Here is a 57671-nt window from a genome sequence, read left to right as displayed (position 1 = left end):
GACGAACTCACCGAACGGGTCCCGGGAGGTGGAATCGCTCCGACCCCTGGTCGAGGCCATCCAGGAGGCCGTGCGCAGCGGTGCGTTCGTGGAGCTGGACGTCGAACTGCTTGCGTACGACCTGGTCCTGCTGGCTCACGGGTGGGACGCTGAAGTCGTGGTACTTCGAGCGGCGGCACACGTTCGATTCCTACGTCCGGGGCCAGCCCCGCCTGGTCCTGGCCGCCGCAGTGGCGCCCGAGCGCCGTCGCGCCCGAGGGCCGGCCTCAAGCCCGTGATCGCGGCGGTCAACGGACTCGCGATCGGTGGCGGGCACGTGCTGCACGTGCCGTGCGATCTCACGATCGCCTCGAGCACCGCGCGCTTCGGTCAGTCCGGGCCCAAGGTGGGTTCGTACTGATCGTGGAGGAGATCGCCCGCGGTGACTTCAACGCGGGCTCGGACGCCGGCAACCCGAGGATGACGGCCCGGCGCACTGACGACGGTTGGGTCATCAACGGCACCAAGGCGGTGAGCCGCGGCCTGATGCGCTGCGAGGACGTCCTGGTCCCGCGCGAGCACCTGATCGGCCCCGGGGGCGCGGGATTCACCCAGGTCATGGAGCTCATCATTTCCCGCGAATCGGCCGGACGCGGGTACACACCCTGACCGGGATCGACAGCACGACCAGGAGGATTTCCCATGAACGAGCACACCACCGAAACCACCGCACGGGCGGCGATCGTGACCGGCATCGGACAGGGCATCGGAGCGGCCATCGCCGAGCCGCTGCACGAGGCCACTGAGGAGTGGACCCGCGAGATCGTGACCGCGGAGCTGCTCGGGGTGCTCACTGTGGCTCGCCATGTCCTGCCGCATCTGCGTGCGGCGGGAGCCGCGGGTCGGCGGGCGAGCTTGGTCGTGGTGTCGTCGGACAGTGCCAAGGCGGGCTCGTTCGGGGACGCGGTGTCGTCGGCCGCGCGGGCGGGTGTGCTGGGCATGGTGCGCTCCGTGGCGCGCGAGAACGCCGTGGTACCCATGACGGTCAACGCCGTGTGCCCGGGTCCCACGGACACCGCGATGTACCGCGAGCTCGCGGACGCCCAGGGCCTCACGGGGAAGGTCTTCTTCGGGATGACGCGGGGCATCCCCGCGCGCAGGCTCGGCACCCCCGAGGAGGTCGCGGCCACGATCCACTTCCTGCTCTGCCCGGGGACGGCCTACATCACGGGCCAGGCGATCTCGGTGAGTGGTGGGTTGACGATGTGATGGAGGCGCCGGGTCAGCGCGGGATGCCCGCCACGGCTTGCAGCCGGTGGCTGGTCATGCCTTCACGGTCGATGATCGGTAAGGCCCGCTGGATCCGCTCCTGGACGGCCGGGATCTGGAGGGACGCTTGATGGTCCTCCTCGGTGTCCCAGACCTCGGTGACCCACACGGCATCAGGATCCTCGGGATCGGTGGCCACGAGGTAGAGGCGGCAACCGGGCATGGGCTCGGCGGCGTCGTTCTCGGCCAGGATGCCCGCGAGCGCGTGTCCGTTCCCGGGGGTGGAGCGGAGGCATCCGTGGAGCATGAACAGGGCGGTGGTGTCGGCTGTGCCGACGGATGTCGTCATGGAGCCAATCTAACCGCTATGTGTCGTGGAACACAGGGGTGCTGGCGGACAATGCCGGCGCTCCCGAAAGGGGCACGGACACCATGCCCCGGAACTGCTCCAGGGCATCATCTCCGGGCGCTTCGTCCGGGTGTGCAACGTCCGAACGGTGCCCGAGCGGCGTCGTAGTGTGAGCTCATGCGCCAGCGGACGACGACGGACACGGCAGCGCGCCCCGGCGCTGGCAGGGTGCTTTTCGCGGCGATCGCGGGAACGGTTATCGAGTGGTACGACTACGCGTTGTACGGCACCGCGGCCGGGCTCAGCATCGGCCGCTGTTCTTCGCGGGGATGGACTCCGGGGCGTCGCCCAAACGCCGCGGGCTCTACACCTCGTTCGTGCTCTCCGCGCCGCCCGCCGGCATCGTGCTCGCGTGCGTCGCCTTCCTGTGGGCCGCATCCCTGGGCGACGACGCTCTGCTCACGTGGGCCTGGCGCATCCCCTTCCTGGTGTCGGTGGTGCTCTTCGCGCTCGCGGTGTTCATCCGGGCCGCGTTCTCGCTGTCGTTCATGACGTCCCCCGAGGTCGGGATGAGCAGGGGCTCCGCGTTGCTGGCCGTGAGCATCGGCGCCGTGGGGGCGTTTCCGCTGTTCTGGGCGCTGTCCTCGGGGGATCTGGTGCTCGCGAGCGTCGCGACCGCCGTGGGGTACGGACTGGTGATCGCGTGCACCTCCGGCTCCCAGGGCGCGCTCCTGGCCGGCCTGTTCCCCACGGCGGAGCGCTTCAGCGGTATCGCGTTGGCGCGCGAGACCAACGGTGCGATCGTGGCGGGTTTCAGTCCGCTGATCGCGGTGGCACTGATCTCCGCGGCCGGCGGCAGCACGTGGGGAGCGGCCTTGTTCCTGGCGGCGTGCTGCCTCAGCCCCGTGCTCGCGGTGCTGCTGATGCGCTCGCGGCAGTATGCATGAGATGCCGGTGGCATGGTCGGCGGGTCCGGGGCGTCGCCCAGGGCGGCGGGCCCGCGGTATTTCCCCGGTCACGGCGCAGAGAATCACCGACCGGGAGGGCCGATAATCGCCTCACGCGTGTTCTGTCATCGCAGCGTGAGGGTTTCCACCGGCTGGCCTGTGACCGCGGCAATCAAGTCGAAGTCCTTGTCCATGGCCAGCACCGTCAGCCCAGCCTTCTCAAAGATCTCACCCACGCCCGTGTGCGGGCATCTCTCCGGTGACCGACACCGCTGTGGCGTCGGTCGCTTATGCGTGTCGGACGATCTTGGCACCGTCTCAGTAGTCGAATAAAGTTTCGAATAATCGGGGAGGCTAAGCCACCATGACGGTGCTGGAGATGACGGAGACCGGGCAGTACGAGGACCCGTGGGACGCGGTTCCGGTGATCGGTGCGGGCATGCCGGTGGAGCGTCCCACGGGGCTGGTGGGCGGCTCCACGGACCCCGCCCTCGATGATCTCGCGGTGGTGTGTGACATCACCGGGACGCCGTGTGTGGTGACGTACCGCGGTGAGGAGCATCGCGTCCTGCAGCCCGTCGTTCGCTGGTACGAACGCCGGAATTGGTGGGATGTGGAGGTCCGCGTGCCGCGTGAGAGCCGCACGAGCGCGGTGGATCAGGAGCGGTGGCGGGTGCAGGTCGTCCGGCCCGGGGTGGTTATCGCACGCACCTTCGAGCTGGTCCGGAACCAGTTCACCGATCAGTGGCGGGTGCTCCGTGTCAGCGCCGCATGAGACCGCCCGTGGTCGCTGTGCGGAGTCCTTCCGTGTCACTTCATGTCGCCCGCGGAGCCGTCCGCGATTGACAGAAGTTCGAATAAAGTTTCGAATATGGGCATGTGGTTCCCCCATCTTCACGTGGCCTCGGCCTTCAGTGCGCACTACGGTGTGGCGCGTCCGGAAGAACTCGCCCGGGCGGCCGCATCCCAGGGAGCACAGGTCCTCGCGTGCACGGACCGGGACGGCCTCTACGGGGCCGTCAAACACGTGCTGGCATGCCGCGCGCACGGTCTCGCTCCCGTCCTGGGTGTGGACATCGCCCTGCTGCGGACCCCGCGCGCCGGCGCGGGAGGCGCGCAGGGCCGGGTGGCCGGGCAGAATCGGGCGGCCGGACAGCGACGTCGTCCGGCGGCACCCGTGGTGATCGGCCGGGTGGTGGTCCTGGCCACGGGACGCAACGGGGGAGCCGGGTACGCGGCCCTGTGCCGGGTGGTCTCCGCCGCCCACCGGGCTCATGACCGGCACGCGGCCCATCCCATCGGACTCAGCGCGGAGCAGTTGGCGCGGCACGTGCATCGTGCGGCGCGCCACGGTGATCCCGGGCTCGTGGTGCTGCTCGGCCCGGACTCGGACGTGGGTCGGCTGCTCGTGGGACGGCACTACCACGCGGCGCGCACTGCGCTGAACCGATGGCGTCACGCGCTGCCCGCGGGGACCCTCGTGGTGGAGACGGTGACCCACCTGGCGCCCCAGGGTGTACCCCTGAGCATGGGGCACGCGGTGCGGATGTTCCAGATCGGGCGGCAGGCGCAGCTGCCCGTGGTGCTCAGCAACGCCGTGCGCTACGCCCACCCGGGGCAGGCCGTGACCGCGGACGTCCTGGACGCCGCCCGGACATTGATGTCCCTCGACGAACTGGCCGGGGCGGATCGCGGTGTGCTGCAACCCAACGGGCAGGGCTGGCTCAAGGACGGTGACGAGATGAGTCTGCTGGCCCGGGAGATCGCCCTCGCCGCGGACCACGGTCAGGCGGGACACGGCGCGCTGCTCGCGGACACCCACCACCTGGCCCAGCGCTGCCGTCTGGATCCGGAGGGGGATCTCGGGGTGGACCGTCCGGTGATTCCGGAGGCCTCGGTGATCGGGGTGAGCGGTGACCCGGACCGGGAACTGGCCCAGCGTTGCTACGCGGGACTCGCCCGGTTGCATGCCGGCGAGGACTGGGACCGCACCGTGCCCGGACTCAACCGGGAGTCCCTGCGCGGACGGTTGGAACGGGAACTCGCGGTGATCGCCCAGCTCGGCTTCGCCGGGTACTTCCTGACCGTGGGGGAGGTCTCGGAACTGATGAGCGGCATGGGTGTGCGTCACGCCGCCCGCGGCTCCGGGGTCTCGTCCCTGGTGGTCCACCTGTTGGGGATCTCACCGGCGGATCCGCTCGAGTACGACCTCGTCTTCGAACGCTTCCTCTCCCCGCTGCGCCCCAGCCTGCCGGACATCGACATCGACATGGAGAGCGCGCAACGCCACGCCGTCTACCACCGGATCTTCGAACGCTTCGGCCCCCGCCGCGTCACGCTCATGAGCATGCAGAACGCCTACCGCTCCCGCGGAGCCGTGCGGGACGCCGGACTGGCACTGGGGCTCGAGGCCCAGGAGGTGGACCACGTGGCCACCCAGTTGTGGCGCGTGCCCGGGGGCACCCTGCGGGAGGAGATCGCACGCCGGCCCGAACTCGCCCCGCTCGCGGAGCGGCTGCGCAGCAACCGGCAGTTGGACCTGCTCGTGGATCTCACTGAACGCCTCGACAGACTACCCCGGCACATCTCCATGCATCCGTGCGGGGTGATCCTCTCCGACACCACCCTGTTGCAGCGCACCCCCGTGCAGGCCAGCGGGATCGGGCTGCCCATGTCCCAGTACGACAAGCACGACATGGACCCCATGGGGCTGATCAAACTCGACATCCTGGGCGTGCGCATGCAGTCCACCCTGGCCCACGCCGTGGAGGAGATCACCCGGTTGCGACCCCACGAACCCCCGCCCAGCCTCGACACCATGCCCCGGGACGACCCCGACACCTTCCGGCTGATCAGCTCCACCCACACCCTGGGGTGCTTCCAGATCGAGTCCCCCGGGCAGCGGGAACTGATCGGGACCATGGGACCGGAGGAGTTCAACGACCTCGTCGTGGACATCTCCCTGTTCCGCCCCGGGCCCATGCAGGCCGCCATGGTCCGGCCCTACCTCAACGCCCGCCACGGCTGGTCCACCCCCACCTACCCCCACCCGGACCTCCAGGAGATCCTCGCCGAGACCCGCGGGGTGGCCGTCTACCACGAACAGATCATGCGCATCATGGACCGGATGACCGGGTGCGGTCTGGCCCGCGCGGACATCTGGCGGCGACTGCTCGGCTCCGCCTCGGAGGAGCCCGTGGAAACCGCTTTCCGCGACGGCGCCCGCGCTCAAGGCTACGCCCCGGACGTGATCGACACGGTGTGGGGGATCCTGCACGCGTTCGGCAGTTTCGGTTTCTGCAAGGCCCACGCGGTGGCCTTCGCGGTGCCCACCTATCAGTCGGCGTGGTTGAAGACCCATCACCCGGAGGCGTTCATGGCCGGGGTGTGGGAACATGACCCCGGGATGTACCCCGCCCGCCTGCTCGTGGGGGAGGCCCGCCGCATGGGGATCCCCGTGCTGGGCCCGGACGTCAACCGCAGCACGGACCACCACCGGGTGGAGTCGGTCACGCCGCGGCCAGGGACCGTGGTCTCGGGGGACCTGGACCGGGGGATCCCCCACACCCAGGACGGTGCGTGGGGGATCCGGATGTCCCTGGGTTCCATCACGGGGATCAGCGCCGCGGAGATCGAACGTCTCGTGGCCGCCCAGCCCTACAGCACGCTCGCCGAACTGCGGGTGCGCGCCCGGCCCACCCGGCGCACGCTGCAACGGCTCGCGGAGGCGGGCGCCCTGGACTCCCTGTTGCACCGCGCCGAGACGCGGGCCTCCCACACGGACATGGTCCACTTCCTGCGGGAACAGGCGGATCGGCCCGCGACCGGGCGCGGGACCTCGGCCCGTGCGCAGCCCGGGGAGGGGCAGCTGGCCCTGCCCCTCGGGGACGTGGACCTGGCCGCCCTTCCGGCGCGGCTGCCTGAACCGAGCACGGGGGAGCGGGTCAAAGCGGAGATGGACACCATGCGCATCGAGGTCAGCGCCCACCTCATGGACTCGCACGGTGAGCTCATGCGTTCCTACGGGGCCACCCGCGCCGAGGACCTGTTGGGGTTGCGCAACGGCACCGAGGTGATCGTAGCTGGCGTGCGGGTCTCCACCATGACCCCGCCCATGCGCAGCGGCAAACGCGTGGTCTTCATCTCCCTGGACGACGGCTCCGGGGCCGTGGACTGCACGTTCTTCGACGAGGCCCAGGCCGCCTCCGGTGAGGTGCTGTTCGCCCCCACGCTGCTGCTGGTCCACGGTCACACGCGCCGCACGGGCCCGCGGGGGATAGGGATCCAGGCGGCTCAGGCGTGGGACCTCTCCCGCCCGGAGACCCTTCCGGATCCCCGGTCCCTGCTGGGTTCGCGGCCCACACCGTCCCGTCCGCCGCGACCGGAGTCCGCCGAGGGCCCCGGACGACGCCGCGGCCACGGCCCCGAACGGCCCGGCACCTCCCGGGGCCGCGCCCCCCAGGGGGACAGCGCCGTCGCCGGTGCGCACCCCCGCACCAGAACGGAGGTGAAACCCCAGGTCAGAAGGTGAATAACCGGCGCGCGGCTCGTGCCCCACGGGACACCGGGGCGCCACGTGGCCGTAACGCGGTGACCCTAGCGTGTGACTCATCCACCGCCCGTCGCGGTCGGATCCCCACCGCCCGTAGTAGCCGGACCCCCTCCGCCCGCAGCGGTCGGAACCCTTCGCACCAGGAGCACGACATGACCGAGAACACATCACGTCCCTCGCGCCGGAACCTGATCACCGGCGGCAGCGCCATCGCGGCCGCCGGTGTGCTCGCCGCCGCGCCGTCGACCGCCCACGCGGCACCGGCGCTCGTGACCCAGCACGGGCACGGTCACGGCCGGATGCCCCTCTCCTTCGGGCGCAACGGCACGTTCAAGATCGTCCAGTTCAACGACACCCAGGACGGCCCGCGCACCGACCGGCGCACCATCGAGCTCATGAACAAGGTGCTGGACCGGGAGAAGCCCCAGTTCGTGCTGATCAACGGGGACGTGATCGACGGTTCCCCGCGCACCGACCGCGAGGTCAAGCAGGCCGTGAACAACGTGGTGCTGCCCATGGAGTCCCGGGGCATCAAGTGGGCGGTGACATTCGGCAACCACGACGAGGACTCCACCGAGGAGCACGGCACCGGGATGCGTGAACCGCAGCTGGTCGAGTTCGTGCGCCAGTACAAGCACAACCTCAACCCCGGGGACGACCAGAAGGTCTTCGGCTCGTCCAACGCCCAGCTGTTGATCCGCGGGTCCCGCGGCCACGCCCCGGCGTTCGCCGTGTGGTTGCTGGACTCCGGCCGGTACGCGGAGGAACGCCCCGGCGGGCAGGACCGTGAGGGTCTCATGGGCTACGACTGGATCCGTCCCCAGCAGATCCGCTGGTACACCGACCTCTCGGTGGAGACCGAGCGCCGTTACGGGAAGAAGATCCCGGGGCTCATGTACTTCCACATCCCCACGTGGGAGCACCACCACATGTGGTTCGGTCAGCAGTTCACCTCGGACGAGGCCGGGCACGCGGCCGCCGTGAAGCGTCACGGGATCGTGGGGGAGAAGCACGAGAACGTCTACACGGGCATGGTCAACTCGGGGATCTACGCCGCGGTCCTGGAACGCGGGGACGTCCTGGGCCTGTACTGCGGCCACGACCACATCAACACCTACATGGGCAACTACTTCGGGGTCGAGCTGGGCTACGGCCCCGGCACGGGTTTCGGGACCTACGGGCTCAACGATGGCACCCGTGACGAGCACACCCTGCGCGGTGCCCGCGTGTTCGAGCTCGACGAGCGCACCAAGCGCGTCTACACCCGCACGCGCCTGGTCTTCGCCAAGGACCTCGGGATCGACATGAGCCCCGAGACCCAGCCCATCGACCGCCCCGAGCGCTTCCCGCACTACGTGCGCGGCTGAGTCGCGGGCACCGGGACCGGGCCCCGGGTGCGTCCTCGCGCCCGGGGCCCGTCGCCCTGCCCGGGGTTCGACGTCGCGTCCCCGGGCCCACGACGCCGCGCGCCGTCGTGCGCGGCACGGTACGCCGCGACGTCGTGGGCCGGGAGTGCTGTGCAAAACTGGGAGGCATGGCGAAAAACAGCGGCGGAGCAGATCTGCTGCAGACCGTGGACCAGGTCACGGAAGAGGCGATCAACATCGCGTACCGCTTCGACCAGAAGCTGCAGCGATGGCGTCAGGGACGGGCCGTGCAGCGCGGGGACATCCCCACCATGCTCGCCTTCGACGGCTACGGCAGCCCCCGCTACGTGCGGGCCCTGGGCCGCGTGCTCCTCAAGACGCGCTCGCTGATCGAGGACATTGACGACGCCGCGGAGTCGATCCGCGGGTGGCGTTCCTTCACGTCCGTGCCCTTCGCGTTCGCCCACGTCAACGTGTGGTTGGGCGAGCACGAGTTCCACCTCGTGGCGGACAAGGGCGGCGTGATCGACGTGGACCTCAAGGTCTCCATGACCCCCGGGGTGCACACCATCTACATGCAGGCCGAGGGCTCGGAGGTCACGGAGGCCAAGGTCACCGTGGTCTCGGACGAGCAGCACCTGGGGGTCGTGTGCGACGTGGACGACACCGTGATGGTCACCGCCCTGCCCCGCCCCATGCTCGCGGCCTGGAACTCGTTCGTGGCCAACGAGCACGCGCGCATCCCCACGCCGGGGATGTCCACCATGATGGACCGGCTGCGCCGCAGCCATCCGCACGCACCCTTCCTCTATCTCTCCACGGGGGCGTGGAACGTGGCGCCCACCCTGCGTCGGTTCCTCACGCGCAACGCGTACCCCGCCGGAGCGCTGCTGCTCACCGACTGGGGGCCCACCACGGAGCGCTGGTTCCGCTCCGGTTCCCAGCACAAGGTGCAGAACCTGCAGCGTCTGGCGCGCAACTTCCCCCACGTGCGGTGGATCCTGATCGGCGACGACGGTCAGCACGATCCGCAGATCTACTCGGGCTTCGCGCAGCGTCACCCGGACTCGGTGGCCGCCATCGTGATCCGCAACCTCTCACCCACCGAGGCCGTCCTGGCCGCGGGCACCCGCGCCTCGGAGGGCCATCACGTGACCGTTCCGGAGGGCACGCTGTGGATCGAGGCCAACGACGGCGCCTCCATCTCGGATCAGCTGAAGGACGCCGGGTTGCTCTGAACCCGCGCGGGCCACGGGGGCGCCCCGATCCAGGCGCCCGTCGACCCGCCCCGAGCACATTGTCGGATGCACCCCCGAACGGAGGAACCATGGCACACACGACCTTCGGTATCACCGGCGCCACGGGACGCATCGGCGGGGCCGTCTCACGCCGGCTCGAAGAACGCGGCGTCGCCCACCGGCTGCTCGTGCGTTCCCCGCACCGGGTCGCGTCCCACGTGGCCGCAGCGAACGGCCTGCTCGACGCCGCCACCATGGACTTCGCCGACCCGGACGGGGCCGCGGAGTCGATGGCGGGACTGGACACTGTGTTCCTGGTGTCCGCGTCCGAATCGGCGGACCGTGAGCAACAGCAACTGGCCATGGTCGAAGCCCTGTCCCGCGCGGGCGTGCGCCGGGTGGTCTATACGTCCTTCGCCGCACCCGCACCGGACGCGACCTTCACGTTCGCCCGCACCCACTACGCCACGGAGCAGGCCATCGAGCGCGCCGGTCTCGAGTACACCTTCCTGCGGGACAACTTCTACCTGGACGTCTTCCCGGACTTCGTCAGTGCCGACCGCGTCCTGCGCGGGCCCGCCGGGGACGGGCGGGTCGCGGCGGTGGCCCGCGCCGACGTCGTCGACGCCGCGCTCGCGGTGCTGCTGGATCCGCGAGGGCACGAGCGCGCGGCCTACACCCTGACCGGTCCCAGTGCGCTCACCCTGGACGAAATGGCGCGGATCATGACCCGTGTGACGGGGCAGGACCACCGCTACGAGCCCGAGACCCTCGAGCAGGCCCGGGCGTCCCGCGCTGGCTACGACCCCGAGCCGTGGCAGATGGAGGGCTGGCTCTCCACGTACACGGCGATCGCCTCGGGGGAGCTCTCGCGCGTCACGAACGACGTCCAGATGCTCACCGGGCACCCGCCCCGCTCCCTTGAGGACGTGCTGCGCGGCGCGTGAGACACGCTGTGCAAAAAAATTTTTCGTGACTTCTCCCGCCCGTCTTGTCCACATGGGCCCCGCGAGAACCGCGTGTTCTCAGGGCTCCCGGACGCGGTCCCTGTGGACAACCCGGGGAAAAGACGACATCCCCCTGTGGATCACACGACCACATCATGTTGGGTCCTGTTCCGGCACACGACACTAGATGTAGTATTGACGTAGATCTTCAACCACCTGGCGCACCACCCGGATCCAGAGCCGAACGGCCCCGGAAGCGCCCGAAAATTGGTACTTCCCGCAAGGAGAATGGGCTATGTCTGTCACCGTGTATTCCAAGCCGTCGTGCGTCCAGTGCAACGCCACCTACCGTGCTCTCACCAAGAAGGGCATCGACTACACCGTCGTGGACGTCACCGAGGACACCGCCGCCTACGAGCATGTGGTGGGCCTGGGATACCAGCAGGTCCCCGTCGTGGAGACCGCCACCGAGCACTGGTCCGGCTTCCGCCCGGACAAGATCAACTCGCTGGCCCTGCTGCGCTCCGCCTGAGCCGGAAACGGACGGGCCGCCGCGGGCGGCCCGGCACCACCCGGGCGAGTGGCCCCGAACCTCACCGCCAGCCCGCCCCCGGAATCACACGAATTGGTACGACCCCCCAGAATCGAAGTGACCCGGCATGAGTGCTCTCGCCACGGTTCTCGCCCAGGCGAAGGAGCGGGAACTCCATCGCACACCCGTCGTCGCGGGGGATGATGCACCCCTAGTGGTGTACTTCTCCTCCGTGACGCGCAACACGGACAGGTTCGTCACCAAACTCCCGGTGCGGTCCGTCCGGTTGCCCCTGAAGACCACCGAACCCGTTCCCCGCATCGACGAACCCTACGTGCTGGCAGTGCCCAGTTACGGGCGTCCCGGGGGAGTGGGATCGGTCCCACCGCAAGTCGTGAAGTTTCTCAACGATCCCGTCTCGCGCGCGCACCTGTTGGGGGTGCTCGGCGCGGGCAACACCAACTTCGGCCCCCTGTTCTGCGTCGCCGCGGAGAAGGTCGCAGCTAAGTGTCAGGTTCCCCTGCTCTACAAGTTCGAGCTCATGGGAACCGACGAGGACGTCGAGAAGGTCACCCAAGGATTGGACAAGTTTTGGCAAGCATCCATGCAACCCCGGGCGTGAGCGTCGAACCCGGTCACGAGGATCCCACCTGCCCCGAGAAGTACCGCGGGCTGGGTTACCACGAGCTCAACGCGCTGTTGAACCTCTACGACGCGGACGGCAAGATCCAGTTCGAGGCCGACCGCCAGGCCGCGCGGCAGTACTTCCTGCAGCACGTGAACAAGAACACCGTGTTCTTCCATGACCTCGAGGAGAAGCTCAAGTACCTCGTGGACCACCAGTACTACGAGGCCGAGGTGCTCGAGAAGTACAGCTTCGAGTTCGTGAAGGCTCTGTCCAAGCAGGCCTACGGTTACAAGTTCCGGTTCCAGACCTTCCTGGGCGCGTTCAAGTTCTACACGTCATACACGCTCAAGACCTTCGATGGTCAGCGTTACCTGGAGCGGTTCGAGGACCGCGTGGTCATGGTGTCCCTGTACCTCGCGGACGGGGACGAGGCCCTCGCGCAGCGGCTCGTGGCGGAGATCATCTCCGGGCGGTTCCAGCCGGCCACGCCCACGTTCCTCAACGCGGGCAAGAAGCAGCGCGGCGAGCTCGTCTCGTGCTTCCTGGTGCGCTTCGAGGACAACATGGAGTCGATCGGGCGCAACATCAACTCCGCGCTGCAGCTCTCCAAGCGCGGCGGTGGCGTGGCGTTCGCGCTGACCAACCTGCGCGAGTCCGGTGCGCCCATCAAGATGATCGAGAACCAGTCCTCCGGTGTGATCCCCGTGATGAAGCTGCTCGAGGACTCCTTCTCCTACGCCAATCAGCTGGGTGCCCGCCAGGGTGCCGGCGCGGTGTACTTGAACGCCCACCACCCGGACATCCTCAACTTCCTGGACACCAAGCGCGAGAACGCGGACGAGAAGATTCGCATCAAGACCCTCTCGCTGGGTGTGGTCATCCCGGACATCACGTTCGAGCTGGCCAAGAAGGACCAGGACATGTACCTGTTCTCCCCGTACGACGTGGAGAGGATCTACGGCGTGCCGTTCGCGGACGTCAACGTGAGCGAGAAGTACCACGAGATGGTGGACGACTCCCGCATCGCCAAGAAGAAGATCAACGCCCGCGAGTTCTTCCAGACCGTGGCGGAGGTGCAGTTCGAGTCCGGGTACCCGTACATCATGTTCGAGGACACGGTGAACCGCGCCAACCCCATCGCCGGCAAGATCATCATGTCCAACCTGTGCTCCGAGATCCTGCAGGTCTCCGAGCCCTCCGTGTACAACGAGGACCTCACGTACGCGCAGGTGGGCAAGGACATCTCATGCAACCTGGGTTCCATGAACATTGCCATGGCCATGGAGTCGCAGGACTTCGGGGCGAGCATCGAGACCGCGATCCGCGGCCTCACGGCGGTGTCGGACATGTCCAACATCGACTCGGTGCCCTCCATCCGGCGCGGCAACGAGATGTCCCACGCGGTGGGCCTGGGGCAGATGAACCTGCACGGGTACCTCGCCAAGGAGCACATCCACTACGGCTCGACCGAGGGCGTGGACTTCACCAACATGTACTTCTACGCGGTGACCTACCACGCGATCCGCGCGTCCAACCTGATCGCCAAGGAGCGCGGCGAGTCCTTCGTGGGCTTCGAGAAGTCGGCCTACGCGAGCGGCACGTTCTTCGACAAGTACGTCGACGGCGTGTGGGAGCCCGCCACGCCGCGCGTCGCCGAGCTGTTCGAGCGGGCGGGCATCGCCCTGCCCACCGCGGATGACTGGCGTGAGCTGCGCGAGAAGGTCATGGCGGACGGCATGTACAACCAGAACCTGCAAGCGGTTCCGCCCACGGGTTCCATCTCGTACATCAACAACTCCACGTCCTCGATCCACCCGATCGCCTCGCGCATCGAGATCCGCAAGGAGGGCAAGCTCGGGCGCGTGTACTACCCGGCGCCGTTCATGGACAACGAGAACCTGGAGTACTTCCAGGACGCGTACGAGATTGGCTACGAGAAGATCATCGACACGTACGCCGCCGCGACCCAGCACGTGGACCAGGGCCTGTCCCTGACGCTGTTCTTCAAGGACACCGCCACCACGCGGGACATCAACCGCGCGCAGATCTACGCGTGGCGCAAGGGCATCAAGACCATGTACTACTCCCGCATCCGCCAGCTGGCGCTCGAGGGTACCGAGGTCGAGGGCTGCGTCTCCTGCATGTTGTGATCCCCGCCGTCTCCTGACGGCACCGCGTCGGCGACGACGCCGCTCCCGCCCCGCCCGGGTCTCTTACCCGGGTGGGGCGGGAGTTTTTCTCCGAAGTCCGGTCCTGGTCGGGGATATGCTGACGGAACAGTCGAGACAGTGAATCGGCCAATGCCGGAGCACCGCATCCCTGGGAGGAACCGCATCATGACCACCGAGGGATCGACCCCCCAGGAGCAGTGCTCGACAGGAATCCAGGGTGCACCCGCGTGGTACGCCGAGGAACAGATCGTGCGGGCGGTTCCCGCCGAGCGTGCACGTCGGCTTCTCGAAGCCACGCTGCGTTCCGGATTCCGCCCGGAAGATGACCCCGCGCGCAGCAATGTCCCCGCCGGCGAGGGCCACCTGCTGTTGATGCCGTCGGTCATTGGTGACTGGGCAGGCATCGAGGTCGCATCGGTCTCGCCCGGGAATCCCGAACGCGATCTGCCCCGCATCCAGGCCACCTACATGCTCATGGACTCAGCCACCCTGAGTCTTCGAGCTCTGCTGGAAGGCAACGTCCTCACCACCCTACGGACCCCCGCGATCTCGGCCGTGGCCACCGATTACCTGGCCCCGAAGGAGGCGACCAAGCTCGTGGTGTTCGGTACGGGGCCGCAGGCGCTCGCCCACATCGAGGCATTCGCCAAGATCCGCTCCTTCGCTGACGTCGTGGTGTGCGGCCGCACGCCGCACAAGGTGGACGCCGCCGTCGACTACGCCCGCACGCTGGGTCTCGCGGCCCGATCGGGGGACGCGAGCGAGGTGCGCGACGCGGACGTGGTGGTGTGCACGACGTCGGCGGCGGAGCCCCTCTTCGATGGTGCCCTGGTGCCGGACACCGCGTGCGTCGTGGCCATGGGATCCCACGAGCCGCAGTTCCGCGAGCTCGATTCCGCGCTCATGGGCCGCGCCCAGGTGGTCGTGGAGGACCGGGCCACCGCCATGCGTGAAGCCGGGGACGTGATCCAGGCCGTGGCCGACGGTTCCTTGCAGGAGGACTCACTCGTGGACCTCGCGGACGTCGTCACGGGCGCGGTGGCCCCTGATGAGACACGGCCCCGCGTGTTCAAGTGCGTGGGCATGAGCTGGCAGGACCTGGTCGTGGCCGTAGGGGTGGTCGATCCGAACGCGTGAGAGGGGAGAGGGCGTCGTGGCCATGGGATCCCACGAGCATGGTCCGCCGGCGCATTCGGACGTCGCCGTGCAGGATCCCCCACATGGCCAACCCCACCGAGAAGAGGGTGAACGCGGCGAGTCCGTGCAGCCACGTCAGGCCGTGGGGGTGGATGAAGGTTGTGGTATCCAGCGCGCCGTCAGGACAGTTGACGCGTCGACGACTATCCGAGGGGGTTGCGTCATGCATGCTCCATGCTCTGGCCGAGGTCAGCAACACCACCACGGCCAGCATCAAGTTCTACCGTCGGGAGGGACTGTTGCCCGCCGGTACCAGGCTCACCGCCACGCGGCAGGACTACGATCACGGTCACGTGGAATGCCTGCAGCTCATCTGGGTACGGCGGGAGGAGGCCGGTGCCACGATCCCCGACATCCGTGCGCTGGTCACCGTGATCGACGATCCGCGGCGGCCCCTGGTGGACGCCCTCGAAATCGCCCAGGCGCTCGCTGCGGGCCTGTCATCTGCCGAGGCCGGCGGGCCCTCGGAGCGCCGGGAGGATCCGATGATCCGGGACCTGCTCACGCAGCTGGGGTGGCCGGACGTGGCCAGCGGGCCGCGCCGGGCGCTCGGTGAGCTGTTGGAGGGCATGCGGGCCGCTGGGTCACCCGTGGACCGGGGGAGACGCCGTCCTGGGACGTCATCGTGACTCGCGCGGTGCGGGGAATGGTCTCCTACGATCGGCTGACCCGGGTGCTGCGGGCCCTGGGCCACGCTTCCCACTCGGTGCGCGCCGCCGGGTCGTAGCTCAGTGGTGGCACGCGAAAAACCCCGGAACATCGTGTTCCGGGGTTTTCTCTGGTGCGCGATACTGGGATCGAACCAGTGACCTCTTCCGTGTCAGGGAAGCGCGCTACCGCTGCGCCAATCGCGCTCAATGTTCATCATATTGAACGAGGTGGTTGCACCGAGGTGGAGACGGGATTCGAACCCGCGTATACGGCTTTGCAGGCCGCTGCCTCACCACTCGGCCACCCCACCGGGACCAGATCCTTCGTGGATAGGGTCTCAGATCTCGACCGCGAGGTCGATAACTGCGAGCGGACGACGGGAGTCGAACCCGCGACCCTCACCATGGCAAGGTGATGCTCTACCAGCTGAGCTACGTCCGCATTGTCGGTTGATCGAGGCCCTGGAACTCGGTGCTCCGTTCTTCCGAGCGGAAACTTTATCACAGGTCTTCGTGCCCTTCCGTGCTCGTCCGTCCGGGGTGTTGTCACCGGAGGGCTTCGCTTTCGGGGCGTTGCCAACGAGCAAGAACATTACCCACCGGAGCGGGTCCGGGCAAATCGATCGCGGACGACGGCGAATTTGCCGTTCCCGGACGAAGTGTTCTAGAGTCTTCAACGTTGCAAGCGCGATTGGCGCAGCGGTAGCGCGCTTCGTTCACACCGAAGAGGTCACTGGTTCGATCCCAGTATCGCGCACGGTAACGAAGAACCCGGTCCCGGGAGGGGCCGGGTTCTTTCGCGTCCAAGGCCGATCGGACCGGTCGGTCCGGCTCCGGCCGCCTGAGATCCGGCTCCTGGACGGACGTCCGAGCCCGCTCCGCCCGGCTGAGCCCGCGATCGTTGTCCGTGTCTGGACCCCTTCCTACGCTGAGGCCATGACGCAACCCCGCTTGGCCCAGCAGACCGCCACCGGCCGGATGTACGCCCGGAGTGAGGGCGGGGACCTCGAGGTCCCCTCCATCACCACGGTCATCGGGTGCGAGGCCAACGACCTCGGGGGCTGGTACGCCTACACCGCCGCGCAGGCCCTGGCCACGGATCCCCAGTTGCCGGACGCCCTGCGGGACACGCGGCGTCGTCGTTCGCTCGTGAACCACGCGGCCAAGGCGGCGGAGCGGCACCGGGACCACGCGGCGCAGCGCGGTGACCGCGTGCACGACTACTGCGAGCAGCTCGCCCTGCGGGCCATGGGCTGCGATCACCAGGTGGACCGGGCCCGGGACACGCTCGCAGAACACCACGAGTCCCGGTTCGCGGACAGCGCGGACCAGTGGTGGCAGCTGTTCCGTCCCGAACCGTTGGCCGCGGAAATCACGGTGTGGAACTCCACGGTGGGCTATGCGGGAACGCTGGATCTCGTGGCGCGCATCGGCGGCAAGGTGTGTCTGATCGACTACAAGACCCGCGGGACGGACCGCACCGGGCGGGTCAAGGCCCCGGACCCGAAGGTCGTGACCCAGCTGGTGGCCGGGCTCAAGGCCGAGGAATCCCTCGTGGACGCCACAGCGGGGGAGTGGGAACCGTGGCGTTTCGGGGACGCGGAGGTCCTGATGGCCGTGGCGATCGGTGAGACCGAGGCGCTCACCGTGCAGGCCGCGCCCGAGCACCTCCCCGTGCACTGGTACAAGTTCTGCGCCCTGGCCAAGGTGTGGGCGCGCAATTCCCAATTGGCCACCGCCGGGGCGCAACTGCGCAGCATCGCGCCCCCGCCCCTGGATTCCTCCCCCACGGGTCGTGTGGCGGGCGGCACGCAGGTCGTGGCGGCCGAGACGGTCGCGGGCCCCGCCGTAGACTGACAGGCACACCCCGTCCCACGACCCCCATGAGGAGTGCACTCCGCGGTGAGTATTTTGCGCATTCGTACCATCGGTGACCCCGTCCTGCGCACCCCGGCCCAGGAGGTCACGCAGTTCGACGACGCCCTGGCTGCCCTCGTCCGGGACATGCTTGAGACCATGTACGCCGTGGGTGGTGTGGGTCTGGCCGCACCGCAGGTGGGCGTGGGATTGCGCGTCTTCACGTGGGGCATCGACGGGGACGAAGGGCACGTGATCAACCCCCAGCTGAGCATGGGGGAGGAGCCGCAGGAAGGCGGCGAGGGCTGCCTGTCGGTCCCGGGCCTGTCCTACGAGACCCCCCGCGCCGAGCACGCCGTCCTCACCGGGGTGGATTGCCACGGCGAGCCCGTGCACCGTGAGGCCACCGGCCTGTTGGCCCGCTGCTTCCAGCACGAGAACGATCACCTGGGCGGCATGCTCTACGTCGACCGTCTCGTGGGTGACGAGCGCAAGGACGCCATGCGGCAGTTGCGCGCGCAGTCGTTCACGGACACGACCACCCGTGTCACGCGCGAACGCGAGGCGCAGCGCGCGGGTCACTCAACACCGGACGCACACGACGCCGCTGGGTCGGCTTTCGGTGCGGCCCGCACCTCGGGAGCCGCATCCGGCGCCGCACACACGGCCGGTTCCGCGTTCGGCGCGGCGGGTGATGCCCGATGAGCCCCGACACGAACCAGCAGCCCCTCAAGATCCTGTACGCAGGAACCCCGGAGACCGCCGTCCCCCCGCTCGAGGCACTGCACCAGGATCCCCGGATCGAGATCACCGCGGTGCTGACCCGTGAGGACGCCCCTGTGGGCCGCAAGAAGGTCATGGCCCCGTCCGCGGTGGGTCGTCGGGCCGATGAGCTCGGACTGCCCGTAATCAAGGCCAATCGGGTCCGGGGTGAACTCCTGGACACCCTGCGTGACACCGGCGCGAGCATCGCGGCGGTCGTGGCCTACGGCGCCCTGCTGCCGCGACCGGCCCTGGAGGTCTTCCAGGACGGGTGGATCAACCTGCATTTCTCCCTCCTGCCCCAGTGGCGCGGCGCCGCCCCGGTGCAGCGGGCCCTCATGGCCGGGGACTCCGTGGTCGGGGCCACCACCTTCGTCCTGGACGACGGCATGGACACCGGCCCCGTGGTGGGCTCCCTCACGGACGAGGTGCGTCCGGAGGACACGTCCGGGTCGGTGCTGGATCGGCTCGCACATGAAGGTTCGCCCCTGCTCGCGGAATCCTTGCTCGGTGTGGCCTCGGGCCGCGTGCACCCCACGCCGCAACGCGGTGAATCCACCGCTGCCCCTAAACTCACGGCCCAGGACGGGCGCGTCGATTGGTCACATCCCGCCGTGGCCGTGGCTCACCGGGTGCGCGGTGTGACCCCCGAACCTGGTGCGTGGACCGAACTCGACGGCCAGCGCTTCAAGCTCGACCGCGTGATCCCCGCCCCGGAGATCACCGGGATCGCCCCGGGCCACGTGGAGCTGCGGGAGAATCGGGTCTTCGTGGGCACCGGGTCCTACGCCGTGGAGCTGACCCGCGTGCAACCCAGTGGCAAGAAACCCATGGCGGCCCTCGATTGGGCGCGCGGCAAGCAGAACACGGAGCAGGTGACGTTCACATGAGTCGGGATCAGCAGCACCGCGGCGGCCACTCCGGCGGCGATAACGACCGGCCTCGCGGGAACAACCGCCGTCGTGACGACCGTCCGTTCCGTGATGCCGGCGGCCGGGGCCGCGACGACCGCCCGCCCCGCGACTCCGGGGGGCGCCGTCGTGATGACCGCGCGCCCCGAGAGACCGGCGGGAGGGATCGGCGGCCGGGGGACGGCTCGCGTCGTGACGCCAAGGGCCACGAACGCAACCGCCGGGCCCAGCACGAGCGCTCTTACTCCGCGCACGCGCCCTCGCAGCGTCGCAAGCGCTCCGATCCCGCACGGCTGACCGCATATCAGGCCCTGCGCGCGGTCAACTCGGAGGACGCCTACGGGAACCTCGTGCTGCCACGCCTGGTCCGTGAAAACCGCCTCGACAAGCGGGACGCGGCGTTCGCGACCGAGCTCGCCTACGGGGCCATGCGGTGGAGTGGCACGTGGGACGCCGTGCTCGAGAAGTGCGTGGACCGCCCGCTGGACCAGTTGGACCCCGCGGTGCTGGACGCCCTGCGCCTGGGCGTGCACCAGTTGCTCGCGATGCGCGTCCCCGATCACGCCGCGCTGGACGCGACCGTGGGTCTGGTGCGCGGGGAGATCGGGCAGGGACCCTCGGGACTCGTCAACGCCGTCCTGCGCAAGGTGACCCGGCGCAGCCACGACGAATGGCTGGACGCGCTCGCCGCCGAGCACACCGACGAGCTGCGGCAGCTCGGTGTCCGCCACGCCCACCCGGTGTGGGAGGTTCGCGCGTTGCGCCGGTCCCTGCGCGCCAACGGCCGAGACACCGCGGAGATCGAGGCCCTGTTGGAAGCGGACAACGAGGCGCCCCGTGTGCACCTCGTGGCCCTGCCCGGTATCGGCTCGCTCGAGCCCGCACTCGCAGCAGGCGCCGAACCCGGTGACCTGGTCCCGAACAGCGCGGTCAGCGCCGGGGGAGACGTCCACCGCGTCCCGGGCACGCGGGAGGGAACGGTGCGTGTCCAGGACGCCGGTTCCCAGCTCGTGGCCCGCGTGCTCGCACAGGCGCCCGTGGCCGATGACGCCGGCGCGTGGGCCGACTTTTGCGCCGGACCCGGCGGCAAGGCGGCGCTGCTCGCGGCATTGGCCCACGAGCGCGGTGCCACGTTGCTGGCCAACGAGGTCAGCGAGCACCGTAGCGACCTCGTGCGCCAGGCACTGTCGGCCGTGGACCACGAGGCGTGGCACGTCCGCACCGGCGACGCCCGGCAGATCCCGTCCGGCCAGGACGCACGTTTCGATCGCGTGCTCGTGGACGTGCCGTGCACCGGACTAGGCGCGCTGCGGCGTCGTCCCGAAGCGCGGTGGCGGCGCACGCCGTCGGACGTCGCGAATCTGACCCCGCTGCAGCGTGAGCTGCTCGACGCCGCGCTGGACGCCACCCGCCCCGGCGGCGTGGTGCTCTACGCCACGTGTTCGCCGCACACCGCCGAGACGCACGACGTGCTCCAGGACGTCCTGGCGCGGCGCGGCGACGTGTCGGTCCTGGACACCGCGCAGCTCGCCGTGGATGCCGCCCTGCCCGGCGCGCTCGACGACGCTCGGGCGGCGGGGCACGACGTCCCCGGCGGGGGCACGAGTGTGCAGTTGTGGCCGCACGTCCACGGAACCGACGCCATGTTCATGGTCGCGCTGCGCAAGAGCGCGTGAGCCGCGGCTCGGTCATTGATCCGGAACTATTCCCAGGAGGAACCATGTCCCGCTGTGACATCCACCCGTCAATCCTCTCCGCGGACTTCTCCCGGCTCGCGGAGGAACTCCAGCGCATCTCGAACGCGGATGCGGCGCACGTGGACGTGATGGACAACCACTTCGTCCCCAATCTGACCCTGGGGTTGCCGGTCGTGGAACGATTGCAGGCCGTCTCCCCGATCCCCCTGGACCTGCACCTGATGATCGAGGACCCGGACCGGTGGGCCCCGGCGTACGCGGAGGCAGGGTGCGCGTCGGTGACGTTCCACGCGGAAGCCGCCACGGCGCCGATCAAGCTCGCGCGTGAACTGCGCGCGGCGGGTGCCCGTGCGGGACTCGCGGTGCGTCCGGCCACGCCGATCGAGCCGTACCTGGACCTACTGCCCGAGCTCGACATGTTGCTCATCATGACCGTGGAACCCGGCTTCGGCGGCCAGAAGTTCCTGGACGTGACCCTGCCCAAGCTGCGCCGCGCCGCGGCGGCGGTCAAGGCCCACGGGGGCACGATCGCGCTGCAGGTGGACGGCGGGATCACGGAGGAGACCATCGTGCGCGCCGCGGAGGTCGGGGCGGACACGTTCGTCGCCGGTTCCGCGGTCTACGGCCAGGACGACCCCGCCGCCGCGATCGAGGCACTCCGCAGGACCGCGCGGGAGCACCGGGCCTGAATTTATGCGGGCCCCGATGACGGGTCCGCGGAGAACGCCCTGCCTGTCAGCGCAGGTCCAGGAGTTCACGCAGTTCCGTGAAGGCGCCGCGCACCACGGTGTAGTGCGCCCACTTGCCGCGCTGCTCGCGTGTGAGCAGTCCGGCGTCCACCAGCTTCTTGAGGTGATGACTCACGGTGGGCTGGCTGATGTCGAGAACGTCCAGCAGGTCGCAGGCGCACACTGCGTCGCAGCCCTGCGCGGCGATGTGGGAGAGCAACCGCAGGCGCGTCGGGTCGGAGAGCGCCTTGAGCTTCGCGGTCATGCGCTCGGCCTCGCCGGCCCCGAGCGGCGAGGAGGCGAGCGAGCAGCACTCGGTTGCTTTCTCATCGATCAACTCGGGTCGTTGCGCGGGTGCTTTCATACCGAGATTTTACATTGACGGACATCTATATGACCTCGTAGCGTGTGTCCCATAGATGATCGTCGATACGAGGAGCTCGCCGCCCGTGAGTACCACCATCGCCTCCGCACCGGTGAGGCAGAGCATGTCGTTCCTGGACCGGTGGCTGCCGGCCTGGATCCTGCTGGCCATGGGTGCGGGCCTTCTGCTGGGACGCCTGGTGCCGGGGCTGAACACGGCTTTGGAAGCTATGACGATCGGACAGGTGTCGCTGCCGATCGCAGTCGGTCTACTGGTGATGATGTATCCCGTCCTGGCGAAGGTGCGCTACGACGAGACCCGCCGCGTGACCGGCGACAAGCGATTGCTGGGTCTGTCGCTCGTGCTCAACTGGGTCGTGGGACCGGCGGTGATGTTTGTGCTCGCCTGGGTGTTCCTGCCCGATCTGCCCGAGTACCGCACCGGGTTGATCATCGTGGGCCTGGCCCGGTGCATCGCCATGGTTCTGATCTGGAACGACCTCGCATGCGGCGACCGGGAGAGTGCGGCCGTGCTCGTGGCCATCAACTCCGTCTTCCAGGTCGTAGCCTTCGGCGCTCTTGGGTGGTTCTACCTCCAGGTCCTGCCGTCGTGGCTGGGGCTGCCTACCACCACGGCCGAATTCTCCGTGGGGGCGATCGTAGGATCCGTCCTGGTGTTCCTCGGCATCCCGCTGCTCGCAGGCTTCCTCACCCGCGTCCTGGGTGAACGGGCGAAGGGCCGTGACTGGTACGAGGAGAAGTTCCTCCCCGCGATCGGCCCGTGGGCCCTGTACGGCCTCCTGTTCACCATCGTGATGCTCTTCGCGCTCCAGGGGGACGCCATCACCTCACAGCCCCTCGACGTGGTCAGGATCGCGCTGCCGTTGCTCGTGTACTTCGCTCTGATGTTCGTCATCGGCCTCTTCGCCTCGAAAGCGGTGGGGCTCGACTACGGCAAGTCGGCCACGGTGGCTTTCACCGCGTCGGGCAACAACTTCGAACTGGCGATCGCCGTGGCCATCAGCACCTTCGGCGTCACCTCCGGGCAGGCACTGGCCGGCGTCGTGGGGCCGTTGATCGAAGTGCCCGTCCTGATCGGCCTGGTCTACGTGGCCCTATGGGCCGGCCCGCGCGTGTTCCCGAACGATCCCTCCGTCCCCACCCACCGAACCCGGGAGACCGCATCATGAGCGCACCATCACCCACGAAACCGACCGTGCTCTTCGTCTGCGTCCACAACGCGGGCCGCTCCCAGATGGCGGCGGGCTACCTGGCCGCGATGTCAGGCGGGAGCATCGATGTCCGTTCGGCCGGGTCCGAACCGGCAGAGAGCCTGAACCCGGTGGCCGTGGAGGCAATGGCTGAGGAGGGCATCGATATCACCGCAGCCGTGCCCACGATCCTGCGGACGGAGCAGGTCAGGGCCTCCGACGTCGTCATCACCATGGGCTGTGGGGACACCTGCCCCGTGTTTCCGGGCAAGCGCTACGAGGACTGGGACCTCGACGACCCGGCCGGTCAGCCCCTCGCGGACGTGCGCAGGATCCGCGACGACATCAAGGCCCGCGTCAACGAACTGCTCTCGGATCTGCAGGGCCGTGAGAACGGCCAGAAAACCAGGACGTGACCGCCCGGTGCCCCCGATCACGGGCATGGTGAGGCCGCGTGGCATAATGAGCGCAGCAACGTGTTCCGGGGTCGGTGCAATTCCGAACCGGCGGTGACAGTCCGCGAACCGTGAACACCGTGCACAGCACCGAGCAGGTTCCCGTGGGAACCACACCGGATGCGCACGGAGGGATCGGCCGAACCGGTGGAAATCCGGTACCGACAGTACAGTCTGGATGGTAGGCACACGTGAGCGTCACGGCGTCCCGACCGTGCGCGGTCGCACGCGATCGCGGTCCGTCGGGTGGTGCCGTGACGTGCTCCGCCGCGCGATCGTGTTCGACGCGTGTGCGCATTCCTCCCCGGAACCACCGACAGTGGCGGGTGAGAGGAGACACCGTGGACGTCCTGCGTTGGTTGTTCGACGCGCAGCTGCGGGTGGGTGACGGTTTCATCCTGTGGCGCGAGGTGCTCGGCAATGTCTTCGGGCTGCTGTCCGCGCTGGGCGGGATGCGCCGCAAGGTGTGGGCATGGCCCGTGGGGATCGTGGGCAATGCGATCCTGCTGACCGTCTTCCTGGGCGCGGTGTTCGACACCCCCAATCCCGTGAACCTGCTGGGTCAGGCGGGCCGCCAGGTCATGTTCATCGCGGTGTCCGTGTACGGCTGGGTGCAGTGGCGCCGGTCCCGCGGGGCGTCCGAGGAGGCCGTGTCCCCGCGCTGGGCCACCGCCCGCGAACGCGTGTTCCTGGTGGTCGCCCTCGTGTTCGGGACCGCACTTCTCACGCCCATCTTCCGCGCCCTGGGCTCGTACGAACCCGTGTGGGCGGACGCCTGGATCTTCATGGGCTCGTTGCTCGCAACGCTCGGGATGGCCAAGGGCTGGGTCGAGTTCTGGTTGCTGTGGGTCGCCGTGGACATCGTGGGCGTGCCCCTTTTGTTCTCCGCCGGTTACTACGCCTCGGGCTTGATGTACGTGTTCTACGGGGCGTTCACGCTCGCCGGGTTCTTCGTGTGGTGGCGCGTGAACACGCGCCAGCGCCGTCGCGCGACGATCGAGACGGGCTTCCCGGACCTGCGCCTGTACGTGGGCGAGGACGAGAAGAAATGACGGCGTACGACGACGCCGCTGCGCCGTCTCCCGCGCCCCGCTCCCGTCTGGGGGTGGAGCCGTCCGGGCGGTTCTCGGAGGCGGAGCACACCGCGATGCGGGCCGCCCTGGAAGCGGCTCGGCGGGGGATCCGCGGGGCCAATCCCGTGGTGGGCGCCGTGATCCTCTCCGCCGCGGGGGAGATCCTGCACGTGGGTCATCACCGCGGGGCGGGCACCCCGCACGCGGAGGCGGACGCGCTGCGGCTCGCCCGCGAGGCGGGGACGCCGCTCGAGGACACCACCATGATCGTGACCCTCGAACCCTGCAACCACACCGGACGAACCGGCCCGTGCTCGCGCGCGATCCTCGACGCGGGGATTCCCCGGGTCATCTACGCGGTGGCCGACGGCACCGACACCGCCCGCGGGGGCGGCGCGTTCCTCGCCGCACACGGGGTGGACGTGCGCCACGGACTGCTCGCGAGGGAGGCCCACGATCTCAATGACCGCTGGTTCCTCGCCCAGCGTGATGCGCGGCCGTTCGTGACGCTGAAACTCGCGCAGACGATCGACGGCCGGGTGGCCGCCGCGGACGGGACGAGCCGATGGATCACGGGGGCACCCGCTCGGGATCAGGGCCACGCCCTACGAGCCCGGGTGGACGCGATCCTGGTGGGCGGCGGGACCCTGCGCGCGGACGATCCGACCCTGACCGCGCGGGATGCCGCGGGTGAACCCCTCGAGCGGCAACCCCTGCGGGCGGTCATGAGCACCCGGCCCGTGCCGGGGAACGCCAAGGTCCGGCGCGGCGTCGTCGACCGCGCGCCCCGGGAAGACACCGAACGCGGAGTCCCGGGAGACACGGGAACGGATCGCGGAGACGTCGCATCCACCGACCGCGGGCACGACGGGCGGTTCATCCACCTCACCACGCACGATCCCGCCGAGGCACTGCACACCCTGAAGGATCACGGGGTCTCCCACGTGCTCGTGGAAGGCGGGCCCACGGTGTCCGCCGCGTTCCTCGCCGCCGATCTCGTGGACGAACTGTGGTTGTACCAGGCACCCCTGATCCTCGGGGACGGCGCGGCGTCGGTCGCGTCGCTCGGGATCGCAACGCTTGCCGCGGCGTCGTCATGGCGCGGTGACCCCGTGCGGCACCCGGCGGACCTCGCGCGCCCCGGCCACGAAGAGGCCACGGAGCAGATGGAGGCGATCAGCCGCGTGGGCGTCGATGGACGGTGGCACTTGCGGCCCGCGGGTCCCGTACCCGACGCCCCATGACACGCCCCTGAACTGACGCAGCACACCAAGACCTCGCGCCGGGATGTTCCCGAGAACCCCGCGCACCCCGGATCCCCAAGGAGAATCAGTGTTCACCGGAATTGTCGAAGCCCAGGCCACCGTGGAACGTGTGGAACGGTTGGCGCAGGACGCCGCCCGGCTGCACGTGTCCGCGGGGCCGCTCGTCGCGGACCTGCCCCACGGCGGCTCACTCGCGGTCAACGGGGTGTGCCTGACCGCGGTCCCCTCGGGCGCGGCGGGGGACTTCACCGCGGACGTCATGGGCGAGACACTGCGCCTGACCACCCTGGGGGCGCTCGGACACGGTGATGTGGTGAACGTGGAACGCTGCACCGCCGCCGGGCAGCGCCTGGACGGGCACGTGGTCCAGGGGCACGTGGACGGCGTGGGCACCGTGGTGCAGCGCACGCCCCACACCGGATGGGAGACCGTGCGAATCAGCGTCCCCGTGGCGCTCGCGCGCTACATCGCGGTCAAGGGATCGATTGCGGTGGACGGCGTGTCCCTCACGGTCACCGCGGTGAACCCCGCGGACGAGCCCGAGGCGTGGTTCGAGGTGGGGCTGATCCCGGAGACCCTGCGCGCGACCACGCTCGGCGCCCGCACGCCGGGTTCCACCGTCAATCTCGAGGTTGACGTGCTCGCCAAGTACGCCGAGCGCCTGGCCTCGTACGCGGCACCCGCCGTGCCGCGCGGCGTCGCCCTCGATCCGGTCGCGGACGCCGTCGCCGCGATGGCGTCGGGCGCCGCGGTCGTGGTCGTGGACGACGAGGACCGCGAGAACGAGGGCGACCTGGTGTTCGCGGCACAGCGCGCGACCCAGCCCCTCATGGGCTTCACGATCCGGCACAGCTCCGGGGTGGTGTGCGTGCCCATGACCGACGAGCGCGCGGACCGGCTCGCCCTGCCGCCCATGACCGAGCACAACGAGGACGCCAAGGCCACGGCGTACACCGTCACGTGCGATGCCCGCGCCGGGATCACCACCGGGATCAGCGCGCGGGACCGGGCGCTGACCACGCGGCTGCTCGCGCTGCCCGGCACCACCGCGGCCGAGCTCACGCGTCCCGGCCACATCCTGCCGCTGCGCGCGGTCCCGGGCGGCGTGCGCGAACGCGCGGGGCACACCGAGGCCGCCGTGGAGCTCGCGCGTCTCGCGGGCTGCGAGCCCGTGGGTGCGATCGCGGAGATCGTCGACGACGCGGGGCAGCCCCTGCGCGCGCCAGCCCTGCGGCGGTTCGCGGACGAGCACGGGCTCGTGATGATCAGCATCGCCGATCTGATCGCCCACCTGGACGCGACGGAAGCCGCCGAGGACGCCGTCCCGCGAACCGCGAACGACGCCGGTGCCGCGGCTCAGGACGCGAAGGGCACGACCCGAACGAGCGCCGTCGACGTCGCCGGGTGCGCCACCGCGCCGTCGGTGGACACCACGGGGGAGGGGGACCGCATCGCATGAGCGTTTTCGACCCCGGCGAGATCCCCGAGCCCGCGTCCCCGGCCGACGACCGCGCGGCCCCGGGAGCGGAGCCCCTGCAGCACAGCGACCCCGTGACCGTGCCCTCCGAGTACGGCACGTTCTCAATGACCGGGTGGCGCGTCCCGGAGCCGTCGGGGATCCCCGCCGCCGAGCACATCTCGCTCACGGCACCCCCGCCCGCCGACGAAGCCGCTCTGCCACCGTTGCTGCGGCTGCATTCCGAGTGCCTCACCGGGGACGTCTTCGGCTCGTGGCGCTGTGATTGCGGACCGCAACTGCACCTTGCGCTGGAACGGATCTCCCGCCACGGGGGCACGGTGCTGTACCTGCGCAACCACGAGGGCCGCGGGATCGGGCTGATCAACAAGCTGCGCGCCTACAAGCTCCAGGACGGCGGAGCGGACACCGTGGACGCCAACACCATGCTCGGGCTGCCCGCGGAGGCCCGGGACTACACCGCCGCCGCCCGGATCCTCGCGGCCATGGGCCTGACCACGGTGCGGCTGCTGACCAACAACCCGGACAAGGTCGCCAAGCTCGAGGCGCTCGGGATCACCGTGGCGAACGTGATCCCCCACGAGGTCCACGCGCGCACCGAGAACCTGGACTACCTGCGCACCAAGCGCGACCGCATGCACCACCACCTGACCCACCTCAACCCAGGAGAAACATCATGAGCGGACACGGCGCCCCGACCATCCTCGCCTCGGACCTCGACGCCTCGGACCTGACCGTGGCCGTGGTCGCCGCGAGCTGGCACACGACGATCATGGACGGGCTGCTCGACGGCGCCCTGCGCGCCCTCACGGAAGCGAACACCGGCACGGTCGTGCGGGTGCGCGTGCCCGGGAGCTTCGAGCTGCCCGTGGCCGCCCGCCGCCTGGCGGAGACGGCGGACGCGGTGGTCGCGCTCGGCGTCGTGATCCGCGGCGGCACCCCGCACTTCGACTACGTGTGCCACGCCGCGACCTCCGGACTCACGGACGTGTCCGTGGCCACCGGGACCCCGGTGGGCTTCGGCGTGCTCACGTGTGACACGGAGGAACAGGGCCTGGACCGCGCCGGCCTCGAGGGCTCGCACGAGGACAAGGGCTACGAGGCCGCCCACGCCGCCCTGAGCACCGCCCTGACCCTGCGCGAGTACGGGGTCTGAACGGAGCAGACGCTCGCGGCCGGTCCGCCACGCTCGATCCGCGGAGGCCGGCCGCGAGCGGCGTGCATGTGCCACGCGTTCGGGACGGGCACGCGCACCCATTACCCTGAAGGGGTGAAAACCTTCGAAGACCTCTTCACCGAACTGCGCACCAAGGCCGAGCAACGCCCCGAGGGATCCAGGACCGTCACAGAACTGGACTCCGGGATCCACGGCATCGGGAAGAAGGTCGTCGAGGAGGCCGCCGAGGTCTGGATGGCGTGCGAGTACGAGTCCGACGCCGAGGCCGCTGAGGAGATCTCCCAGTTGCTCTACCACGTGCAGGTCATGATGATCGCCAAGGGTATGAGCCTCGAGGACGTCTACAAGTACCTCTGAGCCCCGCGCGTCACCCGCTCCGGGGCAACGCCCCGATCCCCGTCATCTGCGCCCCGCGGAAAGGAATCCCATGCTGCGAGTAGCCGTGCCCAACAAGGGCGCGCTGTCCGAAGCCGCCATCACCATGCTCACCGAGGCCGGTTACCGGCAGCGGCGCAGCACCCGGGAACTCGTGCTCGTGGACAACGACAACCACGTGGAGTTCTTCTACCTGCGCCCACGGGACATCGCGATCTACGTGGGTGGCGGCACCCTGGACCTGGGGATCACCGGACGGGATCTGCTGCTCGATTCCGGCGCGGAGGCCGAGGAGGAGCTGGGCCTGGACTTCGCTCGTTCCACCTTCCGGTTGGCCGGCCCGCGCGGCCAGTTCGAGTCCGTGCAGGAACTCGAGGGCAAGCGGATCGCCACGAGCTACCAGTTGCTGCTGGAGCGTTACCTCGCGGACCGCGGCGTGGATGCCGAGGTCGTCCGCCTGGACGGCGCCGTAGAATCCTCCATCCGGTTGGGTGTCGCGGACGCGATCGCGGACGTCGTGGAGACCGGCAACACCCTGCGCGCGGCGGGCCTCGAGATCTTCGACGAACCGATCATGACCTCCGAGGCGCTGCTCATCCGCCGCGGCGACGAACCGGAACCCGAGGGACTGCGCGTGCTGCGACGTCGTCTGCAGGGTGTGCTGGTCGCGCGGCAGTACGTGATGATGGATTACGACATCACCGAGGACCTGCTGGCCGCCGCCACCGAGATCACCCCGGGTATGCAGGGCCCCACGATCTCCCCGCTCGGTCACGACGGTGCGGTGGCCGTTCGCGCGATGGTGCGCAAGAGCGACACCAACAAGGTCATGGACGCGCTCTACGAGGTGGGGGCCCGGGCCATCCTGGTCTCACCCATCCAGGCCGCGCGGATCTGACGCGGGCGCGGGCGAAGAGAAGTCAAGAGCAGTGAGGACGGTGGCGTAATGGGTGTGGCCGTACGAGTCATTCCGTGTCTGGACGTCGACGCCGGGCGCGTGGTCAAGGGCGTGAACTTCGAGAACCTGCGGGACGCGGGGGATCCCGTCGAACTCGCGGCGCGCTACAACCTGGCCGGCGCGGACGAGCTCACGTTCTTGGATGTGACCGCGTCCTCGAGCGAGCGGGACACCATGTTCGACGTCGTGGCGCGCACCGCAGAGAAGGTGTTCATCCCCCTGACCGTGGGCGGTGGCGTGCGCACGGCGCAGGACGTGGACCGGTTGCTGCGCTGCGGCGCGGACAAGGCCTCGATCAACACCGCGGCGGTCACGCGCCCGGAGGTCATCGACGAGATCACGAACCGCTTCGGCAACCAGGTGCTCGTGCTGTCCCTGGACGCGAAACGCACGGGCAACACCCCGTCCGGGTTCGAGGTCACCACGCGCGGTGGGCGCACGCTCACGGGCCTGGACGCGCTCGAGTGGGCCCGGGAGGCCGAGGAACGCGGGGTCGGGGAGATCCTGCTCAACTCCATGGACGCGGACGGGACCCGCGAGGGTTTCGACCTGGAGATGATCTCCGCCGTGCGTAAGCGTGTGAGCGTGCCGCTCATCGCGTCGGGCGGAGCCGGGGCACCCGAGCACTTCCCGCCCGCGGTCGCCGCCGGCGCGGACGCCGTGCTGGCGGCCTCGGTGTTCCACTTCGGTCCGGACGACGCGATCGCGGACGTCAAGAACGCCCTGCGCGCCGCGGGTTACGAGGTGCGCTGATGTCCCAGAACCAGGAGACCCGGATGAGTACCGCCACGGACGAGTTCACGACCCACAATCTGGACCCCCGCATCGCCGAGCAGCTCTCGCACAACGAGGCGGGACTCGTGGCGGCGATCATCCAGCAGTACGACACCAAGGAGGTGCTCATGCTGGGCTGGATGAACGACGAGGCCCTGCATCGCACCCTGACCGAGGGTCGTGTGACCTTCTGGTCGCGGTCCCGCCAGGAGTACTGGCGCAAGGGGGACACCTCCGGGCACTACCAGAGCGTGCACTCCGTGAGCCTGGACTGTGACGGGGACGCCCTGCTCGTGCAGGTGGACCAGCACGGCGCAGCATGCCACACGGGCTCGCGCACGTGCTTCGACGAACGAGACCTCCACGCGGAACAGGCGGTTTAAATGCACGAACTCGGCAGCATCACCCCCACCCTTGAGGAGTTCCGGCAGTATGCCGCGACCCGCCGCGTGGTCCCGGTGCGCACCACGGTGCTCGCGGACTCCCTGACCCCCGTGGGTCTGTACCGCGCGCTCGTGACCCGCGAGGGCGAACCCCGCCCGGGCACGTTCCTGCTCGAATCCGCCGCGGAGGGCGGGGTGTGGTCCCGCTACTCGTTCGTGGGCGCCGGTTCCGTGGCCACGCTGACCTCCCGGGACGGGCAGGCGCACTGGCTCGGTGACGCACCCACCGGGGCACCCGTGGACGGCGACCCCCTCGACGCCCTGCGCGCGACCATGCAGTTGCTGCACACCGAACCCTTCGAGGGCGTCCCGCCGCTCACGAGCGGGATGGTGGGTTTCGTGGGCTGGGAGGCCGTGCGCCGCTGGGAGACCCTGCCCAACCCGCCCGAGGATGACCTGCACATGCCCGAGCTGGCCATGAACCTCGTCGCGGACATGGCCGTGCACGACAGCAAGGACGGCTCCGTGCTGCTCGTGGCCAATGCCGTGAACGTCAACGGCACGGACGAGAACGTGGATGCCGCCTACCACGACGCCGTGTCCCGGTTGCGCTCCATGGTGACCCGCCTGGCCACCCCGCTCGAGCGCACTACGGTGTCCATCGCGGAGCAGGGAGCACCGGAGCTCACGGACGTGGAGTCCGTCGCGCGCCAGTCGTGGGACCGGGAGCTGTTCATGTCCGCGATCGACCGCGGCAAGCAGGCGATCGTGGACGGCGACATCTTCCAGGTGGTGGTCTCGCGCCGCTTCGAGGCTGAGTGCCACGCGAGCTCGCTGGACGTCTACCGCACGCTGCGCCGGATCAACCCGAGCCCGTACATGTACCTGTACTCGTTCGAGGACGCCCAAGGTCGGCCGTACTCGATCGTGGGTTCCTCACCCGAGGCGCTCGTGACGGTCACGGGCCGCCAGGCCATGACCCACCCGATCGCGGGCTCCCGCCCGCGCGGTGCCACGGTGGACGAGGACGTGGCCCTGGGCCAAGACCTGCTCGCGGACGAGAAGGAACGCGCGGAGCACCTCATGCTCGTGGACCTGGCCCGCAACGATCTCTCCAAGGTCGCCGAGCCCGGCAGCGTGGACGTGAGCGAGTTCATGGAGATCGAGCGTTTCAGCCACATCATGCACCTGTGCTCCACGGTGGTCGCGCGCATGCGCGAGGACGTCACCGCCTACGACGTCCTCGCCGCCACGTTCCCCGCGGGCACGCTCTCGGGCGCGCCCAAGCCTCGCGCGTTGCGCCTGCTCGACGAGTACGAACCGCTGCGCCGGGCCGTCTACGGCGGCGTCGTGGGCTACATGGACTTCGCGGGGAACATGGACATGGCGATCGCGATCCGCACGGCGCTGCTGCTCGAGGGTACGGCGTACGTCCAGGCGGGCGGCGGTATCGTGGCTGATTCGGATCCCGAGTCCGAGGCCCAGGAATCCCTCAACAAGGCCACCGCGCCGTTGCGCGCCGCGCTGATCGCCCAGACCCTGCGCGAGCCGGGCACGGACACCCGGGCCTCCCGTCCCCCGAGGAGCTGACGTTGCTGCGCCGCACCGCACCCGCCGTCCTGGTCACGCTGTTGTGTGCCCTGGCGTTGTTCGCCACGACCACCGCCACCTGGATCCACGCGGACGTCCCCACGTCCCTGCAGTCGGTCACGGTGGACGTCCCCGGGGCCGACGCCGCTCCGGCCGTCACCGCCCTGGGTCTTGTCGCCGCCGTGGCCGCGGTGGCCTCCACGCTGGGAGGCCGGGTGCTGCGCATGATCGTGGGCGCCGTCGTCGCGCTAGCGGGCGTGGGCGCGGTGCTCGCGGTGCTGGCCGTCACGGGGGACTCGCGTGCGGCCGCGCAACCCACGGTCGGCGCGCAGACGGGTGTGATCAACGACGGCGGGGACTACGCCCTTACCGGGTGGCCGTGGGCCGCCGTGACCGCCGCGATGCTGCTCGCACTGTGCGGCGTGTGGCTCGCGGTGGTCGCCCGGCACGCGCGACGGCGCAATGCGCAACGCTACGATCGCGATGCGGTCGCCGGCAGCGTGGGAACCGCCGCGACGACGGCCGCGATGCACCCGCGGGGTGGCGAGGCCTCGGCCGGGGAGACCCAGGCCGCGGAGCACGCGGACGACATCGACACGTGGGACGCGCTGACTCGCGGCGAGGACCCTACACAAACCGACTGAACCGCGTGGGCTGCGGCGCGCACGCGCCGGGAAGTGGCACAATGGGGTCAGAGAATCCTCGGTCCCACGGCTCACGCGGGACCGGCAATCCAAGAGCCGAGCGGCTCAACCGGCACGGGAGAGTGGACACGCATGTCGAACACCGATCAGATCATCCTGGACCACACCGCCGCGGTGGGCCACGGCAACACCGTGGCCGCGTGGGCCTGTGTGGGCGTGATGACCGTGGGTGTCATCGTGGGCTGCGTGGGTTTCGTGATGGCTTCGGTCCCTGTGACGGTCGTGGGCATCGGTCTGATCATCGTGGGCGTGATCGTGGGCGGCGTGCTCAAGTCCATGGGGTACGGCAAGGGCGGGTCCAAGACCAGGTCCCACTGATCGCCGCAGGGGATCGGTACCGCATTCATCCGTCGATGACCAGTTCCGCGCTGTCGGGGAACTGGTCATCGTCGTCCGTGCGCCGGGTGCACCGCACGTCGGCGTGCACCGAGAACTAAGTGAGGAATCGCATGACGCAGCAGCACACCGGTACGGTGCTAGACCGGATCATCGAGGGGGTGCGCGAGGACCTCGAGACCCGGAAGGCATCGGTGTCCCTGCAGGACGTGCGCCGTGCCGCCGCGGAACAGACTCCCGCGCTGGACGCCGAGTCCGCCCTGCGCGGTTCGGATCCCGCGTCCGTGCAGGTGATCGCCGAGGTCAAGCGCTCGAGCCCGTCCAAGGGTGCGCTCGCAGCGATCGAGGACCCGGCGCAGCTGGCCGCCGCGTACGAGCGCGGTGGGGCCTCCGTGATCTCGGTGCTCACCGAGCAGCGCCGCTTCGGGGGCTCGCTCGCGGACCTCGACGCCGTGCGCCGCGCCGTGGGCATCCCCGTGTTGCGCAAGGACTTCGTGGTCGAGGAGTACCAGGTGTGGGAGGCCCGCGCGCACGGTGCGGACATCGTGCTGCTCATCGTGGCAGCCCTCGACGACGCCACCCTGCGGGAGCTGCTCGAACTGACCCACCACCTCGGCATGCATGCGCTCGTGGAGACGCACACCGAGGAGGAGATCGATCGCGCCGTCGCCGTGGGTGCGCGGATCATCGGGGTGAACACCCGCAACCTCAAGACCCTGGACGTGGACGTGGACATGTTCGGTCAGCTCGCCGAGCGGTTGCCACGCGAGGCCGTGATCGTGGCGGAGTCCGGTGTCCTGGGGGAGGAGCAGATCCGGTTGTACGCGGGCCACGGCGCCAACGCGGTGCTGACCGGTGAGGTGCTCGTGCGCGCCGAGGACCCCGCGCAGACCATCGGTCGCTTCCGGGAGGTCGGCGCAATGTCCCGGGCCGAGTACTTGGCTGGGGCCACCCCGACCGCCGCGCAGGAGGAACTCGCCGCGGCCCAGGTCTCGGGGGAGGCTTCCGCACGGGACGCCGAGTCCCTCCGGCACGCCCCGGGCCCTTACTTCGGGGACTTCGGTGGCCGGTGGATGCCCGAGTCCCTCGTGGCGGCCCTGGACGAACTGACCGAGACGTTCGACAAGGCTCGTACGGATGAGACCTTCCAGGACGAGTTCCAGCGGCTCTCCCGCGAGTACTCCGGCCGACCCTCCCTGCTCACCGAGGCCGAGCGCTTCGGCGCGGAACTCGGGGTGCGCGTGTTCCTCAAGCGTGAGGACCTCAACCACACCGGTTCCCACAAAATCAACAACGTGCTGGGGCAGGCCCTGTTGGCCCGGCGCATGGGCAAGACACGGCTGATCGCCGAGACAGGCGCGGGCCAGCACGGTGTGGCCACGGCCACCGCAGCGGCTCTGTTCGGCATGGAGTGCTGCGTGTACATGGGCGAGGAGGACACGCGCCGCCAAGCGCTCAACGTCGCGCGCATGCGGCTGCTGGGAGCGGAGGTCGTGGCCGTGAAGAACGGTTCCCGCACCCTCAAGGACGCGATCAACGAGGCCCTGCGGGACTGGGTCGCGTCCGTGGAGACCACTCACTACCTGCTCGGCACCGCCGCCGGACCGCACCCGTTCCCGGCTATGGTCCGCTACTTCCACGAACAGATCGGTGAGGAGGCCCGCGCGCAGATCCTTGAGCAGGCAGGCCGCCTCCCGGACGCCGTGACCGCGTGCGTGGGCGGCGGGTCCAACGCGATCGGGATCTTCCACGGCTTCCTGGACGATGAGTCCGTGCAGCTCTACGGCAACGAGGCCGGGGGTGACGGCGTGCAGACCGGCCGCCACGCCGCGACCATCACACTGGGCCGACCGGGCGTGCTGCACGGCGCCAAGACGTTCCTCATGCAGGACCCGGACGGGCAGACCGTGGAGTCCCACTCGATCTCCGCCGGCCTGGACTACCCCGCCGTGGGGCCGGAACACTCCTACCTGCACTCGATCGGGCGCGTGAACTACGAAGCGGTCACGGACGTCCAGGCCATGGACGCCTTCCGGCTGCTGTGCCGCACCGAGGGCATCCTCCCGGCCATCGAGTCCTCCCACGCGCTCGCCGGCGCCCGCGAGGTCGCTGCCCGCTGGGTCGCGGAACTCGGGCCCGAAGAAGCGGCGCAGAAGATCATCGTGGTCTCGCTCTCCGGGCGCGGCGACAAGGACGTGGCCACCGCGGGGGAGTGGTTCGACCTCCTCCCGCAGGACAGCCACGAGGAACGCGTGGCGCAGAAAGGCGAACAACTGTGAGCACCACCGAGCACACCCCTGCGGGCTTGACCGAACGCATCGTCCCGCGTGACCTCACGCGCAGCGCGGACTCCGCGCTCTCGCGGCGGATCGAACAGTGCAAGGCCGAGGGCCGCCCGGCCCTCGTGGGCTATCTGCCCGCCGGGTACCCCACCGTCGAGGAGTCCGCCGCTGCCGCCGTGGCCCTGGGTCGCAACGGCGCGGACATCATCGAGATCGGCATCCCCTACTCGGACCCCGTGATGGACGGACCGGTCATCCAGGCGGCGACCACCCAGGCGCTCGCCAACGGTTTCCGGGTCGAGGACGCGTTCACCGTGGTGCGCGCCGTCGCCGAGCAGACGGACGCGGTCCCCGTGGTGATGACGTACTGGAACCCCGTGCTGCAGGCGGGCGTGGACGAGTTCGCGCGCCGGCTCAAGGACGCCGGGGGAGCCGGGATCATCACCCCGGACCTGATCCCGGACGAGGCCACGGAATGGTTCGCGGCCTCCGAGGAGCACGGTCTGGACCGGATCTTCCTGGTGGCCCCGTCCACCACCCGTGAGCGCATGGACATGACTGTGAGCGCGGCCTCCGGCTTCGTGTACGCGGTGTCCGTGATGGGCGTGACCGGGACCCGGGACCAGGTGTCCTCGGCCGCCGAGGACGTCGTCGCCCGCGCACGCGGGGCCGGTGCGGAGCGGGTGTGCGTGGGCCTGGGGGTGTCCAGCCGTGAGCACGTGCTGGAGATCGGGGCGTACGCGGACGGCGTGATCGTGGGCACGGCTCTCGTGCGCGCGCTCGGTGAGGGCGGGCCGCAGGCCGTGGGTGAGCTCGCCGCGCACCTCGCGGGACGCGACTGATGCCGCCGGTGCTGCACGCCTCCATCCCGTCCCCGAGCATCAGCAGCATCCACCTGGGGCCGCTCACGGTGCACTTCTACGCGCTGTGCATCCTGCTCGGCATGGCCCTGGCCATCTGGCTCACCATGCGGCGCTGGAAGCAGTGCGGTCAGGACCCGGACGTACTGTGGGACATCGTGTTCTGGGCGGTGCTCGCCGGGATCGTGGGGGCGCGCGCCTACCACGTGCTGATCACGGACCCCGCCGGGTACTTCGGGCCCGGCGCGGACCCCCTGGCCGTCTTCCGGATCTGGGAGGGCGGACTCGGCATCATGGGCGCCGTGCTGTTCGGCGCCGTGGCCGCGTGGTTCGTCTCGCGCAAGAACGGGTTGTCGCTCGCCGTGTTCGCGGACTGCGTGGCCCCCGGACTCCTGCTTGCCCAGGCCGTGGGACGGTGGGGCAACTGGTTCAACCAGGAACTGTTCGGCAGACCCACCACATTGCCGTGGGGGCTCGAGATCTCCCCGGCGTCCCCGAACTTCCCCGCGGGGCTGCCCGCGGACACGCTGTTCCACCCCACATTCCTGTATGAGAGCCTGTGGAACCTGCTGGGTGTGGTGCTGCTGCTCGCCATCGACCGCCGCATGCGGGACCCGCACGGGCGGATCTTCGCGCTGTACATGATCTACTACGGGATCGGGCGACTGTTCATCGAGCTGTTCCTGCGCGTGGACCCGGCCCTGGTGATCGCCGGTGTGCGCGTGCACGTGTGGACCTCGCTGCTGATCGTCATCGCGGGCATCCTCCTCTTCGCGGTCCTGGGTAGGCGTGCCCGCTCTCGTGCCGGGGCAGCGGCCGAGCCTGCCCGGGCCGTGCGTTCCTGACGCGTCCTCCGGGTCTCCGACCACGACGCCGCACGCGGACCCCGCAGAGCTCTTCACGACTCCGCGGGGCCCGCGTCGTCGTCCGTGCGATCCGTCACGCATGTTCATGTGACATGGCCTACGTGGTAAATTACCCGAGCACCGTGCCTGTCCCGCTCATCCGTGGGACCCGCCGGTTCGATCCACGGCCCACGGGCCGCTTCCTTCCGCAACGGGGCGGACACGCGCGTCACCTGGATCCCGCGTCGCCCGCTGCGCACCCACCGAGTGCTCCCCGGGCCTCGTCCGACGCATTTGACCTGCCGGCCCTTGGTGAGGAGTACCGCCATGAGCAGTGACCAGATAGCAGCCCCGAACTCCCGCGAGCAGCATCGCGTGAGCACCACGGATCCCGTTCGCCGGGACGCACCCGAACCACGCGACGCCGCCGAACCGGTGTCCCCGTTCGAGCGTTTCTCGGCGGTGCCCGAGGATAAGGGCCTGTACCGCTCGGAGGACGAGAAGGACGCATGCGGTCTGGCCGTCGTGGCCACCCTGGACGGCGTGGCCTCCCACGACATCGTGGACGCCGCGCTCACGGCCCTGCGCAACCTCGAGCACCGCGGTGCGGTGGGTGGGGACGAGGGCACCGGGGACGGCGCCGGTCTGCTGACCCAGATCCCGGACGAGTTCCTGCGCGAGGTGGTGGACTTCCCGCTGCCGCCCCAGGGGGCCTACGTAGTGGGCACGGCGTTCATGCCCACCGGCGGTAAGCACCTCGAGGAGCTCAAGCGCTCGCTCGAGGAACTCGCCCGCATGGAACGCCTCACGGTCCTGGGCTGGCGGGACGTCCCCGTAGTCGACGACGCCGTGGGCGCGTCCGCGCGCGCCGTGATGCCAACGTTCGTGCAGTTCTTCGTCTCCGACAGCAGTCACAACGAGCGGGCGGCGTCCCTGTTTGCGCAGGACGCAACGTCCTACGATCCCGTGGCCGCCCAGCTCGAACTGGACCAGAAGGCGTTCCGCGTGCGCAAGCGCGCGCAGAACAAGTTCGGGGTGTACTTCCCGTCCTTCTCGTCCCGCACGCTCGTGTACAAGGGCATGCTCACCACGGCTCAGCTCGAACCGTTCTACCCGGACCTGTCCGATCCGCGGTTCACAACCAAGCTCGCGGTGGTGCACTCGCGCTTCTCCACCAATACGTTCCCGTCCTGGCCGCTCGCCCAGCCCATGCGAACGCTCGCGCACAACGGTGAAATCAACACCGTGGTGGGCAACCGCAACTGGATGCGCGCACGCCAGTCCTCGCTGTCCGGGGCCGTGCTGGGCCGCCAGCCCGAGGACCTGTTCCCCATCTGCTCGGAGGGCGCGTCCGACTCGCAGTCGCTCGACGAGGTCGCCGAGCTGCTCCAGCTCGCGGGCCGGCCCGTGACCGAGACCATGCTCATGCTGATCCCGGAGGCGTGGCAGAACCATGAGACCATGGATCCGCAGCTCAAGGCGTTCTACCAGTACCACGCCACGATCATGGAGCCGTGGGACGGTCCCGCGTGCGTGTCCTTCACGGACGGCGTGCGCGTGGGCTCGGTCCTGGACCGTAACGGGTTGCGCCCGGGGCGGTTCTGGCAGACCGACGACGGTCTGGTGATCTTCGCCTCCGAGGTGGGCGTCGTGGACGTGGGGGAGCGCGTCGTCGTCCGCAAGGGCCGGGTGTCCCCGGGGACCATGTTCCTCGTGGACACGGACGAGGGCCGGATCGTGGAGGACCGCGAGATCAAGGCCGAACTCGCCGCCACCAAGCCGTGGCAGGACTGGGTGCGGGACTCGGTGCTGCCCATCACGGAGCTGCCCGAACGCGAGCACATGACCCACCCGCCGCACTCCATCCGGTTGCGGCAGAAGACCTTCGGCTACACCGAGGAAGAGCTCAAGCTGATCATCGGTCCCATGGCCGTGGCCGGCGCCGAGCCCATCTACGCGATGGGCACGGACACGCCCGTGGCAGTGCTGTCCAACCGCTCGCGGCTGTTGTTCGACTACTTCGTGCAGTCCTTCGCGCAAGTGACCAACCCGCCGCTCGACGCGATCCGCGAGGAACTCGTCACGTCCATGGCCGGTGCCGTGGGGCCCATGGCCAACATGCTCTCCACGCAGCAGACCCGGACGCGCCAGATCCAGCTGAACTTCCCGGTGATCGACAACGACCAGCTGGACCAGTTCGTGCACCTGGACGACGACGGCGTGCCCCTGAGCCTGCGCGTGCGCGGGCTGTACCGTCCCGTGGACGGTGCGGACTCGCTGCGGGCCCGGATCGCGGAGATCTGCGAGAAGGTCTCCGCGGCCGTGAACCGCGGGGTGCAGTTCGTCATCATCTCCGACCGGGATTCCAACGGCGTGTGGGCTCCCATCCCGTCCCTGCTGCTGACCTCCGCCGTGCACCACCACCTGTTGCGCTCGGCGACCCGCACCAAGGTGGCCCTGATCGTGGAATCGGGGGACGTGCGGGAGGTCCACCACGTGGCCCTGCTGCTGGGCTACGGGGCGTCGGCCGTGAACCCTTACCTGGCCATGGAATCCGCCGAGGAACTCGTGCGCCGCGGGGAGATCCGGGGGGTCACGGAGGAACAGGCCGTGGCGAACCTCATCAAGGCGCTGGGCAAGGGCGTGCAGAAGATCATGTCCAAGATGGGCATCTCCACCGTGCAGTCGTACTGCGGTGCGCAGACGTTCGAGGCGCTGGGCCTGTCGAGCGAGCTCGTGGACGACTACTTCGCGGGCACACGGACCCAGATCGAGGGTGTGGGTCTGGACGTGATCGCCGCGGAGATCCAGTCCCGACACCGCCTGGCCTATCCGGAGGACGGCGTCACCGAACCGCACCGGGACCTCGCCACGGGCGGCGAGTACGACTGGCGCCGCGAGGGACCGCGGCACCTGTTCGACCCGCACACGGTCTTCCGGTTGCAGCACGCGACCCGCACGGGCCGCTACGACATCTTCAAGTCCTACACGTCCCGCGTGGACGACCAGGCCAAGGAGCTCGCGACCCTGCGCGGACTCATGAGTTTCGCGTCCACGCGCGAGCCCGTGAACATCGACGAGGTGGAGCCCGTGAGCGAGATCGTCAAGCGGTTCTCCACGGGTGCCATGAGCTACGGCTCGATCTCCGCGGAGGCCCACGAGACGCTCGCGATCGCCATGAACCGTCTGGGCGCCAAGTCCAACACGGGCGAGGGCGGTGAGGACGTCGAGCGGCTGATCGACCCCGAGCGCCGTTCGGCGATCAAGCAGGTGGCCTCGGGCCGGTTCGGGGTCACGAGTCTGTACCTCGCGACCGCGGACGACCTGCAGATCAAGATGGCCCAGGGCGCCAAGCCCGGCGAGGGCGGGCAGCTCATGGCGCAGAAGGTCTACCCGTGGATCGCGCGCACGCGCCACGCGACCCCGGGGGTTTCGCTGATCTCCCCGCCGCCGCACCACGACATCTACTCGATCGAGGACCTCGCGCAGCTGATCTACGACCTCAAGCGCGCCAACCCTCGCGCTCGCGTGCACGTCAAGCTCGTGTCGGAACGCGGGATCGGCACGGTGGCCGCGGGCGTGACCAAGGCGAAGGCCGACGTCGTGCTGGTCTCCGGTCACGACGGCGGCACGGGCGCGGCGCCGCTGAACTCGCTCAAGCACGCGGGCATGCCGTGGGAGCTGGGACTCGCGGAGACCCAGCAGACCCTGCGGTTGAACGGGCTGCGCGAGCGCGTGGTCGTGCAGGCGGACGGCCAGCTCAAGACGGGGCGCGACGTCGTCGTCGCCGCGTTGCTGGGCGCCGAGGAATTCGGCTTCGCCACGGCGCCGCTCGTGGTGGAGGGCTGCATCATGATGCGCAAGTGCCATCTGGACACGTGCCCCGTGGGGGTCGCCACGCAGAACCCCGAACTGCGCAAGCGCTTCACGGGCAAGGCCGAGCACGTGGTGAACTTCTTCGAGTTCATCGCCCAGGAGGTGCGCGAGATCCTCGCCGAACTCGGGTTCCGCAGCATCGCTGAGGCCGTGGGACACGCCGAGGTGCTGCGCACGCGGGAGGCCGTGGCGCACTGGAAGGCCAAGGGGCTGGACCTGAGCCCCGTGCTGGACTCGTTCCGCGCGGAGGGGGTCACGGACGGACTGCGCAACACCGCCGTCCAGGACCACGAACTCGAGAAGCACTTCGACACGAAGCTCATCCCGCTCGCCCAGCCGGCGATCGAGCGCGCCGAGCCCGTGCGCGTGCAGGAACGCGTGATCAACACGGACCGCGCCGTGGGCACGATGCTCGGCTACACCGTGACCAGCGCGCTCGGAACCCGCGAGCTGCCGGACGACACGATCGACGTGACCCTCACCGGTCAGGCCGGCCAGTCGCTCGGCGCGTTCGTGCCGCGCGGCATCACGCTGCGCCTCGAAGGGGACGCGAACGACTACACGGGCAAGGGTCTGTCCGGCGGCCGGATCGTCGTGCGGCCCCCGCGTGACGCCGGGTTCGTGGCCCACGAGAACGTGATCGCGGGCAACGTGATCGGTTACGGCGCCACGAGCGGCGAGATGTTCTTCAACGGCACCGTGGGGGAGCGCTTCCTGGTGCGCAATTCCGGGGCCACCGCGGTGGTCGAGGGCATCGGTGACCACGGCTGCGAGTACATGACCGGGGGTGTGGCCGTGGTGCTGGGTGAGACGGGCCGCAACTTCGGGGCCGGGATGTCCGGCGGTGTGGCATACGTGTTGGACCTGGACGAGCGGGACGTGAACAAGCAGGCCCGCGAGAGCGGTGAACTGCACCTCGAGCACCCGGACGCCAACGACCGTGAGTTGCTCGCCGACCTCATCAAGCGCCACGGTGAGGAGACCGGGTCCGAGTTCGCGCGTCAACTGCTCGCGGACCCGGACCGCACGATGTCGCGCTTCACCAAACTGCTGCCGCGGGACTACTCCGCGGTGCTCGCACTGCGCAATGAGGCCGAAGCCGCCGGGGACGACCCGGACGGCGACGGCACCTGGCACAAGATTCTGGAGGTGACCGGCCGTGGCTGATCCCCGTGGTTTTCTCAAGGTCCGCACACGCGAGGACCGTCCCAAGCGCCCCGTCCCGGTGCGCCTCATGGACTGGGCGGAGGTGCAGCAACGCCAGGAGGCGGGGACGCTGCACGAGCAGGCCGGGCGCTGCATGGACTGCGGTGTGCCGTTCTGTCACCAGGGGTGTCCCCTGGGCAACCTCATCCCCGAGTGGAACGACCTCGTGTGGCGTGACCGGTGGGACGAGGCGTCCGAGCGGATGCACGCGACCAACAACTTCCCGGAGTTCACCGGGCGCGTGTGCCCCGCGCCGTGCGAGTCCTCGTGCGTGCTCGGGATCAATCAGGAGCCCGTGACCATCAAGCAGGTCGAGTACGCGATCGGCGAGAAGGCGTTCGACGACGACCTCATCAAGCCCTACGTCCCGCAGCGGCTCGTGGGCAAGACGATCGCGGTGGTCGGTTCCGGTCCCGCCGGACTCGCGGCGGCCCAGCAGCTCACGCAGGCGGGGTTCACGGTGGCCGTGTACGAACGGGACGACCGGATCGGCGGTCTGCTGCGCTACGGCATCCCCGACTTCAAGCTCGAGAAGTCCGTGCTCGAACGCCGGCTCGAGATCATGCGCCAGGAGGGCACCAAGTTTCGCCCGGGCGTGGAGATCGGCACGGACATCACGTGGGACGCGCTGCGCAGGCGTTACGACGCCGTGATCGTGGCCACGGGTGCCACGCGGCCCCGTGAGCTCGCGATCCCCGGCCGTGAGCTCGCGGGGATCCACTACGCCATGGACTTCCTCGTGCGGGCCAACCACCTGGTGGCCGAGGACCACGTCCCCGACCCCATCGACGCGCGCGGCAAGCACGTGATCGTATTGGGTGGCGGTGACACCGGTTCCGACTGCATCGGCACCGCGCTGCGCCAAGGTGCGGCGTCCGTGACGTCGCTCGCGATCGGTCGCAAGCCTCCCGTGGACCGCGCGGACGAGGAACCGTGGCCCATGATGCCCCGGGTCTTCGAGGTCTCCACGTCCCACGAAGAGGGTGGCGAACGCACGTACCTGGCCTCCACGGTGGAGTTCGTGGGGCAGGACGGCCGGGTCACGGGACTGCGCGTCGCGGAGACCGAGTACCGCGAGGACGGCTCCCGCGGTCCCGTGGCCGGCACCGAGAAGGTGTTGCCTGCGGACCTGATCCTGCTCGCCCTGGGATTCACGGGCAACGAGTCCCGCGAGCTCACCGAGCAGCTACCCGTAGCGCTGGACTCCCGGGACAATGTGGCGCGGGACGAGACCTACATGACCGCCGTGGACGGGGTGTTCTCGTGCGGTGACGCAGGTCGTGGGCAGTCGCTCGTGGTATGGGCCATCGCGGAGGGCCGGGCGTGCGCCGCTCACGTGGAACGCCACCTGACAGGCCAGACCCGGTTGCCAGAACCCGTGACCCCGTCCGAGCGGGCGATCGACCTGAGCCTGTGACCCGCCCGCGTCCGTGATCCTCCCGGCACCCGCCATGAGTCCTGCCATATCAATTCCCAGGGCTCGTTGCTAAGGTAGGTACGGACATCGGCGAAGCGGCCGCGGTCGGGCAGCACCACGCTGCTCGACCCGGCCGCTTCGTCATATGCACCAACCATCCGCCATTCGAAAGGGAGTCACCCATGCGTCGAGCGAAGATCGTGGCCACCATCGGCCCCGCCATCTCCTCGTACGAGAACGTCACCCAGGCGATCCAGGCCGGAATGAACGTGGCTCGCCTCAACATGAGTCACGGTGACCACACCGTGCACAATACGTCCTACGAGAACCTGCGCCGGGCCAGCGAAGAGCTGGGCACCACGGTCGCGATCCTCGCGGACCTGCAGGGGCCCAAGATCCGGCTGGGCAACTTCGCGGACGGCCCCCATGCGTTGGACGTGGGTGACACCTTCACGATCACGATCGAGGACGTCCCCGGCTCCAAGGAGCTGTGCTCCACGACCCACAAGGGCCTGCCCGGCGACGTCAACGTGGGGGACCCGCTGCTGATCGACGACGGCAAGGTCGCCCTGCGCGCCACGGCCGTGTCGGACACCGCCGTCACCGCCGAGGTCGTGGTCGCCGGGACCGTGTCCGACCACAAGGGCATCAACCTCCCCGGCGTGGCCGTCAACGTCCCCGCACTGAGCGAGAAGGACGAGGCGGACCTGCGCTGGGCCCTGCAGCGCGGCGTCGACATCATCGCGCTGTCCTTCGTGCGGGACGCCCAGGACATCACCCGGGTGCACGAGATCATGGCGGAGGAGGATCGCAAGATCCCCGTGATCGCCAAGATCGAGAAGCCTCAGGCCGTGGATGCGCTGCACGAGATCATCGACGCGTTCGACGGCATCATGGTTGCCCGCGGCGACCTCGGTGTGGAGCTGCCGCTGGAGGCCGTGCCGATCGTGCAGAAGCGCGCGATCGAGCTCGCCCGCCGCTGGGCGAAGCCCGTGATCGTGGCCACCCAGGTGCTCGAGTCCATGATCGACAACCCGCGCCCCACGCGCGCCGAGGCCTCGGACTGCGCGAACGCCGTGCTCGACGGCGCGGACGCCGTGATGCTCTCGGGCGAGACCTCGGTGGGCAAGTACCCCATTAAGACGCTCGAGACCATGTCGAACATCATCCTGGCCACCGAGACGCAGGGCATGGACCGCATGCCCCCGCTGGGCACCGAGCCCCGCACGCGCGGCGGCGCCATCACCCGCGCGGCGGTGACCATCGCCCGGCAGCTGGACGTGAACTACATCTGCACGTTCACCCAGACGGGTGACTCGGCCCGCCGGTTGTCCCGGTTGCGCCCGGAACACCCGATCCTCGCGTTCACCCCCGAGAAGAGCGTGCAGGCGTGGCTGCAGTTGCTGTGGGGCGTCCAGCCCATCCGGGTGGATCGCGTGGAGCACACCGACGACATGACTCGTCAGGTGGACCACTACCTGCTCCAGCATGATCTCGCCAACATCGAGGACATGGTCATCATCTGCGCCGGTTCGCCCCCGGGCCACGCCGGGTCCACCAACCTCGTGAAGGTGCACCGCGTGGGCGACCTCCAGGACGCCGGCGAGGCACCCCAGCGCGAACCCCGCGAGCGCGTAGGGCCGTGGGGCGGCATGGCCGGTTCCGCCACGTGGCGGGAGCCGTGATCGGTCGCTGACCCACGCGGGTCGGCCGTATGGCGGACCGCTGCGAGCGGTTCTCGTCGTGGCATCTGCGTGTGGGTGTCGACCCGATGTTCTAGTGGAGTAAAGGCAGTCCGGACGCCGTCCGAGCTGCCTTTACTCCACTCTGCGTGCTGACCGTGGACGCTGATCGATCGCGCGAACAGCGGCTGGGGCCCTACGGTCTCCGAAAGGTTTTGCTACGCGCCTTGATCGCGGAGCCGGTCCCGCATGAGGGATTCGAGCACGTACGTGGGCTGGTTCCACTTCAGGACCTCCCGCGCATGCGGCGCCACGCCACGGCTGAGGTCTCGAAGCGCCTCGAGGTGGGGACGTTGGTGGGGCTCCAGTCGAGCGGAATAGTCCTCGGCACCGATCCCCTTGGGCATCGGCATGGGGTCTCCCATCGTGGTCTGAGCTGTGTCGGAGGTGCTCAGGCTGTCCGCTTCATCCTGGGAAGTCGACCACGGGCGGGCCTCCCCATTGCTGACAGGTTCCCGACCGGTCCACCCACCCGCCCGACCACGGATGCGGGGAGACCCACGACCCCCCGTGCATTCGCCCTGTGTTCGGCCACGAAAAACGGCCCCGCGGGTGCGAGGCCGTTCCAAAGGTGCTCCGACGGAGCGAGTTGTCGTGCCCAAGGTGGGACTCGAACCCACACATGTCTCCATACTGCATTTTGAGTGCAGCGCGTCTGCCAATTCCGCCACTTGGGCATGTCCGGGAAGGGGACCGTAGTGCGGGCCACCGCCGCCGGTGCGGATAACAGCATACATGATGGGTCTAGGCTGGAGACCGGTCCGCCCCTTCCGCGCCCGGGGGTGTGATGTGTCCCATGAGGCGCGTTCGCGGCACTCGTGGTTGGATGCCGTGTCGACACGACCAAGTTGTCCCCAAACCTAGGAGTCCCCCGTGACGGATTCGTCGAACACCCCGGAGCCCACTGCGCCCGGGGCACAACGGTCGGGCGCCGCAGACCCTGACGCCGCGCAGCCCGACACCGCCCGCGCCGAGACGACCCACGTCGACGCCGCGCCCGCCCAGGACCACGCCGCCCGTTCCGAGGCGCAGGGTTCCGAAGCCAAGACGGTCGTCGTCGCGGAGGACGAGGCGCTGATCCGCATGGACATCGTCGAGATGCTCGAGGACGCCGGGTACCGCGTGGTGGCGCAGGCGGAGAACGGGGAGCGCGCCGTCGCCCTGGCCTCCGAACACCGCCCGGACCTCGTGCTCATGGACGTGAAGATGCCCGTGATGGACGGGATCACCGCCGCCGAGCAGATCGCGCAGGACCGGATCGCGCCCGTGGTACTGCTCACCGCGTTCAGCCAGCGCGAGCTCGTGGAGCGTGCGCGGGAGGCCGGCGCCATGGCGTACGTGGTCAAGCCGTTCACCGTGGACGACGTGGTGCCCGCGATCGAGATCGCGATGTCTCGTTTCGAGGAGATCACGGCCCTCGAGAGCGAGGTCGCGGACATGAAGGAACAGTTCGCTACGCGCAAGCTCGTGGAACGCGCCAAGTCGCTGCTGCAGACCAAGATGGGTCTGTCCGAGCCCGAGGCGTTCCGCTGGATCCAGAAGACGTCCATGGATCGCAGGCTGTCGATGCGCGAGGTGGCCGAGGCGATCATCAGCCAGGTGGCCTGACGCCCCCGGGGCCCAGCTCGTCCCGGGCCGCACGCGGAACGCGCCCGAAGCTGTCCCTGGCCGTGCGGCGTCCCGCGTCCGAGCCCGTGCCCCGCCGGGGCCTGTGCCTGTCCGGGGGTGGCCCTAGGATGGAGCTGTGACTGAGACGAGCAAGCAGGCCAGCCAGGACGCCCCCGAGACCCGCACCGTGGTGATCGGTGAGAAGACGGAGCACCCGCAGGAGGTCGCGCTGCCCGTGCCGGTGTCCCGGCCCGAGAAGCGGCTGTTGCTGATCGACGGTCACTCCCTGGCCTTCCGCGCGTTCTTCGCGCTCTCCCGCGCCGCCGAGTACGGTGGGGGCCCGGGCTTCGTCACGTCCGACGGTGTGCACACCGAGGGCGTGTACGGCTTCGTGAACACCATGGTCAAGCTCGTGCGCGAGGAGAAGCCCACGCACCTCGTGGTGTCCTTCGACCTCGAGGGCCCCACCCTGCGCTCCCAGGAGTACGGGGAGTACAAGGGCGGCCGGGACGAGACCCCGGAGGAGTTCCACGGTCAGGTCCCCAACATCCAGCGCATCCTCGAGGCCCTGGGCGTGCCGATCGTGACGATGGAGGGGTACGAGGCGGACGACGTCCTGGCCACGCTCGCGACCGTGGCCGCGGGGGAGGACTTCGAGGTTCTCGTCTTCTCGGGGGACCGCGACGCCTTCCAGATGATCACCGACCACGTCACCGTGGTCTACCCGGGCCGCACCCCGTCCGATCTGCGCCGCATGGACGCGCAGGCCGTGTTCGAGAAGTACAAGGTGGCCCCCCAGAACTACCCCGATCTCGCCGCGCTCACGGGGGAGACCGCGGACAACCTGCCCGGCGTCCCGGGCGTGGGTCCCGGCTTCGCGGCCAAGTGGATCACGTCCTACGGTCCCGTGGAATCGTTGCTCGAGCACGCGGACCGGATCACCGGCAAGAAGGGCGAGGCCCTGCGCGAGCACGAGGACCTCGTGCGGCGCAATCGCAAGCTCAACCGCCTGGTCACGGACCTGCCCCTCGACGTGGACTTGGATCACGCGGTACTGCCCGAGGCCGATCCCGAGCGGGTCGGCGTGGTCTTCGACGAGCTCGAGTTCGGTGCCCAGTTGCGCGGGCGTCTGCTCGAGGCCTTCGGCTCCCACGCTTCCGACGACGACGCCGCCACGGTTCCCGAGGTCACCGACGTCACCCGGGTGCGCACCGCTCAGGAGTTCAGCGATTGGCTGGACGCGGGGGAGAAGGACGTGCCCGTCGTCGTCCGCCGCTTGGCGCACGACCCCAAGGCACCCTCCGGCACGGAGGTGACCACCCTCATGCTCACGAACCAGGGCGGTGCCGCCGTGGACCTCGTGACCGCGGGCCAGGAGCTGACCGCCGCCGTGGAGGCATGGCTCGGGGACGCCGCGGCGCCCAAGATCGTGGACGGCCTCAAGGACCTGTACCACGGTCTGATCCAGCGCGGGATCGAGCTCGCCGGTGTCGTGGACGACGTCCAGCTCTCCGGCTACCTCGTGCGGCCCGCGCTGCGTTCCTACGAGCTGGACGCCCAACTGAGCCACCACCTGGAGGTGGAGGTGCCCCGCGCGGACGAGTCCGCGGCGTCGGAGAAAAACGGACAGACCGAACTCGCGCTGGACGCGTCGGACGAACAGGACGAGCTGGCCGGTGTGAGCGACGCCGAACTGCGTCGCCAGGCCACGCTCGGTTCCGCGTGCCGGCAGTTGAGCGAACACCTGCGCGGGCTGCTCGAGGCCGACGGCCAACTGGGGCTGCTCACGGATCTGGAGATGCCCCTCGCCGTGATCCTCGCCCGGATGGAGGCCACGGGGATCGCGATGGACCGCCCAGGTATCGACCGGTTGTTCGACGACCTCCAGCAACCGATCGACCAGGCCTTCGAGCAGGCGCAGGCGCAGATCGACCACGAGATCAACCTGGGTTCCACCAAGCAACTGCAGGCCGTGATGTTCGAGGAACTCGGCCTGCCCAAGACCAAGAAGACCAAGACCGGGTACACCACGGACGCCGCGGCGGTCGCGGACCTGCTCGGACGCGTGGACCCCGAGACCCAGGGTTCGCGGTTCCTCGTGGCGCTCATGAACTGGCGCGAGTACTCCAAGCTCAAGCAGATCGTGGCCGGATTGCGGGACGCGATCGCCGAGGACGGGCGCATCCACACCACGTACCAGCAGACCGTGGCGGCCACCGGACGGCTGTCCTCCACGGGTCCCAACCTGCAGAACATCCCCGTGCGCACCGAACAGGGCCAGCGCATCCGCGACGTGTTCGTGGTGGGGGAGGACTCCCAGGGCCCGTTCGAATGCCTCATGACCGCGGACTACTCCCAGATCGAGATGCGGATCATGGCCCACCTGTCCGGGGACGAGGGCCTGATCGAGGCGTTCCGTGGCGGGGAGGACCTGCACCGGTTCGTGGGCTCGCGCGTGTTCGACGTGGCCCCGGAGGACGTCACCCCTCAGATGCGCTCCAAGGTCAAGGCCATGAGCTACGGCCTCGTCTACGGGCTGAGCTCCTACGGCCTGTCCCAGCAGCTGAACATCGGCGTGGACGAGGCCCGCACCATGATGAGCGGCTACTTCGAACGCTTCGGCGGCGTGCGGGACTTCCTGCGCGGCGTCGTCGAGGAAGCCCGTTCCAAGGGCTACACCGAAACGATCGACGGGCGACGCCGCTACCTCCCGGACCTCACGAGCGACAACCGCCAGGCCCGCCAGGCCGCCGAGCGCATGGCCCTGAACGCACCCATCCAGGGCTCGGCCGCGGACATCATCAAGAAGGCCATGATCGGCGTGGACCGGGCCCTGCGCGAGGACGACCTGCGCTCGCGGGTACTGCTGCAGGTCCACGACGAACTCATCGTGGAGGTCGCCCCGGGGGAGACGGAGCGGGTCGAGGAGATCCTGCGCACCGAGATGGCCGGGGCCGCGGAACTGACCGTGCCCCTGGACGTGAACGTGGGTACGGGGCGGACATGGCACCAGGCCGCCCACTGACCGCCTGAGCGCACGGACCACTCAGCCCGCCGCTCGGCGCCGCAGCAGGCCGTGCACCCAGCACCACACCCGCCACCGCGCGGCGGGCCACGGCACACCCGAACCGCCCGAGTCACGACGAGGAGCATCATGAACGCGACACCCCGGCACGAGCAGACCCGCGAGAGCGAGTACAGCGCCCGCGGGAACGACTACGTCCTGCGCCGCTTTCCCGCGAACGAGGGTGGCACGGACGCGAACCCCAAGTTCGTGGAGTGGAACCGGGCGGTCGCCCAGGGGTTCCACGGCCGTGAACCGGGGCAGGAGGCCACTGAGCGCAACCTGCGATCGATGCGCGCCGCTGGCACCCGGTTCCGCGCCGCATATACCGCGGACCCCGTGCCCACAGCCGCGCTGGGGGCCGAGCGACCCGTGGCCACGTTCTGCTCGTGGGATTCCGAGCTGACCCTGGGGGAGGGCTGCAGCGTGCCCGCGTGGTTGGTCTCCGAGGTCACGGTGCGGCCCACGCATGCCCGGCGGGGTCTGTTGCGCCGGCTCATGACCGATGACCTGACCGAGGCGCACGGGGCGGGGTTCCCGATCGCCGCGCTCACCGCGTCCGAGGCCACGATCTACGGCCGCTTCGGTTTCGGTGCGGGCACGTTCAACACGGAGATCACGGTGGACGCCCACACCCGGCTGCAATTGAAGGCCCCGACCGCGGGGTCGGTGGAGATGGCCGACAACGAGGCCGTGGCCGAGCTGGCCCCGAAGATCTTCGAGCGCTTCCACCGCGTGACGGCGGGTTCCCTCACGCGCACCGAGAAGTGGTGGGACATCGTCTCCGGCCGGTGGAACTGGGACCAGGAGCGCGCCGATCCGGAGATCCGCACCGCGGTGCACTACGACGCCCGGGGCGAGGCGGACGGTTACGTCAGCTACAAGTTCGTCTTCACCCAGGGGTTCCAGGGGTACCTGAAGGTCGTGGACCTCGTGTCCCCGAGCTCGCAGGTGCGCATCGCCCTGTGGGAGTACCTGTGCAACCTGGACCTCGTCACGGAGGTGCGCTACAACAGCGCCCAGATGGAAGACCCGCTCATGTGGGGCATGGTGGACATGTCCGCCTACACCGTGCGCAAGCGCTACGAGCGACTGTGGTTGCGCGTCCTGGACCCGGTGGCAGCCCTGTCCGCCCGGCACTACACGTCCCACCGCAAGGTCAGGATGTCGGTCGTGGACTCCATGGGCTTCGCGGACGGGATCTACGAGATCGACACCACCGGTGATGCCCCCCGCGTGGAACGCGTAGCGGACCGCCCGCGCACACAGGACGATCTCGCGGGGAAGTCCATGCCCGCCGTGGAACTGCCCGACGGCGCGGACGTCGCCCTGAACGTCGATTCGCTCGGCTCGCTGTACCTTGGGGCCGTCAAGGCGTCCACGCTGCACTACGCGGGCCTGCTGCGCGTGCGCGACGACGCCGCCCTGCGGGACATCCAGGCGCTCATGTCCACGCCCACCCACCCGTACTGCATCTCCCCGTTCTGAGCGCGGCTCGCGCAGCGCGCGGACGCACCCTCCAGGCTTGAACCGGCACGGTTTCGGGCCTAGACTGGAGCGGTGCGTGTATTCGCACGCCCACATCAAGCGTGACGTCGCCAATCCGGTGCGCCCCACAGGGCGGGGTTGGTGACACCAAACCATCACATCAATTTCATCGGAGTCCCTACTACATGACCACCACCACCCAGCAGGTCGCCGTCAACGACATCGGAACTGAAGAGGATTTCCTCGCCGCTGTCGACGCGACCATCAAGTACTTCAACGACGGCGACCTCGTGGAAGGCACCGTCGTCAAGGTCGACCGCGACGAGGTCCTCCTGGACATCGGGTACAAGACCGAAGGTGTCATCCCCTCTCGTGAGTTGTCCATCAAGCACGACATCAACCCCGATGACGTCGTGGCTGTGGGTGACGAGGTGGAGGCTCTGGTCCTCACCAAGGAGGACAAAGAAGGTCGCCTGATCCTCTCCAAGAAGCGCGCCCAGTACGAGCGCGCCTGGGGCGACATCGAGAAGGTCAAGGACGAGGACGGCGTCGTCACCGGCACCGTCATCGAGGTCGTCAAGGGCGGCCTCATCCTGGACATCGGCTTGCGCGGCTTCCTGCCCGCCTCCCTCGTGGAGATGCGCCGCGTCCGCGACCTGGCTCCCTACATCGGTCAGCAGCTCGAGGCCAAGATCATCGAGCTCGACAAGAACCGCAACAACGTGGTGCTCTCCCGCCGTGCGTGGCTCGAGCAGACCCAGTCCGAGGTGCGCGCCAACTTCCTGCAGCAGCTGCAGAAGGGCCAGGTCCGCACGGGCACCGTGTCCTCGATCGTCAACTTCGGTGCGTTCGTGGACCTCGGTGGCGTGGACGGTCTGGTGCACGTCTCCGAGCTGTCCTGGAAGCACATCGACCACCCCTCCGAGGTCGTCGAGGTCGGTCAGGAAGTCACCGTCGAGGTGCTGGACGTGGACATGGATCGCGAGCGCGTGTCGCTCTCGCTCAAGGCCACCCAGGAAGACCCGTGGCAGCTGTTCGCCCGCACCCACGCCCTGGGCCAGGTCGTCCCGGGCAAGGTCACCAAGCTGGTTCCCTTCGGTGCGTTCGTGCGCGTCGAGGACGGCATCGAGGGCCTCGTGCACATCTCCGAGCTGGCGCAGCGTCACGTGGACATGGCCGAGCAGGTCGTCTCCGTGAACGAGGAGCTGTTCGTCAAGGTCATCGACATCGACTTGGACCGCCGCCGCATCTCGCTGTCCCTCAAGCAGGCCAACGAGGGTGTGGACCCGGACTCCACCGAGTTCGATCCCGCCCAGTACGGCATGGCCGCCGAGTACGACGAGCAGGGCAACTACAAGTACCCCGAGGGCTTCGATCCCGAGACCAACGAATGGATCGAGGGCTACGAGGAGCAGCGCGCCGCGTGGGAGGAGCAGTACGCTCAGGCCCAGGCCCGCTGGGAGGCGCACAAGGAGCAGGTGCGCAAGCACCTGCAGGAAGACCAGGATGCGGCGACCACCTCGTCCTCCTCGTCCTCCCCGAGCCACTCCTCCGGCCCCACGAGCTACTCCTCCGAGGCTCCGGCCGAGGACGCCGGGACGCTCGCGTCCGACGAGGCCCTCGCCGCTCTGCGCGAGAAGCTCACCGGTCACTGAGTCACACGCGTGAGCACGCGGCCGCACGTCGGCCCGTGAGCTCGCCGTGAGGTGAATCCGAAAGGTCCCGCTCCCCGTGACGGGGAGCGGGACCTTTCACGTGTCCGGGACGTCCTCCCACCGGGCGGGTCCCTCGTGGACGCTCGCGTGTCCGGCGGTGATGCTCGCCAGGGCCGCCCGGGCGTCGTCGACGGCGCCGGGGAGATCTGCCACGAGCAGGCGTAAGGTCGCGTCCGCGGAGCCGTAACCGGTGGGCAGGACCGTGAACCCGCGGGTGCGCACCTCGGCCTCCACGCGGCCGGCCTCGGCGTGGGGGAGCGGCAGGGTCAGTTCGCGGCAGCGCATCCTGCGCACGAGCGGGGCGGTGTCCAGCGCGGCGGTCACGGCACCGGAGTAGGCGCGCACGAGCCCACCGGCCCCGAGCTTGACCCCGCCGAACCACCGTACGACCACCGCGCACACGTCCGAGAGGTCACCGGCCTCGTCCGCGGTGCGTTGCCGAGCCGTGGCGTGCGCGGTCAGCGCCTGCAGCATGGGCATGCCCGCGGTGCCGGCCGGTTCGCCGTCGTCGGACGAGCGCGTCGTGGCGCGCGTGGGCCCGAGCACGAATGCCGAGCAGTGGTGACGGGCGTCCCGGTGCTCGGCGGCCACACGGGAGATGAACTCGCGGGCCTCCGCTTCCGTGTCCACGCGGGTGAGTAGTGCTAGGAACCGCGACTTCTTGATCTCGAGCTCCGCGCTGTGCACGATGCCCCGGCGCGGGACGGTGTAGGACACGCGCGAGTCCGCGGCGTCGTGGGAGAAGGATTCGGCGGGCACACCACCAGTGTAGGGACGCGCCGATCCGGGGGCTCGTGGCCGCGCGGGGGGCCCGGGACGGTCCCGGGGCGCCCGCGGAGCACGTGAGGGCCACTACAGTGAGACCTGCCGCGCCGACGCGGCCACGTGCCACCGCCTCCCATCGGAAAGCTGACCTGTGCTCAATCGTCTTCACGACCGACTGGGGTTGCGCACGACCCCGTCCATCTTCTTCGTCTCGGCCGCGCTGATCGTCGTCTTCACGCTCGGCATGAGTCTGTTCCCGGGTCCCGTGCAATCGGTCTTCGGCGTGATCTCCCACGCGTTGCGCTACCAGACGGGATGGTTCTACACCTTCAGCGTGACCGCTCTCGTGATCTTCGCGATCGGTCTGGCACTGAGCCGCTACGGGCGCGTGAAGATCGGCGACGACGATTCCGTCCCCGAGTACTCCGGGATCGCGTGGTTCGGGATGCTCTTCGCGGCGGGCGTGGGCGCCGTGCTGATGTTCTGGGGTGTGGCCGAACCCATCAACCACTACGCGAACCCGCCCATGTACGGCACGGAGCCCGCGTCGGACCGCGCCGCGGTGGAGGCCCTGAACATCGCCAACTTCCACTTCGGCGTGCACATGTGGGCGATCCTCGCCGTCCCCGGTCTGACGTTCGGGTACTTCACGTACAAGCGCAAACTGCCCCCGCGCGTCTCGTCCGCGTTCCACCCGGTGCTCGGCGACGGGATCCACGGCCCGTGGGGCAAGGCGATCGACGTGCTCTCGATCGTCGCGACCGTGTTCGGGCTCGCGGTGTCCGTGGGGCTCGGGGCGCTGCAGATCAACAGCGGCCTCACGTACGTCTACGGCATCCCGATGGCGGGGTGGATCCAGGCGGCCATCATCGCGCTGATCACGGCGGTGGGCCTGGCTTCCGTGCTCGCGGGCATGGAGAAGGGCGTCAAGCGACTCTCGTACGCGAACATCGTCCTGGCCGTGGCCCTGTTGCTGTTCGTGCTCATGGCCGGGGCCACGATGGACACGATGCGCAGCATCGTGGAGTCCGTGGGTGGCTACGTGAATCAGCTGCCCACGCTCGCGTTCTTCAACGACACGTTCGGCGGCGGCACGTGGTCCGGTGACTGGACGGTGTTCTACTGGGCCTGGACCGTCACGTGGGCACCGTTTGTGGGGATGTTCGTGGCCAAGATCTCGCGCGGGCGCACGATCCGTCAGTTCGTGGTGGGGGTGCTCGGCGTCCCGTCGTCGTTCGTGGCGGTGTGGATGGCCATCTACGGCTACAGCGCGATCCGCATCGACCGCGCTCCCGAGACGCAGGGCAGTCTCACGGACACCATCGTCACGCAGGGCAACGTGGAGGCCGCTCTGTTCCAGTTGCTCGGGTCCATGCCGTGGTTCGCGGTCACCGCGCTCGTGGCGCTCGTGGTCATCACGATCTTCTTCATCACCTCGATCGACTCCGGCGCGCTCGTGATGGACGCGATGGCCAACGGGCACGAGGACGAGGGGCCGCGCCAGCAGCGGATCTTCTGGACGCTCGCCGTGGGCGCCGTGTGTGCCGCGATCATCACGACCTCCGGCGAGAACGGGCTCAACGCCCTGCAGGAGGTCATCATCGTGATCGGCGCTCCCGTGATGGTCCTGGAGGTCCTGCAGGCCGGCATGCTCTTACGCGCGCTGCGCCAGGACGCCGGCACCGCGCGTCCCATGCGCACCCGGCAGTGGAAGAAGGTGCTGCCCGCGGAGGAGTACCACCGCAGGGCGCAGCAGGACACCGCCGCGATCGAGGACTACGTCATCCGTCCCGAGTACGAGGTGGGCACCGAGCCCGATCACGACACCCACCAGCCCCGCACGTGGCACTGGCAGCGGGAGCAGGAGGGCCGGCCGGTGTTCCAGCTCGCTCTCACCGGCGGTCCCTCGGCGGGCAAGCACACCGTGGCCCGCGAGTTCGAGGCGCTGGGCGCCGTCGTCGTGGACAGCTCCGCGCTGTGGCGCGAGCTCCTGCGCCCGGGCACGGACACGCGCGCGGACGTCGAGCGCGTCTTCGGGGAGCAGCTGCGCGCCCGGGGTGTCTCTTCACACGACGACGCCGCCGCGTCAGACGCGCTCGACGACCTGATGACCCACAACGACGCCGCCAGGGCCCGCGCCCACGAACTGTTGCTCCCCGCGCTGCGGGAGGCGGCGCGGCGTCGTGCCCGGGACGCGGGACCCGACAGCGTGGTCGTGCAGGTGATCCGGGACCCGCTCGAGGCGGAACAGGGGGACCGGTTCGACCTCGTCGTGGCCGTGGACGCGCCCGTGGAGGACCGGGTGCGTCGGTTGCGCGCGGGTAAGGGCCTGCCGGCCGAGGACGCGTGGGACCGGGTGGACGTGGCCGCCGGGCCGGACGAGATCCGGGCGGTTGCGGACGAGGTGATCGTCAACGACGGTGACCTCGACGGCCTGCGGGAGCGCTCCCGCGAGATCTGGCGCGACCACGTGCTCCCGGCACTGGGCCGGGAGCAGGACACGGAAGGACACCGTCATGACTGAGCTGTTGCGCAGACCCGGCCACACCGAGACTCTGCGGGTCGGGCTGACCGGCGGGATCGCCTCGGGCAAGTCCACCGTCTCGCGGCGGCTGAGCGAGCTCGGGGCGCTCGTCCTGGACGCGGACGCGATCGCCCGGGCCCTGCAGGAACCGGGGGAGCCGGGCTACGAGGCCATGGTGGCCCACTTCGGGGAGCGGATCGTGCAGCCGGACTCGGGCGCACTGGACCGCGCGGCGGTCGCGGCCATCGTGTTCGACGACGCCGAGCAGCTCGCGGCCCTGAACGGGATCATCCACCCGCTCGTGCGGCGCGAGACCGCGCGGCTCGTGAGTGAGGTGCCGCCGGGGGGAGTGGTGGT

The 57671-nt window shown here is 69.4% G+C and carries 49 protein-coding genes, 5 tRNA genes and 1 riboswitch (1 of these 55 only partly in view); of the genes, 46 read left to right on the top strand and 8 right to left on the bottom strand.

All coding sequences use genetic code 11. The features are described 5' to 3' along the window. Positions 1 to 28: 28 nt before the first annotated feature. Genes AS25_RS15610 through AS25_RS04700 form a run of 3 tightly spaced genes read left to right on the top strand, consistent with a single transcriptional unit; the run spans position 29 to position 1248 of the window. Entirely contained in the window at positions 29 to 400 is a 372-nt protein-coding gene (locus tag AS25_RS15610) for an enoyl-CoA hydratase-related protein (RefSeq protein ID WP_437123705.1), read from the top strand. A 2-nt stretch (positions 401 to 402) separates the two neighbouring features. Then, positions 403 to 648: a hypothetical protein gene (locus tag AS25_RS04705; RefSeq protein ID WP_035962152.1), complete on the top strand. Its 246-nt coding sequence runs from the start codon at positions 403 to 405 to the stop codon at positions 646 to 648. A 33-nt stretch (positions 649 to 681) separates the two neighbouring features. Beyond that, the gene (locus AS25_RS04700) at positions 682 to 1248 is read left to right on the top strand and encodes an SDR family NAD(P)-dependent oxidoreductase (protein ID WP_052160698.1); all 567 of its coding nucleotides are present in this window, start codon (positions 682 to 684) and stop codon (positions 1246 to 1248) included. Positions 1249 to 1261: 13 nt separating this feature from the next. Here the strand turns inward: AS25_RS04700 and AS25_RS04695 are convergent, their stop codons facing one another. Continuing rightward, positions 1262 to 1597: a putative quinol monooxygenase gene (locus tag AS25_RS04695; RefSeq protein WP_206051984.1), complete on the bottom strand. Its 336-nt coding sequence runs from the start codon at positions 1595 to 1597 to the stop codon at positions 1262 to 1264. A gap of 263 nt (positions 1598 to 1860) precedes the next feature. Here AS25_RS04695 and AS25_RS04690 point away from each other — a divergent pair, with 263 nt between their 5' ends. From AS25_RS04690 to AS25_RS13735, 11 genes are all read left to right on the top strand, one after another. Then, positions 1861 to 2544, top strand: a complete 684-nt coding sequence (locus AS25_RS04690) for an MFS transporter (RefSeq protein WP_253270472.1) — start codon at positions 1861 to 1863, stop codon at positions 2542 to 2544. Positions 2545 to 2908: 364 nt separating this feature from the next. Then, positions 2909 to 3319 (top strand): hypothetical protein, encoded by a 411-nt coding sequence (locus AS25_RS04685; protein WP_052160696.1) that lies wholly within the window; start codon positions 2909 to 2911, stop codon positions 3317 to 3319. A 102-nt stretch (positions 3320 to 3421) separates the two neighbouring features. Next, on the top strand, positions 3422 to 7075 hold the full coding sequence (locus AS25_RS04680; RefSeq protein WP_084118012.1) for a DNA polymerase III subunit alpha: 3654 nt from the start codon (positions 3422 to 3424) through the stop codon (positions 7073 to 7075). Positions 7076 to 7248: 173 nt separating this feature from the next. After that, the gene (locus AS25_RS04675; RefSeq protein WP_035962150.1) at positions 7249 to 8463 is read left to right on the top strand and encodes a metallophosphoesterase family protein; all 1215 of its coding nucleotides are present in this window, start codon (positions 7249 to 7251) and stop codon (positions 8461 to 8463) included. A gap of 167 nt (positions 8464 to 8630) precedes the next feature. Continuing rightward, the gene (locus tag AS25_RS04670) at positions 8631 to 9701 is read left to right on the top strand and encodes an App1 family protein phosphatidate phosphatase (RefSeq protein ID WP_035962148.1); all 1071 of its coding nucleotides are present in this window, start codon (positions 8631 to 8633) and stop codon (positions 9699 to 9701) included. Between the two features lie 89 nt (positions 9702 to 9790). Next, positions 9791 to 10648 carry an SDR family oxidoreductase gene (locus AS25_RS04665; RefSeq protein WP_035962146.1) on the top strand — a complete coding sequence of 286 codons (858 nt, stop codon included), beginning with the start codon at positions 9791 to 9793 and terminating at the stop codon, positions 10646 to 10648. Positions 10649 to 10943: 295 nt separating this feature from the next. Next, positions 10944 to 11180, top strand: coding sequence for a glutaredoxin-like protein NrdH (gene nrdH, locus AS25_RS04660; protein ID WP_035962144.1), 237 nt, complete (start codon positions 10944 to 10946; stop codon positions 11178 to 11180). A 127-nt stretch (positions 11181 to 11307) separates the two neighbouring features. Next, positions 11308 to 11802, top strand: a complete 495-nt coding sequence (gene nrdI, locus AS25_RS04655; RefSeq protein WP_084117996.1) for a class Ib ribonucleoside-diphosphate reductase assembly flavoprotein NrdI — start codon at positions 11308 to 11310, stop codon at positions 11800 to 11802. After that, a complete protein-coding gene (nrdE, locus tag AS25_RS04650; RefSeq protein ID WP_035962139.1) occupies positions 11799 to 13958 on the top strand; it encodes a class 1b ribonucleoside-diphosphate reductase subunit alpha in 2160 nt (719 codons plus the stop codon). Before nrdI ends, nrdE begins: the two co-directional genes overlap by 4 nt. A gap of 186 nt (positions 13959 to 14144) precedes the next feature. Next, a complete protein-coding gene (locus AS25_RS04645; protein WP_035962137.1) occupies positions 14145 to 15116 on the top strand; it encodes an ornithine cyclodeaminase family protein in 972 nt (323 codons plus the stop codon). Positions 15117 to 15343: 227 nt separating this feature from the next. Further along, positions 15344 to 15805, top strand: a complete 462-nt coding sequence (locus AS25_RS13735) for a MerR family transcriptional regulator (protein ID WP_052160695.1) — start codon at positions 15344 to 15346, stop codon at positions 15803 to 15805. Positions 15806 to 15955: 150 nt separating this feature from the next. Here the strand turns inward: AS25_RS13735 and AS25_RS04635 are convergent. The 3 genes from AS25_RS04635 to AS25_RS04625 form a co-directional block, all read right to left on the bottom strand. Next, positions 15956 to 16030 (bottom strand) — tRNA-Val (locus tag AS25_RS04635). 36 nt (positions 16031 to 16066) lie between these two features. Then, positions 16067 to 16137 (bottom strand) — tRNA-Cys (locus AS25_RS04630). A 58-nt stretch (positions 16138 to 16195) separates the two neighbouring features. After that, positions 16196 to 16268, bottom strand: a tRNA-Gly gene (locus AS25_RS04625). Positions 16269 to 16511: 243 nt separating this feature from the next. On the opposite strand from AS25_RS04625, the gene AS25_RS04620 reads away from it, so the two are divergent. The 6 genes from AS25_RS04620 to rpe all read left to right on the top strand — a co-directional run bounded on the left by AS25_RS04620 (position 16512) and on the right by rpe (position 21742). Next, a tRNA-Val gene (locus tag AS25_RS04620) sits at positions 16512 to 16583 on the top strand. 179 nt (positions 16584 to 16762) lie between these two features. After that, positions 16763 to 17683: a hypothetical protein gene (locus AS25_RS04615; protein ID WP_035962135.1), complete on the top strand. Its 921-nt coding sequence runs from the start codon at positions 16763 to 16765 to the stop codon at positions 17681 to 17683. A gap of 45 nt (positions 17684 to 17728) precedes the next feature. Beyond that, a complete protein-coding gene (gene def / locus AS25_RS04610) occupies positions 17729 to 18388 on the top strand; it encodes a peptide deformylase (RefSeq protein ID WP_035962522.1) in 660 nt (219 codons plus the stop codon). After that, positions 18385 to 19335, top strand: a complete 951-nt coding sequence (locus AS25_RS04605; protein ID WP_035962132.1) for a methionyl-tRNA formyltransferase — start codon at positions 18385 to 18387, stop codon at positions 19333 to 19335. The genes def and AS25_RS04605 overlap by 4 nt, the downstream gene beginning before the upstream one ends. Beyond that, positions 19332 to 21032 carry an RsmB/NOP family class I SAM-dependent RNA methyltransferase gene (locus AS25_RS04600; RefSeq protein WP_084117995.1) on the top strand — a complete coding sequence of 567 codons (1701 nt, stop codon included), beginning with the start codon at positions 19332 to 19334 and terminating at the stop codon, positions 21030 to 21032. Before AS25_RS04605 ends, AS25_RS04600 begins: the two co-directional genes overlap by 4 nt. Positions 21033 to 21076: 44 nt before the next feature. Further along, positions 21077 to 21742 (top strand): ribulose-phosphate 3-epimerase, encoded by a 666-nt coding sequence (gene rpe / locus AS25_RS04595; protein ID WP_035962129.1) that lies wholly within the window; start codon positions 21077 to 21079, stop codon positions 21740 to 21742. Between the two features lie 46 nt (positions 21743 to 21788). On the opposite strand, the gene AS25_RS04590 is transcribed toward rpe, so the two are convergent. Continuing rightward, positions 21789 to 22145 carry an ArsR/SmtB family transcription factor gene (locus tag AS25_RS04590; protein ID WP_052160694.1) on the bottom strand — a complete coding sequence of 119 codons (357 nt, stop codon included), beginning with the start codon at positions 22143 to 22145 and terminating at the stop codon, positions 21789 to 21791. A gap of 55 nt (positions 22146 to 22200) precedes the next feature. Between AS25_RS04590 and arsB the strand changes: the two genes are divergently transcribed. From arsB to pyk, 20 genes are all read left to right on the top strand, one after another. Continuing rightward, complete coding sequence (arsB, locus tag AS25_RS04585) at positions 22201 to 23334, top strand: ACR3 family arsenite efflux transporter (RefSeq protein ID WP_052160693.1); 1134 nt, start codon at positions 22201 to 22203, stop codon at positions 23332 to 23334. Further along, positions 23331 to 23771 carry an arsenate reductase ArsC gene (locus AS25_RS04580; protein ID WP_035962124.1) on the top strand — a complete coding sequence of 147 codons (441 nt, stop codon included), beginning with the start codon at positions 23331 to 23333 and terminating at the stop codon, positions 23769 to 23771. Before arsB ends, AS25_RS04580 begins: the two co-directional genes overlap by 4 nt. 57 nt (positions 23772 to 23828) lie before the next feature. Beyond that, a riboswitch (FMN riboswitch) is annotated at positions 23829 to 24004 on the top strand. A gap of 147 nt (positions 24005 to 24151) precedes the next feature. After that, on the top strand, positions 24152 to 24862 hold the full coding sequence (gene pnuC / locus AS25_RS04575; protein WP_035962122.1) for a nicotinamide riboside transporter PnuC: 711 nt from the start codon (positions 24152 to 24154) through the stop codon (positions 24860 to 24862). Next, a complete protein-coding gene (ribD, locus tag AS25_RS04570; protein ID WP_052160692.1) occupies positions 24859 to 26127 on the top strand; it encodes a bifunctional diaminohydroxyphosphoribosylaminopyrimidine deaminase/5-amino-6-(5-phosphoribosylamino)uracil reductase RibD in 1269 nt (422 codons plus the stop codon). Before pnuC ends, ribD begins: the two co-directional genes overlap by 4 nt. An 88-nt stretch (positions 26128 to 26215) precedes the next feature. Then, positions 26216 to 27607, top strand: coding sequence for a 3,4-dihydroxy-2-butanone-4-phosphate synthase (ribB, locus tag AS25_RS04565; RefSeq protein WP_052160691.1), 1392 nt, complete (start codon positions 26216 to 26218; stop codon positions 27605 to 27607). Beyond that, the gene (ribA, locus tag AS25_RS04560; RefSeq protein WP_052160690.1) at positions 27604 to 28305 is read left to right on the top strand and encodes a GTP cyclohydrolase II; all 702 of its coding nucleotides are present in this window, start codon (positions 27604 to 27606) and stop codon (positions 28303 to 28305) included. Before ribB ends, ribA begins: the two co-directional genes overlap by 4 nt. Continuing rightward, positions 28302 to 28781, top strand: a complete 480-nt coding sequence (ribH, locus tag AS25_RS04555; RefSeq protein ID WP_035962120.1) for a 6,7-dimethyl-8-ribityllumazine synthase — start codon at positions 28302 to 28304, stop codon at positions 28779 to 28781. The genes ribA and ribH overlap by 4 nt, the downstream gene beginning before the upstream one ends. A 114-nt stretch (positions 28782 to 28895) precedes the next feature. Further along, complete coding sequence (locus AS25_RS04550; protein ID WP_035962118.1) at positions 28896 to 29159, top strand: phosphoribosyl-ATP diphosphatase; 264 nt, start codon at positions 28896 to 28898, stop codon at positions 29157 to 29159. Positions 29160 to 29229: 70 nt separating this feature from the next. Further along, positions 29230 to 30075, top strand: coding sequence for an ATP phosphoribosyltransferase (gene hisG, locus AS25_RS04545; protein WP_035962116.1), 846 nt, complete (start codon positions 29230 to 29232; stop codon positions 30073 to 30075). A 48-nt stretch (positions 30076 to 30123) separates the two neighbouring features. Beyond that, entirely contained in the window at positions 30124 to 30888 is a 765-nt protein-coding gene (hisF, locus tag AS25_RS04540; RefSeq protein WP_035962114.1) for an imidazole glycerol phosphate synthase subunit HisF, read from the top strand. Next, a complete protein-coding gene (gene hisI, locus AS25_RS04535) occupies positions 30888 to 31292 on the top strand; it encodes a phosphoribosyl-AMP cyclohydrolase (protein ID WP_035962112.1) in 405 nt (134 codons plus the stop codon). Before hisF ends, hisI begins: the two co-directional genes overlap by 1 nt. Further along, positions 31293 to 32882: an anthranilate synthase component I gene (locus AS25_RS04530; RefSeq protein WP_052160689.1), complete on the top strand. Its 1590-nt coding sequence runs from the start codon at positions 31293 to 31295 to the stop codon at positions 32880 to 32882. A 2-nt stretch (positions 32883 to 32884) separates the two neighbouring features. After that, positions 32885 to 33526 (top strand): Trp biosynthesis-associated membrane protein, encoded by a 642-nt coding sequence (locus AS25_RS04525; protein ID WP_035962110.1) that lies wholly within the window; start codon positions 32885 to 32887, stop codon positions 33524 to 33526. A gap of 132 nt (positions 33527 to 33658) precedes the next feature. Then, positions 33659 to 33904, top strand: coding sequence for an HGxxPAAW family protein (locus AS25_RS04520; protein WP_035962108.1), 246 nt, complete (start codon positions 33659 to 33661; stop codon positions 33902 to 33904). A 131-nt stretch (positions 33905 to 34035) separates the two neighbouring features. Continuing rightward, positions 34036 to 36201, top strand: a complete 2166-nt coding sequence (locus tag AS25_RS04515) for a bifunctional phosphoribosylanthranilate isomerase/tryptophan synthase subunit beta (RefSeq protein ID WP_035962106.1) — start codon at positions 34036 to 34038, stop codon at positions 36199 to 36201. Between the two features lie 38 nt (positions 36202 to 36239). After that, positions 36240 to 37046 (top strand): tryptophan synthase subunit alpha, encoded by an 807-nt coding sequence (trpA, locus tag AS25_RS04510; protein ID WP_052160723.1) that lies wholly within the window; start codon positions 36240 to 36242, stop codon positions 37044 to 37046. Beyond that, positions 37046 to 37909, top strand: coding sequence for a prolipoprotein diacylglyceryl transferase (lgt, locus tag AS25_RS04505; protein ID WP_035962489.1), 864 nt, complete (start codon positions 37046 to 37048; stop codon positions 37907 to 37909). Before trpA ends, lgt begins: the two co-directional genes overlap by 1 nt. Positions 37910 to 38236: 327 nt before the next feature. Continuing rightward, positions 38237 to 42952 (top strand): glutamate synthase large subunit, encoded by a 4716-nt coding sequence (gltB, locus tag AS25_RS04500; RefSeq protein ID WP_253270471.1) that lies wholly within the window; start codon positions 38237 to 38239, stop codon positions 42950 to 42952. Further along, entirely contained in the window at positions 42945 to 44408 is a 1464-nt protein-coding gene (locus AS25_RS04495) for a glutamate synthase subunit beta (RefSeq protein ID WP_035962101.1), read from the top strand. The genes gltB and AS25_RS04495 overlap by 8 nt, the downstream gene beginning before the upstream one ends. A gap of 182 nt (positions 44409 to 44590) precedes the next feature. Further along, positions 44591 to 46093: a pyruvate kinase gene (pyk, locus tag AS25_RS04490; protein WP_035962099.1), complete on the top strand. Its 1503-nt coding sequence runs from the start codon at positions 44591 to 44593 to the stop codon at positions 46091 to 46093. A gap of 215 nt (positions 46094 to 46308) precedes the next feature. On the opposite strand, the gene AS25_RS04485 is transcribed toward pyk, so the two are convergent. Together AS25_RS04485 and AS25_RS04480 are read right to left on the bottom strand one after the other, a co-directional pair. Beyond that, positions 46309 to 46503: a DUF1801 domain-containing protein gene (locus tag AS25_RS04485; RefSeq protein ID WP_035962097.1), complete on the bottom strand. Its 195-nt coding sequence runs from the start codon at positions 46501 to 46503 to the stop codon at positions 46309 to 46311. Positions 46504 to 46745: 242 nt separating this feature from the next. After that, positions 46746 to 46827 (bottom strand) — tRNA-Leu (locus AS25_RS04480). Between the two features lie 196 nt (positions 46828 to 47023). Here AS25_RS04480 and AS25_RS04475 point away from each other — a divergent pair. The 4 genes from AS25_RS04475 (at position 47024) to rpsA (ending at position 53965) form a co-directional block, all read left to right on the top strand. Beyond that, positions 47024 to 47758, top strand: a complete 735-nt coding sequence (locus AS25_RS04475; RefSeq protein WP_035962094.1) for an ANTAR domain-containing response regulator — start codon at positions 47024 to 47026, stop codon at positions 47756 to 47758. 136 nt (positions 47759 to 47894) lie between these two features. Then, the gene (gene polA / locus AS25_RS04470) at positions 47895 to 50783 is read left to right on the top strand and encodes a DNA polymerase I (RefSeq protein WP_035962092.1); all 2889 of its coding nucleotides are present in this window, start codon (positions 47895 to 47897) and stop codon (positions 50781 to 50783) included. A 129-nt stretch (positions 50784 to 50912) separates the two neighbouring features. Beyond that, on the top strand, positions 50913 to 52310 hold the full coding sequence (locus AS25_RS04465; RefSeq protein WP_035962090.1) for a GNAT family N-acetyltransferase: 1398 nt from the start codon (positions 50913 to 50915) through the stop codon (positions 52308 to 52310). A 185-nt stretch (positions 52311 to 52495) separates the two neighbouring features. Continuing rightward, a complete protein-coding gene (rpsA, locus tag AS25_RS04460; protein ID WP_035962088.1) occupies positions 52496 to 53965 on the top strand; it encodes a 30S ribosomal protein S1 in 1470 nt (489 codons plus the stop codon). A 96-nt stretch (positions 53966 to 54061) separates the two neighbouring features. Here the strand turns inward: rpsA and AS25_RS04455 are convergent, their stop codons facing one another. Continuing rightward, entirely contained in the window at positions 54062 to 54784 is a 723-nt protein-coding gene (locus AS25_RS04455) for an IMPACT family protein (protein ID WP_035962085.1), read from the bottom strand. A gap of 157 nt (positions 54785 to 54941) precedes the next feature. Between AS25_RS04455 and AS25_RS04450 the strand changes: the two genes are divergently transcribed. Then, positions 54942 to 57314, top strand: coding sequence for a dephospho-CoA kinase (locus AS25_RS04450; RefSeq protein WP_084117994.1), 2373 nt, complete (start codon positions 54942 to 54944; stop codon positions 57312 to 57314). Beyond that, a protein-coding gene (gene coaE, locus AS25_RS04445) for a dephospho-CoA kinase (RefSeq protein ID WP_052160688.1) crosses the window boundary here: on the top strand, positions 57307 to 57671 show its 5' portion. 262 nt of this gene lie beyond the right edge of the window; only the first 365 of its 627 coding nucleotides appear in the window; its start codon is at positions 57307 to 57309; its stop codon lies off the right edge, out of view. Before AS25_RS04450 ends, coaE begins: the two co-directional genes overlap by 8 nt.

It is taken from the genome of Kocuria marina (genome assembly GCF_000786655.1).
Lineage (GTDB): Bacteria > Actinomycetota > Actinomycetes > Actinomycetales > Micrococcaceae > Kocuria > Kocuria marina_A.
The sequence above is the reverse complement of the archived record's forward strand: the minus strand, read 5'-3'. Positions and strand labels throughout refer to the sequence as shown.

What these genes read in the sequence shown, in the direction of transcription:
- AS25_RS04700 (WP_052160698.1), top strand. Translation starts at nt 682, where the DNA reads ATGAACGAGCACACCACCGAAACCACCGCACGGGCGGCGATCGTGACC.
- AS25_RS04695 (WP_206051984.1), bottom strand. Translation starts at nt 1,597, where the DNA reads ATGACGACATCCGTCGGCACAGCCGACACCACCGCCCTGTTCATGCTC.
- AS25_RS04685 (WP_052160696.1), top strand. Translation starts at nt 2,909, where the DNA reads ATGACGGTGCTGGAGATGACGGAGACCGGGCAGTACGAGGACCCGTGG.
- AS25_RS04680 (WP_084118012.1), top strand. Translation starts at nt 3,422, where the DNA reads ATGTGGTTCCCCCATCTTCACGTGGCCTCGGCCTTCAGTGCGCACTAC.
- AS25_RS04675 (WP_035962150.1), top strand. Translation starts at nt 7,249, where the DNA reads ATGACCGAGAACACATCACGTCCCTCGCGCCGGAACCTGATCACCGGC.
- AS25_RS04670 (WP_035962148.1), top strand. Translation starts at nt 8,631, where the DNA reads ATGGCGAAAAACAGCGGCGGAGCAGATCTGCTGCAGACCGTGGACCAG.
- AS25_RS04665 (WP_035962146.1), top strand. Translation starts at nt 9,791, where the DNA reads ATGGCACACACGACCTTCGGTATCACCGGCGCCACGGGACGCATCGGC.
- nrdH (WP_035962144.1), top strand. Translation starts at nt 10,944, where the DNA reads ATGTCTGTCACCGTGTATTCCAAGCCGTCGTGCGTCCAGTGCAACGCC.
- nrdI (WP_084117996.1), top strand. Translation starts at nt 11,308, where the DNA reads ATGAGTGCTCTCGCCACGGTTCTCGCCCAGGCGAAGGAGCGGGAACTC.
- AS25_RS04645 (WP_035962137.1), top strand. Translation starts at nt 14,145, where the DNA reads ATGACCACCGAGGGATCGACCCCCCAGGAGCAGTGCTCGACAGGAATC.
- AS25_RS13735 (WP_052160695.1), top strand. Translation starts at nt 15,344, where the DNA reads ATGCTCCATGCTCTGGCCGAGGTCAGCAACACCACCACGGCCAGCATC.
- AS25_RS04615 (WP_035962135.1), top strand. Translation starts at nt 16,763, where the DNA reads ATGACGCAACCCCGCTTGGCCCAGCAGACCGCCACCGGCCGGATGTAC.
- AS25_RS04605 (WP_035962132.1), top strand. Translation starts at nt 18,385, where the DNA reads ATGAGCCCCGACACGAACCAGCAGCCCCTCAAGATCCTGTACGCAGGA.
- AS25_RS04600 (WP_084117995.1), top strand. Translation starts at nt 19,332, where the DNA reads ATGAGTCGGGATCAGCAGCACCGCGGCGGCCACTCCGGCGGCGATAAC.
- rpe (WP_035962129.1), top strand. Translation starts at nt 21,077, where the DNA reads ATGTCCCGCTGTGACATCCACCCGTCAATCCTCTCCGCGGACTTCTCC.
- AS25_RS04590 (WP_052160694.1), bottom strand. Translation starts at nt 22,145, where the DNA reads ATGAAAGCACCCGCGCAACGACCCGAGTTGATCGATGAGAAAGCAACC.
- arsB (WP_052160693.1), top strand. Translation starts at nt 22,201, where the DNA reads ATGATCGTCGATACGAGGAGCTCGCCGCCCGTGAGTACCACCATCGCC.
- AS25_RS04580 (WP_035962124.1), top strand. Translation starts at nt 23,331, where the DNA reads ATGAGCGCACCATCACCCACGAAACCGACCGTGCTCTTCGTCTGCGTC.
- ribD (WP_052160692.1), top strand. Translation starts at nt 24,859, where the DNA reads ATGACGGCGTACGACGACGCCGCTGCGCCGTCTCCCGCGCCCCGCTCC.
- ribA (WP_052160690.1), top strand. Translation starts at nt 27,604, where the DNA reads ATGAGCGTTTTCGACCCCGGCGAGATCCCCGAGCCCGCGTCCCCGGCC.
- ribH (WP_035962120.1), top strand. Translation starts at nt 28,302, where the DNA reads ATGAGCGGACACGGCGCCCCGACCATCCTCGCCTCGGACCTCGACGCC.
- hisG (WP_035962116.1), top strand. Translation starts at nt 29,230, where the DNA reads ATGCTGCGAGTAGCCGTGCCCAACAAGGGCGCGCTGTCCGAAGCCGCC.
- hisF (WP_035962114.1), top strand. Translation starts at nt 30,124, where the DNA reads ATGGGTGTGGCCGTACGAGTCATTCCGTGTCTGGACGTCGACGCCGGG.
- hisI (WP_035962112.1), top strand. Translation starts at nt 30,888, where the DNA reads ATGTCCCAGAACCAGGAGACCCGGATGAGTACCGCCACGGACGAGTTC.
- AS25_RS04530 (WP_052160689.1), top strand. Translation starts at nt 31,293, where the DNA reads ATGCACGAACTCGGCAGCATCACCCCCACCCTTGAGGAGTTCCGGCAG.
- AS25_RS04520 (WP_035962108.1), top strand. Translation starts at nt 33,659, where the DNA reads ATGTCGAACACCGATCAGATCATCCTGGACCACACCGCCGCGGTGGGC.
- AS25_RS04515 (WP_035962106.1), top strand. Translation starts at nt 34,036, where the DNA reads ATGACGCAGCAGCACACCGGTACGGTGCTAGACCGGATCATCGAGGGG.
- lgt (WP_035962489.1), top strand. Translation starts at nt 37,046, where the DNA reads ATGCCGCCGGTGCTGCACGCCTCCATCCCGTCCCCGAGCATCAGCAGC.
- gltB (WP_253270471.1), top strand. Translation starts at nt 38,237, where the DNA reads ATGAGCAGTGACCAGATAGCAGCCCCGAACTCCCGCGAGCAGCATCGC.
- pyk (WP_035962099.1), top strand. Translation starts at nt 44,591, where the DNA reads ATGCGTCGAGCGAAGATCGTGGCCACCATCGGCCCCGCCATCTCCTCG.
- AS25_RS04485 (WP_035962097.1), bottom strand. Translation starts at nt 46,503, where the DNA reads ATGCCGATGCCCAAGGGGATCGGTGCCGAGGACTATTCCGCTCGACTG.
- AS25_RS04465 (WP_035962090.1), top strand. Translation starts at nt 50,913, where the DNA reads ATGAACGCGACACCCCGGCACGAGCAGACCCGCGAGAGCGAGTACAGC.
- rpsA (WP_035962088.1), top strand. Translation starts at nt 52,496, where the DNA reads ATGACCACCACCACCCAGCAGGTCGCCGTCAACGACATCGGAACTGAA.